General features: G+C 41.4%; 50 protein-coding genes and 2 tRNA genes (2 of these 52 running past the window's edge). 21 read left to right on the top strand and 31 right to left on the bottom strand.

Features of this window, described 5'->3' with window-relative positions; genetic code table 11:
* Positions 1-305 carry the start of a class I SAM-dependent methyltransferase gene (locus tag DSM08_RS14380; RefSeq protein ID WP_149526806.1) on the bottom strand. Its footprint begins 412 nt before the window's first position, so 305 of the gene's 717 nt are visible here — the first part of the coding sequence; it begins with the start codon at positions 303-305; the stop codon falls past the left edge of the window.
* 216 nt (positions 306-521) lie between these two features.
* Between DSM08_RS14380 and DSM08_RS14375 the strand changes: the two genes are divergently transcribed.
* Both DSM08_RS14375 and DSM08_RS14370 read left to right on the top strand, forming a co-directional pair.
* Positions 522-595: transfer RNA gene (locus tag DSM08_RS14375), tRNA-Asn, on the top strand.
* Positions 596-653: 58 nt separating this feature from the next.
* Entirely contained in the window at positions 654-1574 is a 921-nt protein-coding gene (locus tag DSM08_RS14370) for a PfkB family carbohydrate kinase (protein ID WP_149526805.1), read from the top strand.
* Positions 1575-1674: 100 nt separating this feature from the next.
* Here the strand turns inward: DSM08_RS14370 and DSM08_RS14365 are convergent, their stop codons facing one another.
* On the bottom strand, positions 1675-2190 hold the full coding sequence (locus tag DSM08_RS14365) for an RNA polymerase sigma factor (RefSeq protein WP_149526804.1): 516 nt from the start codon (positions 2188-2190) through the stop codon (positions 1675-1677).
* Between the two features lie 282 nt (positions 2191-2472).
* A complete protein-coding gene (gene murB, locus DSM08_RS14360) occupies positions 2473-3489 on the bottom strand; it encodes a UDP-N-acetylmuramate dehydrogenase (RefSeq protein WP_149526803.1) in 1017 nt (338 codons plus the stop codon).
* Positions 3490-3592: 103 nt separating this feature from the next.
* Here murB and DSM08_RS14355 point away from each other — a divergent pair, with 103 nt between their 5' ends.
* Entirely contained in the window at positions 3593-4204 is a 612-nt protein-coding gene (locus DSM08_RS14355) for a TetR/AcrR family transcriptional regulator (RefSeq protein WP_149526802.1), read from the top strand.
* Here the strand turns inward: DSM08_RS14355 and DSM08_RS14350 are convergent.
* Together DSM08_RS14350 and DSM08_RS14345 are read right to left on the bottom strand one after the other, a co-directional pair.
* A complete protein-coding gene (locus DSM08_RS14350; RefSeq protein ID WP_149526801.1) occupies positions 4201-5169 on the bottom strand; it encodes a YpdA family putative bacillithiol disulfide reductase in 969 nt (322 codons plus the stop codon). The two genes, DSM08_RS14355 and DSM08_RS14350, sit on opposite strands and share 4 nt — an antisense overlap.
* Complete coding sequence (locus tag DSM08_RS14345; RefSeq protein WP_149526800.1) at positions 5162-7354, bottom strand: FUSC family protein; 2193 nt, start codon at positions 7352-7354, stop codon at positions 5162-5164. The genes DSM08_RS14350 and DSM08_RS14345 overlap by 8 nt, the downstream gene beginning before the upstream one ends.
* A 240-nt stretch (positions 7355-7594) precedes the next feature.
* Between DSM08_RS14345 and DSM08_RS14340 the strand changes: the two genes are divergently transcribed.
* The 5 genes from DSM08_RS14340 to DSM08_RS14320 all read left to right on the top strand — a co-directional run bounded on the left by DSM08_RS14340 (position 7595) and on the right by DSM08_RS14320 (position 13000).
* Positions 7595-10171, top strand: a complete 2577-nt coding sequence (locus tag DSM08_RS14340) for a phosphoenolpyruvate carboxylase (protein WP_149526799.1) — start codon at positions 7595-7597, stop codon at positions 10169-10171.
* Between the two features lie 90 nt (positions 10172-10261).
* Complete coding sequence (locus DSM08_RS14335; RefSeq protein ID WP_149526798.1) at positions 10262-10873, top strand: hypothetical protein; 612 nt, start codon at positions 10262-10264, stop codon at positions 10871-10873.
* 11 nt (positions 10874-10884) lie between these two features.
* The gene (locus DSM08_RS14330; RefSeq protein ID WP_149526797.1) at positions 10885-11907 is read left to right on the top strand and encodes a Gfo/Idh/MocA family oxidoreductase; all 1023 of its coding nucleotides are present in this window, start codon (positions 10885-10887) and stop codon (positions 11905-11907) included.
* 75 nt (positions 11908-11982) lie between these two features.
* On the top strand, positions 11983-12861 hold the full coding sequence (locus DSM08_RS14325) for a Ppx/GppA phosphatase family protein (RefSeq protein WP_149526796.1): 879 nt from the start codon (positions 11983-11985) through the stop codon (positions 12859-12861).
* 55 nt (positions 12862-12916) lie between these two features.
* Positions 12917-13000, top strand: a tRNA-Leu gene (locus tag DSM08_RS14320).
* Between the two features lie 303 nt (positions 13001-13303).
* Here DSM08_RS14320 and DSM08_RS14315 read toward each other — a convergent pair.
* The 3 genes from DSM08_RS14315 to DSM08_RS14305 form a co-directional block, all read right to left on the bottom strand.
* Positions 13304-14530, bottom strand: coding sequence for an IS110 family RNA-guided transposase (locus DSM08_RS14315; RefSeq protein WP_149525249.1), 1227 nt, complete (start codon positions 14528-14530; stop codon positions 13304-13306).
* Positions 14531-14733: 203 nt separating this feature from the next.
* On the bottom strand, positions 14734-15528 hold the full coding sequence (locus tag DSM08_RS14310) for a (Fe-S)-binding protein (protein ID WP_149526795.1): 795 nt from the start codon (positions 15526-15528) through the stop codon (positions 14734-14736).
* A gap of 12 nt (positions 15529-15540) precedes the next feature.
* Positions 15541-16833 (bottom strand): (Fe-S)-binding protein, encoded by a 1293-nt coding sequence (locus tag DSM08_RS14305; RefSeq protein ID WP_149526794.1) that lies wholly within the window; start codon positions 16831-16833, stop codon positions 15541-15543.
* Between the two features lie 256 nt (positions 16834-17089).
* On the opposite strand from DSM08_RS14305, the gene DSM08_RS14300 reads away from it, so the two are divergent.
* A complete protein-coding gene (locus DSM08_RS14300) occupies positions 17090-18781 on the top strand; it encodes a GMC oxidoreductase (protein ID WP_149526793.1) in 1692 nt (563 codons plus the stop codon).
* An 82-nt stretch (positions 18782-18863) separates the two neighbouring features.
* Here DSM08_RS14300 and DSM08_RS14295 read toward each other — a convergent pair whose 3' ends face one another.
* From DSM08_RS14295 to DSM08_RS14270, 6 genes are all read right to left on the bottom strand, one after another.
* Positions 18864-19421, bottom strand: a complete 558-nt coding sequence (locus DSM08_RS14295) for an OmpH family outer membrane protein (RefSeq protein WP_149526792.1) — start codon at positions 19419-19421, stop codon at positions 18864-18866.
* 97 nt (positions 19422-19518) lie between these two features.
* Complete coding sequence (locus DSM08_RS14290) at positions 19519-20052, bottom strand: OmpH family outer membrane protein (protein WP_149526791.1); 534 nt, start codon at positions 20050-20052, stop codon at positions 19519-19521.
* A 61-nt stretch (positions 20053-20113) separates the two neighbouring features.
* The gene (gene bamA, locus DSM08_RS14285) at positions 20114-22687 is read right to left on the bottom strand and encodes an outer membrane protein assembly factor BamA (protein ID WP_149526790.1); all 2574 of its coding nucleotides are present in this window, start codon (positions 22685-22687) and stop codon (positions 20114-20116) included.
* Positions 22688-22807: 120 nt separating this feature from the next.
* Positions 22808-23545 (bottom strand): isoprenyl transferase, encoded by a 738-nt coding sequence (locus tag DSM08_RS14280; protein ID WP_149526789.1) that lies wholly within the window; start codon positions 23543-23545, stop codon positions 22808-22810.
* Between the two features lie 341 nt (positions 23546-23886).
* Positions 23887-24780, bottom strand: coding sequence for an NAD kinase (locus DSM08_RS14275; RefSeq protein WP_317131781.1), 894 nt, complete (start codon positions 24778-24780; stop codon positions 23887-23889).
* Between the two features lie 48 nt (positions 24781-24828).
* Positions 24829-25491 (bottom strand): CBS domain-containing protein, encoded by a 663-nt coding sequence (locus DSM08_RS14270; protein WP_149526788.1) that lies wholly within the window; start codon positions 25489-25491, stop codon positions 24829-24831.
* A 172-nt stretch (positions 25492-25663) separates the two neighbouring features.
* On the opposite strand from DSM08_RS14270, the gene DSM08_RS14265 reads away from it, so the two are divergent.
* The gene (locus DSM08_RS14265; RefSeq protein WP_149526787.1) at positions 25664-26497 is read left to right on the top strand and encodes a 1-acyl-sn-glycerol-3-phosphate acyltransferase; all 834 of its coding nucleotides are present in this window, start codon (positions 25664-25666) and stop codon (positions 26495-26497) included.
* Between the two features lie 3 nt (positions 26498-26500).
* Positions 26501-27466: a GNAT family N-acetyltransferase gene (locus DSM08_RS14260; RefSeq protein ID WP_149526786.1), complete on the top strand. Its 966-nt coding sequence runs from the start codon at positions 26501-26503 to the stop codon at positions 27464-27466.
* A gap of 511 nt (positions 27467-27977) precedes the next feature.
* On the opposite strand, the gene DSM08_RS14255 is transcribed toward DSM08_RS14260, so the two are convergent.
* The 4 genes from DSM08_RS14255 to ubiE are packed head-to-tail and all read right to left on the bottom strand — an operon-like array spanning position 27978 to position 30432.
* Positions 27978-28427: a GNAT family N-acetyltransferase gene (locus DSM08_RS14255; RefSeq protein ID WP_149526785.1), complete on the bottom strand. Its 450-nt coding sequence runs from the start codon at positions 28425-28427 to the stop codon at positions 27978-27980.
* A gap of 15 nt (positions 28428-28442) precedes the next feature.
* Complete coding sequence (locus DSM08_RS14250) at positions 28443-28892, bottom strand: GatB/YqeY domain-containing protein (protein ID WP_149526784.1); 450 nt, start codon at positions 28890-28892, stop codon at positions 28443-28445.
* A gap of 1 nt (position 28893) precedes the next feature.
* The gene (locus tag DSM08_RS14245) at positions 28894-29664 is read right to left on the bottom strand and encodes an SDR family NAD(P)-dependent oxidoreductase (RefSeq protein WP_149526783.1); all 771 of its coding nucleotides are present in this window, start codon (positions 29662-29664) and stop codon (positions 28894-28896) included.
* Positions 29665-29694: 30 nt separating this feature from the next.
* The gene (gene ubiE / locus DSM08_RS14240; protein ID WP_149526782.1) at positions 29695-30432 is read right to left on the bottom strand and encodes a bifunctional demethylmenaquinone methyltransferase/2-methoxy-6-polyprenyl-1,4-benzoquinol methylase UbiE; all 738 of its coding nucleotides are present in this window, start codon (positions 30430-30432) and stop codon (positions 29695-29697) included.
* 395 nt (positions 30433-30827) lie between these two features.
* On the opposite strand from ubiE, the gene dnaB reads away from it, so the two are divergent.
* The 6 genes from dnaB (at position 30828) to rlmH (ending at position 38786) form a co-directional block, all read left to right on the top strand.
* Complete coding sequence (dnaB, locus tag DSM08_RS14235) at positions 30828-32423, top strand: replicative DNA helicase (protein WP_149526781.1); 1596 nt, start codon at positions 30828-30830, stop codon at positions 32421-32423.
* A 510-nt stretch (positions 32424-32933) separates the two neighbouring features.
* The gene (locus tag DSM08_RS14230) at positions 32934-35216 is read left to right on the top strand and encodes an ATP-dependent helicase (protein ID WP_149526780.1); all 2283 of its coding nucleotides are present in this window, start codon (positions 32934-32936) and stop codon (positions 35214-35216) included.
* 57 nt (positions 35217-35273) lie between these two features.
* Positions 35274-35996 (top strand): DUF4290 domain-containing protein, encoded by a 723-nt coding sequence (locus tag DSM08_RS14225; protein WP_149526779.1) that lies wholly within the window; start codon positions 35274-35276, stop codon positions 35994-35996.
* A 78-nt stretch (positions 35997-36074) separates the two neighbouring features.
* Positions 36075-37400 carry a UDP-N-acetylglucosamine 1-carboxyvinyltransferase gene (gene murA, locus DSM08_RS14220; RefSeq protein WP_149526778.1) on the top strand — a complete coding sequence of 442 codons (1326 nt, stop codon included), beginning with the start codon at positions 36075-36077 and terminating at the stop codon, positions 37398-37400.
* Positions 37401-37497: 97 nt separating this feature from the next.
* Complete coding sequence (locus DSM08_RS14215) at positions 37498-38136, top strand: YceI family protein (RefSeq protein WP_149526777.1); 639 nt, start codon at positions 37498-37500, stop codon at positions 38134-38136.
* Between the two features lie 176 nt (positions 38137-38312).
* Positions 38313-38786, top strand: coding sequence for a 23S rRNA (pseudouridine(1915)-N(3))-methyltransferase RlmH (rlmH, locus tag DSM08_RS14210; protein WP_149526776.1), 474 nt, complete (start codon positions 38313-38315; stop codon positions 38784-38786).
* Positions 38787-39206: 420 nt separating this feature from the next.
* Here rlmH and DSM08_RS14205 read toward each other — a convergent pair whose 3' ends face one another.
* Both DSM08_RS14205 and DSM08_RS14200 read right to left on the bottom strand, forming a co-directional pair.
* Positions 39207-39668: an NUDIX domain-containing protein gene (locus DSM08_RS14205; RefSeq protein WP_149526775.1), complete on the bottom strand. Its 462-nt coding sequence runs from the start codon at positions 39666-39668 to the stop codon at positions 39207-39209.
* Positions 39669-39775: 107 nt separating this feature from the next.
* The gene (locus tag DSM08_RS14200; RefSeq protein ID WP_149526774.1) at positions 39776-40513 is read right to left on the bottom strand and encodes a hypothetical protein; all 738 of its coding nucleotides are present in this window, start codon (positions 40511-40513) and stop codon (positions 39776-39778) included.
* Positions 40514-40651: 138 nt separating this feature from the next.
* Between DSM08_RS14200 and DSM08_RS14195 the strand changes: the two genes are divergently transcribed.
* Positions 40652-43072 (top strand): alpha-ketoacid dehydrogenase subunit alpha/beta, encoded by a 2421-nt coding sequence (locus DSM08_RS14195; RefSeq protein WP_149526773.1) that lies wholly within the window; start codon positions 40652-40654, stop codon positions 43070-43072.
* Between the two features lie 467 nt (positions 43073-43539).
* Here the strand turns inward: DSM08_RS14195 and DSM08_RS14190 are convergent, their stop codons facing one another.
* The 5 genes from DSM08_RS14190 to DSM08_RS14170 all read right to left on the bottom strand — a co-directional run bounded on the left by DSM08_RS14190 (position 43540) and on the right by DSM08_RS14170 (position 48776).
* On the bottom strand, positions 43540-44412 hold the full coding sequence (locus DSM08_RS14190; protein WP_246172276.1) for an ROK family protein: 873 nt from the start codon (positions 44410-44412) through the stop codon (positions 43540-43542).
* Complete coding sequence (aroC, locus tag DSM08_RS14185; RefSeq protein WP_149526772.1) at positions 44387-45481, bottom strand: chorismate synthase; 1095 nt, start codon at positions 45479-45481, stop codon at positions 44387-44389. The genes DSM08_RS14190 and aroC overlap by 26 nt, the downstream gene beginning before the upstream one ends.
* Before the next feature lie 70 nt (positions 45482-45551).
* Positions 45552-46802: a 3-phosphoshikimate 1-carboxyvinyltransferase gene (gene aroA, locus DSM08_RS14180; RefSeq protein WP_149526771.1), complete on the bottom strand. Its 1251-nt coding sequence runs from the start codon at positions 46800-46802 to the stop codon at positions 45552-45554.
* Complete coding sequence (locus DSM08_RS14175) at positions 46802-47908, bottom strand: chorismate mutase (RefSeq protein ID WP_149526770.1); 1107 nt, start codon at positions 47906-47908, stop codon at positions 46802-46804. Before DSM08_RS14175 ends, aroA begins: the two co-directional genes overlap by 1 nt.
* Before the next feature lie 37 nt (positions 47909-47945).
* Positions 47946-48776 carry a prephenate dehydratase gene (locus DSM08_RS14170; protein ID WP_149526769.1) on the bottom strand — a complete coding sequence of 277 codons (831 nt, stop codon included), beginning with the start codon at positions 48774-48776 and terminating at the stop codon, positions 47946-47948.
* A 630-nt stretch (positions 48777-49406) separates the two neighbouring features.
* On the opposite strand from DSM08_RS14170, the gene DSM08_RS14165 reads away from it, so the two are divergent.
* The 3 genes from DSM08_RS14165 to DSM08_RS14155 are packed head-to-tail and all read left to right on the top strand — an operon-like array spanning position 49407 to position 51726.
* Positions 49407-50261 (top strand): EamA family transporter, encoded by an 855-nt coding sequence (locus DSM08_RS14165; RefSeq protein ID WP_149526768.1) that lies wholly within the window; start codon positions 49407-49409, stop codon positions 50259-50261.
* Positions 50258-50875, top strand: a complete 618-nt coding sequence (locus DSM08_RS14160; RefSeq protein WP_149526767.1) for a YigZ family protein — start codon at positions 50258-50260, stop codon at positions 50873-50875. The genes DSM08_RS14165 and DSM08_RS14160 overlap by 4 nt, the downstream gene beginning before the upstream one ends.
* Positions 50872-51726 (top strand): nucleoside phosphorylase, encoded by an 855-nt coding sequence (locus DSM08_RS14155; RefSeq protein ID WP_149526766.1) that lies wholly within the window; start codon positions 50872-50874, stop codon positions 51724-51726. Before DSM08_RS14160 ends, DSM08_RS14155 begins: the two co-directional genes overlap by 4 nt.
* On the opposite strand, the gene rodA is transcribed toward DSM08_RS14155, so the two are convergent.
* From rodA to DSM08_RS14125, 6 genes are all read right to left on the bottom strand, one after another.
* A complete protein-coding gene (rodA, locus tag DSM08_RS14150) occupies positions 51723-52997 on the bottom strand; it encodes a rod shape-determining protein RodA (protein ID WP_149526765.1) in 1275 nt (424 codons plus the stop codon). The genes DSM08_RS14155 and rodA overlap by 4 nt on opposite strands.
* Positions 52990-54981 carry a penicillin-binding protein 2 gene (mrdA, locus tag DSM08_RS14145; RefSeq protein WP_149526764.1) on the bottom strand — a complete coding sequence of 664 codons (1992 nt, stop codon included), beginning with the start codon at positions 54979-54981 and terminating at the stop codon, positions 52990-52992. Before mrdA ends, rodA begins: the two co-directional genes overlap by 8 nt.
* Positions 54982-55004: 23 nt before the next feature.
* Positions 55005-55532 carry a rod shape-determining protein MreD gene (locus DSM08_RS14140; RefSeq protein ID WP_149526763.1) on the bottom strand — a complete coding sequence of 176 codons (528 nt, stop codon included), beginning with the start codon at positions 55530-55532 and terminating at the stop codon, positions 55005-55007.
* Positions 55525-56361, bottom strand: a complete 837-nt coding sequence (mreC, locus tag DSM08_RS14135; protein ID WP_149526762.1) for a rod shape-determining protein MreC — start codon at positions 56359-56361, stop codon at positions 55525-55527. Before mreC ends, DSM08_RS14140 begins: the two co-directional genes overlap by 8 nt.
* An 85-nt stretch (positions 56362-56446) precedes the next feature.
* Positions 56447-57469, bottom strand: coding sequence for a rod shape-determining protein (locus tag DSM08_RS14130; protein WP_149526761.1), 1023 nt, complete (start codon positions 57467-57469; stop codon positions 56447-56449).
* Between the two features lie 150 nt (positions 57470-57619).
* Positions 57620-57671 carry the final stretch of a M1 family metallopeptidase gene (locus tag DSM08_RS14125; RefSeq protein WP_317131780.1) on the bottom strand. The gene runs 1610 nt beyond the window's last position, so only the last 52 of its 1662 coding nucleotides appear in the window; its start codon lies beyond the right edge, outside the window — the gene reads right to left on this strand; its stop codon occupies positions 57620-57622.

The following is a 57671-nucleotide window of genomic DNA, read 5'->3' as shown; positions in this document are numbered from 1 at the left end:
CCTTGGGTTAGTGGACTTACCCGCTCTTTTGCTTTGTCGAGCATGGGTTGGCTTAAATCGAGTAGGTGTACACTGGGATTGCTCGTTACGCGAGATAATAACTTAACGTCATAGTTGCCCGCGCCACAGCCGATATCAAGAACGGATGATAGGTTGGGGTAGTGCTGCTGTATGCAGTCTGTGATCAGGTCGAGGTTGAAGGCGGAGTCTAGCATGGTTGCCTGGCCTGTTTCTAAGTTGGAGAATCGTTCGACATCCTTGTCGAATCTTTCTTCTATTTCCTGTAAAGTGGATTTGTTTTGCATATCATTTGGGGTTTGTATAAAGTTCGTGGATTTGTCTGGGATTAAGAATGTGAATTTTTAAGGCTTTGTATTTTGTTTATAGACAAAGGGTTATCGGGTTGTTTTGTGAGTTTATGGAATTTAAACACATATTTTTTAAAATATTTTTGGGAATTCAAGAGTAAAAGTCTATTTTTGTACCACTTTAAAGGAGAAAGCTAGTTTCTCTTGTTAAATTCCTGAATAGCTCAGTTGGTTAGAGCATCTGACTGTTAATCAGAGGGTCGCTGGTTCGAGCCCAGCTTCAGGAGCAAAAAGTATAACAGCCGACTTCACAGTCGGCTTTTTTTTATTTAAAAAAATACATTCATGAGTTTAGTAATCGTTGGAACCGTAGCGTTCGATGCTATCGAAACCCCTTTCGGAAAAACTGATAAAATCGTTGGTGGTGCTGCTACCTATGCAGGTTTAGCTGCTTCCTATTTATATTCAGATGTGAAGCTTGTTTCGGTGATAGGTGAGGATTTTGGAGATGACAACTTAAATATCATCACTTCGAAAGGTATCGACGTAGAAGGTTTGGAAATTGTTCCTGGTGGAAAATCATTTTTTTGGTCAGGTCGTTACCACAACGATATGAATAGCCGCGATACATTAATTACGGAATTGAATGTCTTAGCGGATTTCGATCCTAAAATTCCGGCATCTTATCAAGACTGCGAGTACTTGTTATTGGGCAACTTAACGCCTGCTGTTCAGTCAGCAACCTTAGAGCGCTTGACGAACAAACCTAAGTTAGTGGTGTTGGATACCATGAACTTTTGGATGGACGTAGCGATGGATGGCTTGAAAGAAGTGTTGAAGAAGGTAGATGTATTGACCATCAATGATGCAGAAGCACGCCAATTGTCTGGAGAATTTTCTTTGGTAAAAGCAGCTGAGAAAATCTTAGAAATGGGGCCACAGTATCTTATCATCAAAAAAGGAGAGCATGGCGCTTTATTATTCGGTGAAGGACAAGTTTTCTCTGCTCCGGCATTGCCATTAGCAGATGTGTTTGATCCGACAGGAGCGGGCGATTCTTTTGCAGGTGGATTTATTGGCTATTTAGCGAAATTGCAATCGATCAACTTTGCAAACATGAAGAATGCAATCATTTTTGGTTCAGCCTTAGCTTCATTCTGTGTTGAGAAATTTGGAACGGAAAGATTGGAAAATCTAACCTCAGAAGAAATAAAAGCACGTATTCAACAGTTCGTTGCTTTATCAAAATTTGAGATAAGCGAATAAGCTTATCTCAAATTTCTTTTTGTTTGCCTCCCCCAAACTCCTATCGCGTCGATAGGGATATCTTGGGAAACCTATAATCAAAGATTTTTATTGTTATAATCTATTCAGCTTCGAATTTATAAGAAGCTAAGGTTTTTTTCATGGACTTTCTTGCCACGTGGATTCTAGTTTTCACTGTCCCGATCGGGATTTTCAAGTGGTCGGAGATTTCATGGTATTTATACCCTTCGAAATACATCGTAAATGGTACATAGTATTCGTCTGATAGTTTTGAAAGCGCATAGTTGATGTCTTCCATGACGAATTTATTTTCGCCTTTGTTCTTGCTAGCTGACACGACTAAGTTTGTTTGTGAAATTTCCTCTTCCTTGGTAATGAAGGTGTTTGTTTTTACGACCCGACGGTAATTGTTGATAAAGGTGTTTTTCATGATTGTGTATAACCATCCCTTTAAATTCGTTCCGTCTCTAAAGTTCTTGAAGTAGGTCACTGCTTTGAGCAGTGTATCCTGCACCAAGTCATTTGCATCATCCTGATCACGAGTAAAGTTACGGGCATAGCTTTTTAGTGAATCGGAATGTTTGATGACAAGTGTGTTAAATTCTAGTTTGTTCATACAATCAGTAGTTTATATATTGTTGTTAAATAGTTAAGTGTCATTTGGAAAATGGTAATTCTATACGATGGGAGTGCCACGATAATCAATCACCATTTGTACTGATAATATCAATTACTGTGCAGTTAATACCTTAAAATGTGGAAAAACATCCTATTTCTCAATAAAATTATCGTTTTACGAGAAAAAATAGATGCTATTTAGCGCCGTTTCTAGTGCTAGAGAGAAGTTTTTTTTTGTTTTTAGGGAATTGTTTTCGGACTGTGGAAAATGTGGAAAACTTTATAAAACGTTTACCTCGCGTTCGAGTTTTACACCGAACTTCGATAAAACATCGTCCACAATTTTGGACGATACTTCATAAATTTGTGCTCCACTTGCTGCTCCTTTGTTAGTAAGTACCAAAGCTTGATTTTTCCACACTGCGACTTCGCCGACTTCTTTTCCTTTCCATCCGCACTGTTCAATAAGCCATCCCGCAGCTAATTTTTCCTCATCATTGCCCATTGGATAGTGCACAATATCAGGGTGTTGTGCCTGTAGGTTGATAAACTGCGTTTTGCTGATGATTGGGTTTTTGAAGAAGCTGCCGGCATTGCCAACGGTAGTTGGATCCGGTAGTTTTTCGACGCGGATATACGAAACGACCTCTGCGACATCTTTAATGTTAGGTTCCTGGATGTTTCTTTTTGCTAGTTCGGCTTCGATCGCGCCGTAGCTGGTATTGATCTGTCCGAATAAGGAAAGTTTGTAGGTTACACTACAGATAATGTATCTTCCTTTATGCTCTTTCTTAAAAATGCTATCGCGGTAGGAGAATTGGCAGTCGACGTTCGTAAAAGTTACAAATTCGCCGGTATGGGTGTCAAATGCGCGGCAAGAATAGAAGATGTGCATCAATTCTGTACCATAAGCCCCAATATTTTGAATAGGTGAGGCTCCAACGGTACCAGGGATAAGTGCAAGGTTTTCCATGCCCGGAAAGTCGTGCTTGATACAATACCAAACTAAGTCGTTCCATACTTCTCCAGCTGATGCGGTTACAAAGACTTGGTTGCCTTCGATGAAATGCTGTATACCCTTGTTGGCAATGTGGACAATAAGCCCATCATAGTCTTCAGTAAACAAAACATTGCTTCCACCACCTAAAACAAAGAACTTCTGCTTGAAGGCATCTTGCTCATACAGTTCCTTCAAACTCGACTCCTCCGTGATTCTAATATATTTATTTGCCTTAGCTTCAATTCCGAACGTATTAAAATCCTTTAGGGAGACAGCTGTTTGAAGGGTGTTTTTCATTTTTTTGACCGATATCTTTAAAAATTCGAAAAAATAAAGTAACTTAGTTAAAGAGTGGTAAAGATAATTAAACCAGCATTTATAAACTAATTTAATTAATAGAATGGCAAAGAACGCTGATGTTAAAAGACAAAAGATTTTAGAAGCTGCGCGCCGTAGGTTTGCTCATTTCGGAATGGCAAAGACGACCATGGCGGAGATTGCTCAGGATTTGTCTTTTTCCAAAGCGCTGTTATACTATTACTTCCCAGATAAGAATAGGTTGTATGCCGCTGTTTTAGAATATACTGTGGACGAGATGGTTGCTGAGACGGAAAGTAGGATTACGAAATCCAAAAATATCGACGAAGCATTTACGGCATTTCTAGAAGCTCGTTTGGAAGCCATAAAAGAGAATTACAGCATTTTTGAATATACCTACTCTTTGCGTAACGAGTTTCCACCGGATTTGGAGGAAGCTTGTACTTCGATTATTGATAAAGATATCGAGCAGGTGCAGAATATTTTGAGTCGTGGTATCGAAAAGGGTGAAATCATTGTGGATGATTTACCGGTAACCTCAAAGATTTTTATGATTTCGATTCTGGGCATGCGAATCGGTGTTGTGAAAGAGTTTAACAACATCTTCATTCCGCCGACCAAAGAAGAATTTGATTATATACTTGCCTTACAAAAGAAGCTAGCTAGGATTTTTATTCGTGGGCTGCGTCCTTAATTCAACTCTTTTATTCTCGAAAGGATCATCTGCGCATGCACTCTGGAGTTTTCAATAAACCATAGGTGCGTGTTTAACCCTCCGCAGACCACACCCGCAAGAAAGAGGCCTTCTATATTAGTTTCCATCGTTTCCGGATTATGCTCAGGTATCATCGGCGCTTCGGCCGGGATATGGATTCCGACTTTACGGAGGAAGTCAAAGTTTGGCCTGTAGCCTGTCAATGCTAATACGAAGTCGTTCTCGATAGTTAGCAGACCCTCTTCAGTCATAATCTCAACCTCATCTTCCGTAATATTGGTGATTTGGCTATTAAAGTAAGCTTTGATTTCGCCGAAGGCGATTCGATTGTCTATATCTGGTCTAACCCAGTATTTCACTCTAGGGCTAATTTCTGGACCACGAACCACCAACGTCACATGAGCACCTTTTCTATAGGTTTCCAAAGCAGCGTCAATGGAGGAATTGCTGGCACCAACCACGACTACATTTTGCTTCGCGTAATAGTGTGGATCATCATAATAATGCTTTACTTTCGGTAGTTCTTCGCCTGGCACATGCAGGTACATCGGGATATCGTAAAATCCTGTTGCGATGACCACATATTTCGCAGTATAGGTCTGCTTGGAACTTTCAACCGTAAATAAGCCTTGATCTTTGTTGACAGATAGAACTGCCTCAAAAAGATGCGTATTCAGATTGAACTTGCTCTCGATGCGTCGGTAGTATTCCAATGCTTCAGCTCTTTTCGGTTTTGGATTAGTGGTCACAAATGGGGTGTCGCCAATTTCCAATCGTTCCGAAGTAGAAAAGAAGCTCATGTTGACCGGATAGTTATATAGGGAATTGACTAAACAGCCTTTCTCCAAAATGATATGGCTCAAACCATTCTTTTGCGCCTCGATTCCGCAGGCAAGCCCAATAGGGCCGCCGCCTACAATCAGTATATCGTAATAATTATCCATTGATCATTTCTATTTTTTGCGGATGGATGATTGCCTCTTTCTCCATAACATCCACGGTAGATTTATATAAATCTGCGGATATTTTATTCAAAAACTGTAATTGCTCGGTAATTAATTTAGATTCCGCCGGATCAAGTGTCTCTTCAGTCACTTCAGGGAATTCGCTTACTTCGGTGAATATCGGTTGATCCTGATCATCTGTGAGCAATACAATCGATTTTGCCATATTGCTCAATATCTTTTTCAGTAGGAGCAGATGCTCTTTGGTATAATTTGCATTCATGGCTTGCTGCAGTTGCGTCAGAAGCGTAGCACCGTAAGACGAGAGAATATGGTTCAGGATGACAAACCGGTTGACCTCTTTTGTGCTTTTCTGACGCCATTTAGGTTCCGAGAGCATACGTTGGAAAGTGGAACCCATATTCGCTGAAGCAATGTAAACTTCTTTTCGAGAGAGTTTGTATTCTGTGATATTGACCGTTTCGTCTGATAGGAGTCTAACGGCGATAGCTAGGTAATTATAATTTGCAATCAGCAACTGTCGCATATTCGGGCGAATTTGGAAACTCTCCCAATTCGGGAATACTACATAGCTGGATATAAAAGCGATCATGCCACCTAGAAAAGTATCGAATATGCGTTCCTTTGCAATCTCAAAGGTGTTATATCCGGTGAAGCTCAGCATGATCAATACGTAGGGCGTCATGAAGAGCACTGCGACAATATAATTGACGCGGAATAGGCTATAGGCGGTCAGGAAGAAGAAGATCAGCAATATAAACAGGGCAATTTCATTATGGACCGTCATTAAGATAATGGCGCCAATGATACCGCCAATGACTGTACCTAATAAGCGTTGGAAGTTCCGCTCCTTCGTTAAGCCAAAACCAGGTTTTAGGATCACCATGATAGTCAATAATACCCAGTAACTCCCCATGCTGCCTACATTGAACCAGTCCATGTTCAAAACCAGATAGGTAACCGCCATCACCACTGCCATGCGCAGCGCGTGGCGGAAAATAGACGAGTTGAACGATAAGTTGTCTCTCAGTTTACTCCAAACGATATGCTCCGTCTGGATGAACTTGTTCGCCTCTTCGATCTCTTGCTTATTGACTTTATTCGATCGTATCGCATTATAGTTGTAGATATTGTGAATAAAAACCGTAATGCTACGGATACTGATCAGAATCTTCTTCAACGGTATACTGTTGATATTCTCTTTTTGTTCAACTTGGTCAATCAGTTCTTTGATACTCTCAATATCGTCTTTGAAATTATATAGCGGCTTGGGCGCTCGATTAGCATTTAATTGATAAGCTAAATGGTCTAGTTCGTTCGCAATTTTTAAAAGCAAGTTTCTGAACTCCTTTAAAATTCCTGTATGCGCGTAGGTTTTGCGGATGACCTCATAGTCATAATGGGTGGTCATGCTTTGCTCAAAAAGGTCGACAATATCATTGAAGATAAGCGTTAGAAAGCGCCCGACCTTGGTCGTATCCTTAATGGAACGCTTACTCTGGAAAAGTAAGTCGCGCACATTTTCTTGATGTTCATGGACTTCAATTTGCTTTTCGATAAGCTTCCGGTAATTATCATCAAGATCGACTTTGTGGTCATAGAAGTTGGCCCGGAGGCGGATGAAGTCGCCTACAAATCGAATAGATTCGGAGAGCTCCTGCTGCGCTAATCGATAAGGTCGGACCTGCGAGAGGGAGAAGCTGATCAGCATATACCATACGGCCCCGATGAAAAAGAAAAGTAAAAAGTACATTTCTTCTTTAAACGTATAGGCATCATCAACATTGATCAGCATAATCAATATACCCATAGAGCCGACAGTTGCCGCACGTGCGTTGAAAACGGCGAACATGGAGTATAGGAAGCATAATAGCCCGATAACAATGGTCATTATCCAGATATTGGAGTTGGATGCGACCGTGATGAGTTGCGTAAGGATACATACGATTAGGCATGAAATCATACCCGTCCGGCGATGTGAAGGCGCTCCTGGCGTGTCGGACAGACCGATTAACAAGGCGCCTAAGGAAATGAATGTTCCCATGAGGAACTCCCCAAAGGCCGCACATATAATAATAGGAACTACACAGCCTATCGTGATGCGCAAGCCATCTGCGAAATATTGACTATAAAAAAAGTTGCTAATTTCCTTCGTTTTCTTCATCGTGATACGACAAATATAAGGAAGGAATCCCGATTCAGCGGTTTTTAGAGAAGTAATTTTTTAAGTCAAAGAATTTCGTAAATTAAAATCGAAAAGAAATATCATTTATTGAAATATCAACATATGTTTGATTGGAATATTAAAATTGTAAATAAATAAGCTTTTTTATATAAAACTTATATATTTGTAATTCGCTGACCATCCTCAGGGAATAACTATAAAATTACTTTTGTTTTAATTATGAGATTAAGCCAGAAAAAAGCAGCTTTTCAAAACGAGGTGCTGACGCGTTTCGATTTGTTTAAAAGTTTGTTTCTTACATTGCCGTTCCAACGTGTGAAACACACGGGGACTATCCTTCCGTTCTTTACGACGCATTGCGAAAAAGGAGTGGAGGAGAAGTTAACCCCCGAAGCTATTATTGATAGTTTTTTCGGTCAATATGAACAGTATGTTCAGGAAGATGATCGCTTAGACCTATTATTCCGAATTGTTCAATACATTGAGCGCCAAGTGGTATTGTTTGATGCTGTGGAAGATTCGGCATTTAAGGCGGTTGGTAAATCTGATGAAACCGCTGGATTGGACTCCGTATTCCGACTTGCACAGTCGAATCCGGAAACAAAAAAACAAGTGATTCAGCGTCTCAGAGATATGTCGGTGCGCTTAGTACTAACGGCTCACCCAACTCAGTTCTATCCAGGACCTGTATTATCGATCATCAACGACTTGATTGAGTTGTTGAAACTGAACGATATCCCTAATATTCACCTGCTGTTACAACAGTTAGGAAAGACTCCATTTATCAATAAATTGAAGCCAACACCGGTTGACGAGGCGATCAGCTTGGCTTGGTACCTGGAGAATGTATTCTATCGCGTGGCGTCTGAGATACAGTCGAAGATTGACAACGAGTTAGAATTATCAAGTGCGGAGACTAGTCAGATTGTCGAGCTTGGCTTCTGGCCAGGAGGAGACCGTGACGGGAACCCGAATGTAACTTGGGAAAGTACGAAGCGCGTCGCAACGTTGCTTCGCACGATTCTCTTCCGTTGTTACTACCGTGATTTTAGAATCGTAAAACGTAGAATCACCTTCCGTGGTGTTGAAACGTACCTGGATGCCTTGCAGGAGCTGCTTTATGAAAACAGCTTTAATCCGAAAGAGAATCCGGAGGATATTACAGAAGAGATCCTGTTCAACCTGAAGGAGGTTAAACGCGTGTTGCTTGAGACGCACGATGGACTATTTGTAGAGATTGTGGAAGATTTGATCCGTAAAGTGCAAACCTTCGGCTGTTTCTTTACTACGCTGGATATTCGCCAGGATAGCAGTGTGCTTCGGGAAACCTTTAATTGGTTGCTGACGCAATATCCAAAAGAAACAGGAATCGATAAAAAGGAAATCGGAGACGACGAAGACGCGAAGGAACAAGCAATTACTTTTTCGGAGAAAGACCTTGCAATTGAAAACGTGCCTGCGCCTTTAGTCGAAGATACGCTTAAAGTGATTCGACTGATTAAGCAGATTCAAGAGTCGGGATCGGAACGTGCTGTTCAGCGATTCATTATTTCAAATTGTCAACAAGCGTCTGATATATTAGGTTTAATGCAGCTCTTCCTATGGCAAGGCTGGTCGAAGAAGGACTTGACGATGGACTTCGTGCCGTTGTTCGAGACAGTTGACGACCTTTCTCGTGCTGCGGATGTAATGCGAAGCTTATATGCAAATAAAGCCTACGCCGCGCATCTGAAGAAACGAGGGAATAAGCAAACGATCATGTTAGGCTTCTCTGATAGTACGAAGGACGGTGGCTATTTGATGGCAAACTGGTCTATCTATAGAGCGAAGATCGAACTAACGGCTATTTCCAGAGAGTTCGATGTTGATCTGGTATTCTTTGACGGCCGTGGTGGCCCTCCAGCACGTGGCGGTGGTAAAACACAGCGTTTCTACGCATCCATGGGTAAGGAAATTGAAAACAACCATATCCAATTGACTATCCAAGGGCAGACAATTAGTTCGCAATATGGCTCTTTAGATACTGCTAAATACAATATCGAGCAGTTATTGCACGCGGGAATTGTTTCTGATTTGCGCCAGAAAGAAGGGGATACATTGACTGCAAAGCAAAAGAAGGTAATCGATCAGATGGCGGCTGAAAGTCATAAGAAATTCTTGTCTTTGAGAAAGCATCCTAAGTTTTTAAAGTATCTCGAGACTTTGAGTCCTTTAAAGAGCTTGGCATCGATCAATATCAGTAGTAGACCGGTGAAACGTAATTCGGATAAGGAATTGCGCTTAGAAGATTTGAGAGCAATTAGTTTCGTAACTGCTTGGAGTCAGTTGAAACAAAATATTCCAGGATTCTACGGTGTGGGTACTGCTTTACAGTGGGCAGAGGACAACAACATGTGGTCTTACGTGAAGAATCTGTATGAAAATTCTGGTATGTTCAATACCATTATTGACAACTGTATGATGTCCATGACGAAGTCCAACTTCAATATCACTTCCTATATGCAGGATGATGCTGAGTTTGGCGAGTTCTGGAAGATGTTGAAAGACGAATTCGACCGTACGAAAGAATATTTATTGAAACTGACCGGAATGACAGAGCTGATGGAGAATTATCCGGTTGAAAAAGCATCGATCTGCGAGCGTGAGAAAATCATTCTTCCTTTGTTAATCATTCAGCATTACGCCATCAGAAAATTGGAAAGTAATAAGTTGGATGAGAAAAAGGCGGACGTTTATCGGAAATTAATCGGCCGAACTATCTATGGTGTTGTCAATGCAGGTCGAAATTTGGCATAGAATGATTTTGAATTGCATGAAAATAGGAATTTATACCTCTTAATAGCGATATTTTTTTATTTTTGTGTGTTTTTAAAATATTATAAAGCGATGAAATTAAATACATTATTTGTTGCAGCAGTTTTAGCAAGTACTTCATTGTCATCTTGCGTGTTTAAAACCGCAGATGAGAACCAATTGAAATATACACATACGACATTGGTTGATGGTGATGCTTATGCTTTTTTCAGACAGGTAGGAACCATCGCTCCTTATGAGGCTTCCTATTCTAAACATGTTGAAACTGTAGGGTCAGCGCAAGCTAAAGAGGTTGCAGGAAAAGTAGCGAAGGTTTTCGGAGAGATGATGCCACAATTAGACTCATTAGCAACGAAATTCCACGTAGATTTCCCAATCCTAGGTGCTGAACAATACACTGCGCCTTCGGAAGCAACTACGACTGTAGCAGTAGAAGAAGACACAGCAACACCTGACTCAGTTGCAGCAGCAGCTCCTGTTGAGATCGCTCGCCATGCTGAGGATTACTCCGATGAAGCCTATTTACACCACATCCAGCACCAAATTGCAGTGGTTAAAGAACACTTCAGAAGAATGTCACGCAATACAAACAAAGAATTAAGAGATTACGCCGTAGCAAAATCTGAAACTATCGCTGAGCTTTACAAAGCAGCGGGTGGTAAAGAAGAGCACGCGCATCACTAAGCATATTGCCTATGCTGAATCAGCAAATAATAACAGGTATAATGTCGTATGGAATGTCCGGAAGGATATTCCATGCGCCGTTTATAGGGGCCAACCCCCGCTTCAAATTGAAGGCTGTGATCGAAAGATCCAAGAAAAACGCACAGCTTGATTACCCCCACATCATAAGTTATGATTCCATCGATGAGCTGCTCAACGATCCGGAGATTGAACTTGTCGTGGTCAATACCCCCAACGATACGCATGTAGCTTTTGCGGAGAAAGCTTTGAGAGCCGGTAAGCATGTGTTAATTGAAAAGCCTGTCGCTCCAACAGCAAAAGAAGCTGCTAAGCTATTTGAAATCGCTGAGGAATGCGGCAAACTACTACTTCCATATCATAATCGTCGATTTGATTCGGATTATCAATCCTTAAAGAAAGTTATTCTAGAAGAAAGAGTCGGACGCCCGATAGAACTTCATATCCGTTTTGATCGCTTCAAACCGAGTATCGGTGTCAAAGCCTTCAAAGAAAAGAAACAACCTGCCTCAGGCATTCTTTACGATTTAGGATCTCATTTATTAGATCAGGTGATTGCACTGTTCGGTAGACCTAAGTCTATGACCAAGATCAAAGGGACCTTCCGGGAGAACTCTGTAGTCGATGATTACGGTAACATCATTTTAAATTATTCAGGCGGACTGAATGTATTTATCACCACGAGTCTGCTTGTCGCTAATCCGCAAGCGAGCTTTGTGCTACATGGAACGAAAGGAAGTTTTGTAAAAGAGCGCACAGATACTCAGGAAGCACAACTTTTGGCTGGTAAGTCGCCAATGGAAGATGACTTTGGTGTCGAACCTGAGAACAAGGAGGGGCTTTTAACTTTCGAAAATGACTTGAAAGAACTTGAAACAGCGTTGATTCCTTCTGAACGAGGAGAATACATGAGCTTGTTCGATGAAGTCTATGAAGCTATTCGAAACAACAAGCCTTACTTCGTAAATAAAGATCACATCATTTGGCAATTAGAAATACTAGAACCTAGTAAATAATCAGCTATTTAATATTAAGTTTACATATAGTTAATCTAGGATAAGTAAAATTGTCGTTAAATCAAATATACTAACGTGAGATATGCTGCTATAGATATTGGCTCGAACGCCGTCCGGTTGTTAATTGCTGATATCATTGAAAGAGAAAACGAAATAATTTTCAGTAAAAACACCTTATTGCGCGTGCCATTACGCCTAGGCGATGACGCGTTTATCCACCGACATATTTCTGAAGGGAAATTTGAAAGCATGGTGAAAACCATGAGCGCTTTCCGAAATCTTATGGATGTATATCGCGTTACGGATTATATGGCTTGTGCTACTTCAGCGATGCGCGATGCAGATAATGGTCCTGATGTGGTTGCAGCATGTAAAAAAGCAGGAATAGATATACAGATTATTGACGGCGGCGTGGAAGCACAGATTATTTATAATGTGCATGGCCAAACTGCAATGGATCGTAATAAAGTGTATTTGTACATTGATGTAGGTGGTGGTAGCACAGAAATCTCCTTGTTTGCTAATGGCGACCTTGTGGCTTCTAGATCTTTCAATTTGGGGACAATCCGCATCCTAGATAATCAAGACTCTCCAGACACATGGGATGATATGAAGCGCTGGGTGAAGGATATCACTAAATCATATAAGAACATCTATGGTATAGGTTCCGGAGGAAACATCAATAAGTTATCGCGACTTGCGAATGAGAAAGCTGACAAGCCTATTTCTTATGCGAAACTGAAAGCTCTTTACGTCTACCTGAATTCATATTCTTTAAAGGATCGTATTAACATCCTGGAACTCAAGCAAGACCGTGCCGATGTTATTATTCCAGCTGCAGAGATCTTTTTGACGATCATGAAGGTAGGACATCTTAAAAATATTACGGCCCCAAGAATTGGTTTAGCGGATGGAATAATCCAAACGTTAATCAATAAAAATTTCAAGAAATAATAGAGATCACAATCGTTGTAAGTATCGAAAATAATTCTATTTTTGCGGTATAGATACCTAGGTGGCGAAATTGGTAGACGCACCATCTTGAGGGGGTGGCGCCTGAATGGGCATGGCAGTTCGAATCTGCTCCTAGGTACTCTCCAAAGCAATATAAAAGCCTTGCAAACTGCAAGGCTTTTTTTTTCTGAAAGTTATTGTTGTTTTTTCAATTTAAACCAATAAAAAATCAGACCAGTGATTGTTCAAGGGTCTATTTTTTTGTCTGGAATATTTTGTTTCTGTTTCTTAAGTATTCTTCTTGATCAAAAAAAGGACTTTATTACTAAAAACAAGAGTATAATTTTTTCTTCGAGCTCTAAAGGCATCAACTGTTGGTTCTTAAACGTCTGTTATCAGTTTTTTTCACGGGGAGTCTAACCACCAAAAAAAGGTCGATCTTTTATTTATAAGACGTGTTCTTCAGGGTACTCAATTGTTTCTGTAATCTGTCAATTCTTTTAAGTCTTCTATTTTCCAGTATTTTTATATCCTGGGGATGTAATTGATAGGGTTCCATGTCCCTCAGCACATGGTATGCAGCGGTCAATATCTTATGTGCAATGGCTATTGTCGCCTTCTTATGTCCTCTTCGGGCAGCGATCTGGTGATGCTTGACTGCAAGTAAGGGATTGGCCTTGGATCTAGAAGCTACCCATGCGGCCTCTACGAGCGTTGTCTTGAGATACTTATTTCCATGTGTTGTTCTGGAGGAATACTTTTTTCCTGCACTCTCATTGTTGCCCGGGCAAACACCAGCCCATGAGGAAAGGTTCTGATGTGTTGCAAATTGGGTCATGTCCGTACCGATCTCTGAGACGATTCCTAATGCTACTTTGGAAGACACTCCCGGAATAGTCTCCAGTAGTTCCAGCTCCCGATACATGATCCTTGCGTACTGTTCCATCTGAGCCTCTGATTGTGCTATTTGTAGATTGATATGATCGATGGATTGCAGTATAAGGGTCAACATGAAGCGGTGGTGATCTGTGACCTTGCCAGTAAGTGCTTTAATCAGTTCTGCGTGTTTCTTGACCAGTGAACCCTTGGCCATGCTTGCCAACAGCAAAGGATCGCTCTGACCTTTAGCCATGGATCGGACCATTTCCATGGCGCTTACACCGAATACGTCGCTGACCACGCTCCGCAGTTTGACGTTGGCAGATTCAAGGATGTTCTGCAACCGGTTCTTTTCTGCAGTCCGCATCGCGATCAGCTTGCGTCTATGTCGGTAGAGCTCCCTGAGCTCCCGGATATGTTGTGCTGGAATGAAGCTACCCTTCAGTAGACCGGAAAGAAGCAGTTTGGAGATCCATTCGCTATCCTTCTTATCGGTCTTCTGCCCCGGAACATTCTTGATGTGGCGGGCATTGACCAACAAAATGTGAAAGTAATCTTCCAAAACCGCGTAAACCGGTCGCCAGTAAACACCGGTGCTCTCCATGGCAACCTGTGTAATGGAATGGGATTGAAGCCATTGCACTAAATCATACAGGTCATCCGTAAAAGTTAAGAAGGTTTTTGTCTCTGTATCAAAATCACTACCTTTAATGGTAGCAACTACTGTGTCTTTATGGACATCCAGTCCACAGCCACGATCAAGAATAAAGGGTAATCCGCTGACAGCCATAGGTCTTATATTTATTGGTACTAAGATACCGTTTTGGCTAAATGCCTATTGGGACTATGAGCCCGTGACTTTCATGGCTGTTGGTGATACCCGAGTATCATGAATGTTTTTTTCTGAAAGTGTCTGTTTTCAGAGGCCATCAAGAACTTTCATCCCTGTTGGTGTTTCAAAGGAAACATGAAAGTTTTATTGCTATATCCTTTTTAGATCTTGTTTGCTTTGACTGTAATCTCCGCAATATCTAAAACTTGAATTTCTTGTTCTTTTTCCTTAACCTTGACACCGTCTCTTAACATCGTCATGCAGAAGGGGCAAGCTGCAGCTACCACGGAGGCTTGACTTTCTATAACGTCCTCAATACGTTCGACATTGACGTCCTTATCGCCTTTCTCCGGCTCTTTAAACATCTGAGCACCACCAGCACCACAGCATAGCCCATTGGCCTTACAGCGCTTCAATTCAACTAAGTCAGCATCTAATACTTCTAATGCTCTTCTAGGTGCTTCATAAACATCATTCGCGCGGCCTAAATAGCATGGGTCATGATAAGTAATCTTTTTCCCTTTAAATTCATGTCCATCAGCAGGCTTTAGCTTGCCTTCATCAATCAGGGATTGTATGAGTTGCGAATGGTGGATAACCTCATAATTTCCGCCCAAACTTGGGTACTCGTTCTTTAGCGTATTAAAGCAATGCGGACATGCTGTCACGATCTTTTTAATCTCATAGCCATTCAAAAGGTCAATGTTCATCATTGCCTGCATTTGGAATAAGAACTCATTGCCCGCGCGCTTCGCAGGATCGCCGGTGCAGCTTTCTTCTGTTCCGAGGATGGCATATTTAATACCTACATGATGTAAAATCTTACAGATGTCTCTAGTAATCCGTTGAGCGCGCTCATCGAAGCTACCAGCACATCCAACCCAGAACAATAGGTCTGGTGATTCTCCTTTTGCTAATAGCTCAGCGACAGTAGGGATATGTATATTATTTTCCATGTTAAATTCTTCTTATTGATTTGTCCAATTAGCGCGGTCAGCTTGTGAATATTTCCAAGGCGCGCCGTTGTTCTCCAAATTCGAAAACATATTATTTACACTCGACGGCGCTTGTGATTCTTCCATCACCGCATACTGTCTCAAGCCCATAATGATTTCTAGTGGATTGATGTTGACAGGACATTGCTCCACACAAGCATTACAGCTCGTACAAGCCCATATCTCTTCTCTAGTAATATAATTGTCCAATAAAGCCTTTCCGTCGTCCTGGAAGCTTCCATTCTTGTCGATGTTCTTTCCAATTTCCTCAATACGATCTCTCGTATCCATCATGATCTTACGAGGCGATAACAGCTTACCAGTGATATTTGCCGGACATGAAGATGTACAACGTCCGCATTCGGTACAGGTGTAAGCGTCGAGTAAGTTTTTCCAAGTTAAATCCAATGCATCTTTTACCCCGAAACGGCTAGCTTCGCCAATAGGAGGGGGGAGCGAGGGATCCAACATCACCTTCACTTCTTCAGTCACAGATGGCATATTATCAAACTTTCCTTTAGGTTCCAACCGTGTAAAGTACGTGTTAGGGAATGCCAAAAGAATATGTAAGTGTTTGGAAATAGGTAAGTAGTTCAAGAAAGCAAATACACCGATGATATGGAACCACCAGCAAAAACGTTCGATCAGAATCAAACTACTGACCTCATCAGGCAATAGATTGACCAAATAAGAACTAACTGGAAAAGCACCAGCAATATGATAATGTTCTGCACCTAGCGCCTGAAGCTTCTGATCTGCAGCGTTCATGAACAAGAATGCCGCCATTAATAAGATCTCTGCAGTGAGGATCAGGTTCGCATCTGTTTTTGGCCAATTGTTTAATTCAGATTGATTTAAGCGCTTCAGTTTAAGGAAGTTTCTGCGGATAAAGAAGATCACACAGCCTAATAAAACAGAAAACGCCAATAGCTCAAATGCATAGATCAGGAAGTTGTAGAAGCCGCCCATAAACGAGAATACCCGGTGCGTACCGAATAGCCCATCAATCACGATCTCCAACATCTCGATGTTTATAATACAGAACCCAACATACACAAACAAGTGCAGCAATGCAGGAATCGGTCTTTTAAACATCTTCTTCTGACCGAAAGCGACCAACAGCATCGTCTTCAATCGCTCCGAAGGGCGATCAAAACGATTGACCGATTTGCCCAACTTGATGTTGCGGTAAATCTTTTTCGCATTGATGAAGAATAGAATTAGAGACGCTATTAATAAGACGCCGAACAGTATCTGACCTATCATAGTTTACAAATTAGGTATAACAAAGATAAAAAAACCGACTATACTATGCATGCATAATAAATTATTTAGAAACATTAAAAATAATTGGCGCAATAGGATAAAGGCATAGATGTCTATCGTATCTAGTTTTACAAAATAACATTATTAATTCAATCGTACAAAAACCTAACTTATTTGCGTAGTCTTTTGTAAATTGCAGCATACAACCAAAATCAATGAATGGAATCATTCCATTCTCAATCTATCGAAAAACATAATGAAGTCTGAAACAAATCAGTTTGATGTAATTGTCATTGGCTCGGGTATTTCCGGAGGGTGGGCGGCGAAGGAATTCTGCGAAAAAGGATTCAAAACGCTGGTTCTGGAGCGAGGTAGAGACGTGAAGCACATCAAAGATTACCCGACTGCCTATACAGATTATTGGCAATTCAAACATCATAATGCCCTCAGTAATGCTGTCCGTCAGGAAAACCCCATTGCTTCAAAATGCTATGCCTTCCGCGAGGATGCTATGCATTTCTTCACCAAAGACAAAGATCAAGAATATATACAAGAACACCCATTCGACTGGATTCGGGGCTATCAGGTTGGCGGCAAGTCATTGACCTGGGCGCGACAAGTACAGCGTTGGAGTGATTTTGATTTCGAAGGACCGGCGCGTGATGGCTTTGCCGTCGATTGGCCAATACGCTATAAAGATATTGCCCCTTGGTATAGCTATGTCGAGAAGTTTATCGGCGTCTCCGGCAATCGCGATGGCAATGCTGCTATGCCCGATGGCGAATTTCTCCCAGCTTTCGACCTGAACGCTGTCGAAAGAATGATTCAGCAGAAAATCCCTACGAAATACCCAGACCGACAGGTTATTTCTGGACGCTGTGCGCATATTTCTTCGCCTCAGCCTATACATATTCAACAGGGGAGGACGCAATGCCAAAACCGGACGATGTGTCAACGAGGCTGTCCATTTGGAGGATACTTTAGCTCGAATGCTTCCACGCTACCTTGGGCGCAGAAAACAGGAAATCTAACCTTAAAGCCCAATGCCATCGTTGAATCCATCCTTTTTGATGAGAACAGTCAGAAGGCCTCCGGCGTGCGTGTCATCGACGCAGAAACCCTCGAAACGACCGAATACAAAGCCAAGGTAATCTTCCTGAATGCGTCCGCACTGGCGAGCAATCTCATCCTGTTGAACTCCAAGTCTGCTCGTTTCCCGAACGGTTTGGGCAATGATAGCGGCGTCTTAGGGAAATACATTGCCTTCCACAACTATCTAGGAAGCGTAGGCGGGAGTATCGAAGGCTTTGAAGACCAATATTACTACGGGCGTAGGCCAACGCAGCCCATCATTCCTAATTTCCGGAATGTCAAAAAACAAGAAACAGACTTTCTGCGCGGATATGCCTCCTTCTTCTCGGCCTATCGCCGCCGCGGGGTGCCGTCGGAAATGCAGGTAGGCGCAGATTTCAAAGATAGTTTAACGGAAGTTGGCGGATGGGGGATCGGCATGATGATGCAAGGAGAGACCATCCCCAAAGAGAGCAATCACGTCCGTCTAAGTGAAGACAAAAAGGATAAGTTTGGCATGCCGCAACTTATCACCTCTGTTCAATATGACGACAATGACCAGAAGAGCATGGAGGACTTCCATAATCAAGCCGCTGAGATGTTAGAATACATTGGAGCCAAGAATATCTATAAGAACAACAGTCAGCAGAATCCGGGTCTAGATATTCACGAAATGGGAGGAGCAAGGATGGGCAATGATCCAAAAACCTCCATCCTCAATAAATGGAACCAGATGCATCTATGTAAGAATGTCTTCGTAACGGACGGTGCATCGATGACATCCACCGGAACACAAAACCCTTCGCTAACCTTTATGGCTTTAACAGCCAGAGCAGCTAATTATGCGATGGAGGAAATGAAGAAAAACAATCTTTAAAGAACATCATACCTAATAAAATAAAAAAAGGTCTGCATCAATTTGATACAGACCTCTTTTTATTTTCAATAAGATCTTATACTTATTTCTTAGCTGGAGTTGCTGTTGCAGAAATACCTAGTTTTTTCTTGATATCCGCTGTTAAATCATCGCCACCACCGAAGTAAGGAATACCACCGTTAGAAACGTCTAACACGTAAGCATAACCTTTTTCTTGAGCTACTGCATTGATTGCAGTGAATACTTTTTGCTCGATAGGAGCGTAAAGCTCTTGTTGTTTTTTACCAATGTCCTCTTGTGCTACACGTTGAACATCTTGGATACGAGTTTCCATCTCACGCATAGAGTTAGCGATTTGTTGAACCTCTGCATCTACAGACTCTTTATTTGCTTCACTTCTGTTTCTCAACTTCTCGTTTGCGTCGTTTTGTTTCTTTTGGTATTCAGCATACATTCCTTGAAGCTCTTTTTGTTTTGTTTCGCTTAAGGTTTTCATTTGTGCTTCTGCCGCTTGAAATTCTGGAGTCGACTGAACGATTTCTGCAGTATTGATATGTCCGATTTTTTGTTGCGCACTTGCAGTGTTTGCCGCCAATAAAACTCCTGATGCTACTACTACACTTTTCAATAAATTTTTCATGCTGTTCATGTTAATGTCTTATATACGTAGATATAAGGTTTTTTGCTATTTTAAATTATCTAGTTAAAAATTAGTTACACAATAATAATAAAAAATCTTAGTTCGCTAACGATGCATTAGGCTTCAATCCTAACTTCGTAATAACCTCGTTACTCTTGTCCATCGCTGGATTAGCGTAAAGGAAGGATGTTTCACTACGTTTGTCTAACACGAAATCATATTGCTGAGCTCGCGCAACGTCTTGAATCGCTTTCTGAACACGGTCTTGAATAGGCTTCATCAACTTCTCACGTTGTTGAAATAACTCACCGTCCATACCGAATTTACCGCGTTGAAACTCCTTAACTGATTTCTCTTTGTTCACAATCTCGTCTTCACGACGTCTGCGCATGTCCTCATTCAAACGAGGAGCATCATTCTGGTAAGCTTTATACAAAGTCTCGATCGATGCATATTGCTTGTCAACTTCCGCTTGCCATTGTTGGGATAAGTTATCCAATTGCTTTTGAGCATTGGTATACTCTGGGATGTGCTTCATTACATATTCCGAATCCACATAAGCCAATTTCTGCGCATATGATACACTGCCCATAAAGGCTAGCATAGCTACTATTACTAATATTCGTTTCATAGAGGTACAAATTTTAATCATTTCTTTGTTTATGACAAATATTGTGCTAAAAAGTTTAATCTTAAAATCCTCCCATATTCTGGATGATACTGAACGTGAAGTTTTGTTTCCACTGTGATGTCGGTAATCCCGGAATTGGATCCAAGGCATGACCATAATCGATACCTAGCATACCAAAGATAGGTAAGAAGATACGAGCACCCACACCTACAGAACGGCGAACCTTGAATGGATTTACTTCATCAAACTTGTTCCAAGTATTACCGGCTTCTGCGAATGCTAAAGCAAATACGGTTGCTTGCTCATTCAACATGATTGGGTGGCGTAGTTCGATTTGATATTTCGCATAGATCGGGCTACCAGACTGGATAGCGATATTCTGCAAATTATTACCTGTCGTAGCAGGGATAACCGTACCGTTTGCATATCCACGCATTGCGATGATCTCTGAACCCTGTAAGAAGTCGAATCCTTGCATACCATCACCACCTAATTTGAAACGCTCAAATGGTGAAGTTGGTGTTCTATCGCCGTAAGTACCTAAGTAACCAAACTGTGCTTGTGTTTTCAATACCAATTTACCGACAATCTTCGTGTACCATTGTGAATCAAACTTCCACTTGTGATACTCCGTCCATTTGTATTTCTCGTTATCTGGCGCTGTTGCGTAGTCAATATTATTCCATGCCGAGTAAGGAGGAGTCAACTGCACGCTGAACTTCAAGTGCGAACCCGAAGTAGGGTAGATAGGCGCGTCAATCGAGTTTCTACTGATCTCTTGTGTAAAGTTGATGTTCGTTGCAGTACCATTAGAGAACAAGAAGTAGTTTCCGTAGTTCTCCAATTTATAACGTTGGTAAGATAAAGAACTGTTGATCTGGAAGTAGTTATCCGGCCATTGCAAACGCTTACCCAAGGTTGCTGTCACCCCGTGCATTTGAATCTTAGGGTTGTTTTCATACCCTTCATAACGCCCAGTTTGTGGGTTATAGTATTGCGATTGCGAGTTAGAGATATAAGCACTCAACCCAAAATAGATTGGTTTCTTACCACCTAACCACGGCTCCGAGAAAGAGAAGCTATACGATTGATAGCGTTTTCCGGAAGTTTGACCACGAATACTTAATTTCTGACCATCTCCACGTGGAAGTGGCTTCCAAGCCTCTTTCTTAAAGAAATTGCTCGTCGAGAAGTTATTGAATGTTAAACCTAAAGTACCGATTACTTGCCCTGCACCATAACCACCGGATAGTTCCACCTGGTCAGAAGGTTTTTCAGCAACTGTAAACTCGATGTCTGTCGTTCCTTCTTCATAGTTCAAGTTTGTCGGCATAGGAGTAACCTTCTGCTCATCAAACATCCCTAATTGTGAAATTTCACGAACGGAACGTACTAATAACTCACGAGAGTATTTTTGACCTGGCTTAGAGTAAATCGAACGAAGAACAACACGGTCATTCGTTACGTCGTTACCTTTCAGGATTACATTGTTGATTGTATACTGTTTACCCTCAAACATCTGGATCTCGATATCCACCGTATCTTGGTAGATACGTTTGATAACAGGCTGAACGTTGAAAGTTAAATAACCATCGTTCTGGTAGATTGCAGCAATATCATCCGAGTTTCTAGTAGGACCAGAAAGCTTTGAATTCAACTTCTCCTCGCTATATACATCGCCCTTTTGAATACCTAATAAGATATTTAAAACCGAGTCTTTATATTTCGCGTTTCCTGCCCAATCGATATTACCAACATAGTATTTAGGACCTTCGTAGATGTCGAAATCAATAGCGACCTCATTGTTATCATAACGGTAAACGCTATCCTTTAAGATCTGCGCATCACGGTATCCTTTGTCTTGCATCTTAGCAACCAACTTTTCCTTAGCCTCTTCGTATTTGTCTTCCTTGAATTTTCCAGGACCAAACACACGGAACCAAGCTCTAGGTTTTACACCTTTTAAGTACTTGCGTAATTGCTTGTCGCTGAATTCTTCGTTTCCTTCGAATTCAACTTTTCTAACTTTAATTTTTTTATTGCGCTCTACATCGACTACAACAATCTCGTTGTTGCTTTGCGCAGAGTCTTTTTTGGTTGTGATTTTTATTTCCGGATATAAATACGATTTCTCACGTAGAAATTTCTCAATCGTATTTTTAGTTGTCTGAAGCAAATTTTCGTTTACAATCTTACCTGTATTTGCATTTAAACGCTTGCGAACCTCCTCTGTCTGGCTTTTGCTTAAACCATTAAGATCAACGCGGGTCAATCTCGGGCGCTCAACAACGCGGATTTCTAAAAAGATCGTTTCGTCTTGAATTCTGGTAGCATAAAGCTGCACATCCTCGAACAAGTTTTGATCCATCAAAAACTTAATAACGTTGGCCGTTTGTTCACTCGGAACCTCAATATACTCACCAACGGTAAGGCGTGAAATCGTAATCAATACGTCCTTATCCAAATACTGAGCGCCTTTAACCTCTATCCCGCCGATAACATAGCTCTTTGGTTCTAATGCACTGATATCGTTTCGGTTATTTAAATTTAGCGGGCGGTTGCCAGGGATCTGCGCATGCGCAAAATTTAATAAGAATATGGTCAGTAATAAGGTAAGTTTAATTTTATGCTTCATCTACTCTTTATTATGTCTGCTAAAGTACAGCAAAGTCTTGTTAATTTTTGTTAAAAGAAATATTACGAAATTATGGCATTAACAGCGCCAAAATCAAAATGTTGCAAAAGTAATGATTTCTTATAATTGTTCACTAGTTTTCCCAAATCTTCTTTCTCTATTTTGATACAAGTAGATGCATTCAAATAGATGTTCCCTAGAGAATTCCGGCCACATAATAGGCAGAAAAAAGAGCTCGGTATAGGCAAGTTGCCACAACATATAGTTGCTGATGCGTTGCTCACCGCTCGTTCTAATCATCATCTCCGGGTCGGGAATCGCTTTGGTATATAGATTTTCGCTGAACGTTGGCTCGTTGATATCCTCGAGACTCAATTCGCCCGACTGCACTTTCTGAGCAATTGTTTTTGTCGCATCTAAGATTTCTTGGCGAGATCCATAACTTAAAGCTAATGTTAGTGTACAGCCAGTGTTATCTTTGGTTTGGTCTATCGTGCTCTGCAAGGTTACTTGGCAATGCGGCGGTAGGTCTGCCATGCGGCCAATCGTGTTCACACGGATATTGTTTTTCTGAAAGGTAGGTAACTCTTTATTCAAGGAGTCTACTAGCAATTCCATTAAGGCATCGACTTCAAATTGTGGTCTGTTCCAATTTTCAGTAGAAAAAGCATATAAAGTGAGGTACGAAATACCAATCTCTACAGCGGCTTCTAGCGCTTCGCGTACCGCAGTGACACCATTTCGGTGACCAAATACGCGTAGCTCGCCTTTTTCCTTCGCCCAGCGGCCATTACCATCCATAATGATGGCGATATGCTTGGGTAGGTTTGATTTGTCTATATTTTCTTTATAGTCCATTTCTTAATTTACATTTAACGATTCTCAAGCTCTGCACTTTTCGAACCGCTGGAACTCATGTTATACTGCCGACGAAAATGTAACCCTCTCATAAAGAGCGGGAACACAATTTGCGATCAATAAAGATGAGGGTATTTTGCTGTCTGATTGATAAGGTAGCGAGGAGGCAAAAACAACATGCGCCCGAACAGATGCTGGGTGATCTAAGTTGCTGGTAGTGCTGTAAAATTCTACAGTATAAGCCTCTCGTGGTTTCAAAGTCTGACAAATTTTCGTAAAGATACAGGTTTTACCGCAATCCTAACACTTAAAATAACGTTAAAAGCAGGTTAAGCTAATAATTAGTAGTTGCGGACGTCGATGCCCCAAAGTAATTTTTCGCGCAAAATGCCAAAATATTGATCGTCTTTCAGGCGGATCAGGTTAACATGATACGGCGCTTTGGTAATCAGTAAACTAGTCTTTGTGGATAGGGTATAACTTTTTGAATCGCAGCTTACGATATACTTCTCCGTACGGCTCTCGATGTTCAGGCGGAGCTCCATATCTTCCGAAACAACAATAGGGCGAACGTTTAAATTATGGGGAGATACCGGGGTGATAACAAAGTTGCCACTGCCGGGCATGATAATGGGGCCACCACAACTTAATGAGTAGGCGGTTGATCCTGTTGGCGTCGCAATGATCAATCCGTCGGACCAATAGCTGTTCAACAGTTCGCCATTTAAAACGGCATGCACTGTAATCATCGCTGAGGAATCGTAACGGAACACCGTAATATCATTTAGCGCATTGGAAACTCCGGCTTTTATGGTGCCGTCGGAGCTTTCCACTTGTAACAAAGCACGCGGTTGAACAGTATATTGATTGTTTAGAATCTGGTCTAATGCCTCTTCAATTTTATTCTTCGAAATGTTCGCCAGAAAACCCAAGCGTCCGAAGTTAATACCGGCAATTGGAATTCCCGAATCGCCAATGAGGGTTGCAGCAGAAAGCATGGTACCATCGCCTCCCAAACTGAGCATAAAAGAGATGTCCTTAGGTAAGTCCTTGTGCGTCTTGAACTTCTTGAACTTAAAATCTACTTTGCACAGCTTTTTTAAGAAGGTATGGAAATCGTGGTAGATATAAACCTGAACATTTCTTTCGCGTAAATAGGTGAAAAGTTCCACAACGTATCCAATGACCGATTGATTGAACTCACGCCCATACACCGCTATTGACAGTTCTTTCATGCTATAAGTAATCGTTTATTTTTTTCAAAGATGGGAAAATCTCCGAAATTATATGTTCAAATAGTTCATTAAAAGGTTGTATCGTTCTTGAATATCGTTCTGATCGGTACCATCATTAAACGATGCTTTCACCACATAATCATGTCGCCAAAGCGATGCCAGAACCGACGAGATATTGTTCTTGTTCACTTTGATGGTAAGTTCCACCTTGGTCGAGTTCTCGATCGGGCGAACTCCGGTATTCAATATCTTCGTATTTTCCGATTCGATGATATGCGCAACATGCGTAAGTGAATTATCGCGGTCTTCCATTTCTAAAACAATAATCGCACCTTTCTCCTGGTTAGAGATCGTCTGATTGATTGCACGCAATAAGTCCGTTTGTGTCACACAGCCAACATATTGATTCTGCTTGTTGAGGACCGGTAGAATATCATATTGATAAGTCTCCAGATATTGAAGCGCATCGTAGATATGCTGATAGTCGTATAGATAGATGAAAGGTAGGGTGATTTTAACTTCGGAAATCAAATCGCTTTCGTCTTCTACCGAAAGCAGATCCTCCTCAGTCAGCAGGCCATGGTATTCTTTGCCCTTCACGACAGGTAATTGGTGAAAATGTAATTCATTAACCTTGTTTAAGGCAAAATCCACCGTGTCGGATGGCCTAAGTTCGGTATAAAGAGTTGTTATGATTTCGCCAATGAACATATATCGTTTTATATATTAAATAGAATTTAAACCAAAAGGTTTAATTCTTCTTTAAAATACGCTTTAAGCTAAGGTAGGTAAAAAATACAATTTCGGATAAAATAAATAGATGTTTTACGCTACTTTAAACTATTTGTGTAATTTTACCCTACTTTAAAAGAGGGGTTATTATATGGGCTTACTAGAGAAAGAGAAGTTTATAAAAATCAGGGAAGTCATACATAAGAAAAGTCCAACATTAGCCAAATGGATCCCTAAGCCGTTAATCAGCTATTTGGAGCGTGTCATCCACGAAGACGAAATCAATTACATTATGACCACATATCATGATGATATGGGCTTAGACTTCGTAGATTCTTTGTTGAACGAACTTGACGTTAAAGTACATTTAGAAGGTGCAGAGAATATACCATTAGAAGATAGCGTGATCTTCGCTTCAAACCATCCATTGGGAGGGCTTGACGGTGTAGCCTTCATGCAGGCGATCGGAAAGTATAGAAAAGACGTCAAATTTCTCGTCAATGATATACTTATGAATGTCCGAAACTTAGAACCTCTTTTTGTGCCCGTAAATAAATTAGGCGGACAGAGTAAATCGGGTATTGCCGCCATTGAGAATGCTTACGCATCAGACCACGCGCTCTTAGTTTTTCCTGCCGGCTTGGTTTCCAGGAAGATAAACGGTAAGATCGTTGATTTGGAATGGAAGAAAAGCTTCATCTCGAAAGCTAAAAAATATAAAAAAGACATCGTACCTGTCTATATTGATGGAAGAAATTCTAACTTTTTCTACAATTTGGCTCGATTTAGGAATAAAGTAGGATTAAAAGCTAATATTGAAATGTTATATTTACCTGACGAGCTATTCTCGCAACGCGGTAAAGACATCACCATTAAGATAGGCAAGCGAATTCCTTATTCGCAATTTGATAACAGTAAAAATGAACGCCAATGGGCAGCGGAAGTCAAAGAGACCGTGTATGCCATGTCCGGAGGTAAAAAATAATTTATGCAAGAAATAATTGAACCAGTAGATAGAGCATTGATTAAAGCTGAGTTAACTAAGGAGGCTTTCGTGCGCTATACTAACAATGGGAATAATGAGGTTTATCTAGTCAATTACCATAACTCACCCAATATTATGCGTGAGATTGGGCGATTGCGTGAGATAACCTTTAGAGGTGCTGGAGGTGGTACGGGATTGCCTTTAGATATTGATGAAAATGATACGTGCGAACATAACTATGATCAGTTAATCGCTTGGAACCCTGAGGATGAAGAAATAATAGCTGGCTACCGCGTTATCAAATGTGCTGATGCGATCGATAGTAACGGAGAGTTCCACTTATCAACCGCTCATTACTTCGAGTTCTCGGATAAGTTTGTAAAAGATTACTTGCCTTATACGTTAGAGTTAGGGCGCTCATGGGTGCAGCCAAAATATCAGCCTGCCATCGACAACCGCAAAGGGATTTTTTCCTTAGACAACTTATGGGACGGATTAGGTGCTGTCGTATTGATGAACCCCGATGTGAAATACCTTTTCGGTAAAGTGACGATGTATCCGCAGTATAATGAAGAAGCACGTGATCTACTGATTTACTTCATGAACTACTACTTCCCGGATAAGGACAACTTAGTAAAACCTGTCGACGAGCTTTACCTAGGCTATAAAACGGATATCTCTAAACACGAAGGCATCTTTGACGGATTAGACTATAAAGCGGGTTATAAAGTATTGAACACCAAAGTGAGAGAGCTTGGAGAGAACATCCCTCCATTGATCAATACCTATATGAACCTGTCGCCAACGATGCGTGTTTTCGGCACTGCCAGAAACAATGAATTCGGAGAAGTAGAAGAAACCGGAATCATGATTATCCTTGATGATATCTACCCGGCAAAAAAAGAAAGACACATGAGTACCTTCGAGCGCGACCGCGAATTCGGAAGCCGCAAAATAGAAGGAAAATAACATACGCTTAATAAAACGAGCTAAAAAATAGCGCAATGATGAAGATCATTGCGCTATTTTTTTTGTGCCGCTCCATAATATGGTTGAATCCTACAATGATAAGTCCTTCTTTTGCTTAAAGCCCTTTCATAACCCTTTATTACCCCAATTATACCCCAATCAAACCCAATTGGAATTGGGTTTGATTGGGGTATAATTGGGGTAGTAGTTAGTTGTTAGTAGATAGTATTTAGTATCTAGACCTATGGCGGGAATAGATGTGAGAAATCAGATTTTAGACATTAGAGTGTGCTGTCTTTGAACCAGGAAAGGAAGGATTTAAGGATTGGCAGGATCGGACGTCATGGGTCTAACTACTAAGTACTAACTACTAAATACTGTCTTTGAACCAGGAAAGGAAGGATGAAAAGATTGGCAGGATCCTGAACATCCTAAAATCCTTCCTTTCCTGGTTCAGACAATGCTCTAACTCTCTTTACCCGCCACAGGTCTAGATACTAACTACTAAATACTAACTACTAGCAAAAGCCATTTCCACGTGCGGAATATCATCTTCCAAGTACACGTCGCTTTCTCTGACGAAACCGAGGTTTTCGTAGAAAGCTTGGAGGTATAATTGTGCGCTGATGCGGATAGTGTGGTTGGGGTAGGCGTTTTTCTGATATTGAATTGCTTCTTTCATCAGTTGTTGTCCGAGTTGTTGTTTTCGGAAGTTGGGATGTACGACTACGCGGCCGATGGAGCTGCAGTTGGGGTAGGAGACATCGGGAGGTAGAAGGCGCGCATAGGCGGCGCATTGGTCTTGTTCCATGAGGAACAAGTGTTTTGATTTTAAGTCTTTATCATCACATTCAGGATAGAGGCAGTTTTGCTCGAGCATAAACACATCTATCCTGACCTGTAGAATTCGGTAGAGTTCCTTGGCGCTTAAGTCGTCAAATGATTTGATTACCCAATTCATCGATGATAATTTTCTTTAGCTAAGCAATGATTTCACCACCTCAGAGATCGTGCGACCGTCTGCCTGTCCGGCTAGCTTTTGGTTGGCTAAGCCCATTACTTTACCCATATCTTTGATGGAAGCAGCACCGGTTTCAGCGATGATGCTTTTGATAACCTCTTCGATTGCCGCGCGATCTAATTGCTTAGGTAGGTAGCTTTCGATTACCTCTTGCTCTTCTACTTCAATTTGGTATAAGTCTTCGCGGTTCTGTTGTTGATAAATCTCTGCAGACTCTTTGCGTTGTTTCACTAATTTCTGCAATACTTTGATTTCGGTTTCTTCGGTCATCTCATCAGCACCACCTTTTTCAGTTTTTGCTAATAGGATCGCTGCTTTAATAGCGCGTAGACCTCTAAGTTTTGCGTTGTCTTTAGCGATCATTGCCGCTTTAATATCTTGATTGATCTGTGTTTCTAATGACATATTATTTTGAATTTGATCTGTTTATAATAGTTCCTGTTGCTTGTACGGTTGGCATCACCAATAAATCATTGATGTTGACATGAGCCGGGCGGTTTAATGCAAAGACAATGATCTCTGCAATGTCCTGTCCGCTCAACGGTGTTACCCCTTGGTAAACGGCTTTTGCACGGTCAGCATCGCCATGGAATCGAACTTCGGAGAATTCCGTTTCCACCATGCCGGGATTGATTGCCGTAACTTTAATGCCCTTCGGCAATAAGTCGATGCGCATCGCTTTATTTAAGGCATCTACAGCATGTTTTGTCGCACAATAGACGTTTCCATTCGGATAAACTTCTTTACCCGCAATAGAGCCCAAGTTGATGATATGTGCCTGTTGGCTGCCTTCCATCATCGGTACGACATTGCGCGTGACATAGAGAAGGCCTTTGACGTTGGTGTCGATCATACGGTCCCAATCGCCAATATCACCGGTTTGAATCGGGTCTAATCCTTGGCTTAGTCCTGCATTATTGATCAGAACGTCGATGTTTTTCCATTCCGCAGGAATATTGGAAAGGGTGGTCTCTACTTCATCCGCATTGCGAACGTCAAGTTTAAAAGTATGGACTTCGCAGGATGGATTGATTTGTTTGATTTTGGAAGTTAACTCCTCTAGGCGATCGACACGGCGCGCACACAGTAGGAGGCGATAGTTTGTGTCTTTTGCCAACTCTAAAGCACATGCTGCACCAATTCCGGAGCTGGCCCCTGTGATTAATACTGTTCTCATTGGCCTTGTTTATTTATTTTAAGCGTTTAGCTATTTATTACATTCATAGATGGTGCAGAATCCGAAAGTCTGCGGACGAACGTTGCAAGATGCAAAACCTACTTTATCGGTAATGGCAGCAAAGCGTTGCCCATCGGGGAACTTCGCTACAGATTCCGGAAGGTATTCATATGCACGGTTGTCTTTCGAGATCACTTTTCCCATTGCTGGAACAACTTTATGGAAGTAAAAGTTGAACAATTGTTTGATAGGAAATGCTGTCGGGTTGGATAACTCCAAGATGATCGCTTTACCGCCTGGTTTTAAGACTCTGCGGATGTCGGAAAGTCCTTGTTCCAGGTTTTCAAAGTTGCGCACGCCAAAGGCTACCGTTACGGCATCAAAAGTGTTGTCTTCAAACGGAAGACTCTCGGAGTCGCCTAAGCGTACTTCGAACTGGCTTTCCACGCCCTTTTTCTTTGCTTTCTCTGCTGCTACATCTAACATACCTTGTGAGATATCGACACCGATGATTTTCTTTGGATTAAGGATGCGGATCGACTCCAATGCGAAGTCGCCTGTTCCCGTTGCTACGTCAAGAATCATTTGGGGTTGAAGAGGCTTTAATAGCTTGATAGCTTTTTTGCGCCAGATCGTATCGATACCCATCGTCATGAAGCGGTTCAATAGGTCGTAAGTCTTCGAAATGTTGTTGAACATATCGGCAACTTGTTCCTTTTTGCCGCCCTCTGGGTTATAAGGTTTTACAGTAGAAGCATCGTTTGACATAGGTGCAAAGATACAACAAAGTAAACAGAAAATTGCTTTTTCTACAGGACAAGTTTAAAGCGAAAGAAGACCTCAAAATGCCTAACTGCTTGAGTTTGAATTTGAAGTGTAAATAGGCCCAAAAATAGTGATAGAAGTTATTCCGCTGTTAAGCTTATTAACATCGAGGTAGGTTATCCACATTTCGTTAATTAATTGATAATGAGCTTGATTTTTCGTAAATTAACATATTATCCACAACGGATGTGGAATACTAGGGGCTTAGTTTTCAAATCAGTAGCATGATTGTTGGAGCACCTATTTTGACTGTTTAAAACTTGTGGAAGGGGGCAGTTTTATTTTTCTTACATTTGTTACCCCGTCAGGAAACATCGAGCCGTAAAATTAAATTTGATATGTCCGTAGAAAACGAAAATTCAAACAATATGTCTAGCCAAGCTAGCCGTGCAAACTTTAACAAAAAGCGTACTAGCCTGAACAACTTAGTGAGTGGTTTGGGTAAACTGCCTCCTCAAGCTGTCGACTTGGAAGAAGCGGTACTGGGCGCGCTGATGTTGGAGAAAAATGCACTTAGTGAGGTCATTGATATCTTGAAACCGGATTCCTTTTACAAGGAGTCGCATCAGAAGATTTTTCAGGCAATCTATAACCTCTTTCAAAAGACTTCGCCAATCGATATTTTAACGGTTGTTGCGGAGCTTCGCCAAATGGGCGCACTGGAAATGGTGGGCGGTGCTTACTATATTACACAGCTGACGGACAGAGTAGTTTCGGCGGCGAATATCGAATTCCACGCACGTATTATTTCTCAGAAATACATTCAAAGGGAGCTGATTAAGGTGTCCACGGAGATCATCAATTCGTCTTATGATGAGACCAGTGATATCTTCGACTTGTTGGACCATGCGGAGAAGTCCTTATTTGATATTGCGCAAAACAACTTACGACGCGACTCGCGGAAGATGGATGATATCATGCGTGAGGCAATTTCTTCTTTGGAATTGTTACGCGATCGTACCGATGGTTTAACGGGTATTCCTTCCGGGTTGACGGCATTAGACCGTATGACGTCGGGTTGGCAGCCTTCGGATTTAGTAATCATTGCGGCACGTCCGGCGATGGGTAAAACGGCGTTCGTATTATCCGTGGCGCGTAATGCTGCGGTAGACCACTCGCGCCCTGTTGCGGTATTCTCGCTGGAGATGTCCTCGGTACAGTTGGTGAATCGTTTGATTGCCGGTGAGACTGAGATTGAACAAGAGAAATTGAAGAAAGGTAATCTGGCGGATCATGAGTGGCAGCAATTGCACTCTAGAATCGGCCGATTGACAGAAGCGCCGTTGATTATTGATGATACGCCAGCATTGAACGTTTTTGAGTTCCGTGCGAAATGTCGTCGATTGAAAGCGCAGTATGATATTCAGATGGTCATCGTCGATTACTTGCAGTTGATGCACGGTAAGAGCGAGGGCAAAGGTGGCGGTAACCGTGAGCAAGAGATCGGTAGTATCTCGCGTGCTTTAAAATCCGTAGCAAAAGAATTAAATATTCCGGTATTGGCCCTATCGCAGTTGAGTCGTGCGGTTGAGTCGCGTCCGGGTAACTCGAAGCGTCCGATGCTATCGGATTTACGTGAGTCGGGATCTATCGAGCAGGATGCGGATATGGTGTTGTTCCTTTACCGTCCGGAATACTACGGTATCACGGAAGACGAGGAGGGACGTCCTACAGCCGGTGTCGGTGAGGTTATCATTGCCAAACACCGTAACGGTGAAACCGGTATTGTGCCATTGAAATTCGTTGGTAAGTATGTGAAGTTCGTCGATCTTGAAGATGACTTCGCTGGTATGGGCGGCGATAGCGGAAGCTTCTCCGATCTGCCTAGTGGATTTGGCTCTGCCATGGCTCCATCCAATAGCTTCGATAACTTCGGCGGTGGTATTACCATGCCTTCCAGAATGAACGATATGCCGGATGATGCGCCATTTTAGGGGAGATGTTAGATATAAGATATAAGATATTAGACCTGCAGCAATGCAGTTTTTTATGTTTTGAGGTAGGAAATGGGTTGTTTTCTTGGAGGCGGGAAGCGTTGTTTTAAAACGTTTGGTTTGAAAGGAAAGTTTGTGTTGAGTTGATACGGAAAGTTTGTTTTGAACCAGGAAAGGAAGGATTTGTTTTAAGGTGATGAAGGAAGGATTTGTTTTGAACCAGGAAAGGAAGGATGAAAGGATTAACAGGATCCTGACAATCCTTAAATCCTTTTTTTCCTGGTTCAAAGACAATCCAATCGTCCTGTTTATCTTTTCTTCCTTCCTTTCTTGGTTCAGAATTAATACTTAGTAGTTAGACCCGATCCTGACAATCCTTTCATCCTTTTTTTCCTGGTTCAAAGACATGGGTCTAACTACTAACTACTAAATACTATTTCTGAGTTTTTTTTCTTATTTTTGATTCCCCCTTAGTAGAGGCTATACATAAGTTAAAATTAGGAGACAATTTTGGATTTTTTAGCAGGATTAAATCCCTCGCAGCGGGCTGCCGTAGAACAAACAGAAGGACCAGTCATGATTGTTGCTGGTGCCGGATCAGGGAAAACACGCGTAATTACATATAGAGTTGCACACCTTATTCAAAAGGGTGTGGACCCTTTTAATATATTGGTGCTTACCTTTACCAACAAGGCCGCAAAGGAAATGCGCGAGCGTATTATGAAGGTCGTTGGGTCGGAAGCAAAGAATATATGGATGGGAACTTTCCACTCGGTGTTCGCTCGTATTTTACGGGTGGAAGCGGAGTTGATCGGCTATCCGCGTAATTTTACCATCTACGATACGGATGATACGAAGAGTTTGTTACGTTCGATTCTAAAAGAGATGAATTTGGATGATAAGCTCTACAATGTAAATCATGTATACGGTCGTATCTCCTCAGCTAAGAACAACTTGATCTCGCCTCAGGAATATAATAAAAACGAAGCGATCAAGGCTGAAGATATCTCCAATGGTAGGCCTCAGATGGGTGAAATCTATATGACTTATGCACAGCGCTGCTACCGCGCGGGGGCAATGGATTTCGATGATTTGCTATTCAAGACGAATGTGCTTTTGAATAAGTATCCCGAGGTGTTGCATAAGTATCAGCATCAGTTCAGATACTTGATGGTGGATGAGTATCAGGATACCAACTTCTCACAGTACTTGATCGTGAAACGATTGGCTGCGGTGAACGAGAATATTTGTGTGGTGGGTGATGATGCGCAAAGTATCTACGCTTTCCGCGGTGCTAATATTCAAAACATCTTGAACTTTCAAAAGGATTATCCGGATGTGAAGGTATTCAAGTTGGAGCAGAACTACCGTTCGACCAAGATGATCGTGAATGCGGCGAACAGTATCATTGCAAATAATAAGAATCAATTAGAAAAGAATGTCTTCTCGGATAACGAAGAAGGCGAGAAGATAAAAGTTACTCGTGCTTTTTCGGATAATGAGGAGGGAAAGATTGTTGCAGAGGGCATTTCGCAAGAAAAGGCGCTAAAAGGATTGAAATATAAGGATTTCTCGATTTTATATCGTACGAATGCGCAGTCACGTTCTTTGGAGGAGGCTTTGCGTAAATTAGGAATTCCTTACAAACTTTATGGGGGTACTTCGTTCTACCAACGTAAAGAGATCAAGGATTTAATTGCCTATTTCCGTTTGACGTTTAATCCGAACGATGAAGAGGCATTGAAGCGTGTGATCAACTATCCGAGGCGAGGGATTGGTGATACGACAGTCGATCGTATCATGGTCGTTGCGGATCAGCAACAGGTCCGTCTTTGGGATGTGGTTGCTAATGCGCAGATGTTCTTAGATGGCCGTAGTGCTGCGTCTGTGGGCAACTTCGGGACGATGATTCAAAGCTTTCAGGCTTTAGCAAAGACGAATTCGGCTTTTGATACAGCGATGCATATTGCTCAGCATTCGGGGATCCTGAAAGAGCTATATGAGGACAAATCCGTTGAAGGTTTAAGTCGTTACGAGAATATTCAAGAGCTATTAAACGGTATCAAAGAGTTCTCGGAACGAGAAGATTTAGAAGAAAAGGGATTGGATATCTTTATGCAGGATATCGCCTTATTAACTAATGATGATAATGATAAGGATCCGAATGCGGATACCGTATCTTTAATGACGATCCACTCGTCTAAAGGATTGGAATTTCCGGTGGTATTCATCGTAGGTTTGGAAGAAAATCTTTTTCCATCGCAGCTTTCTTTGAATTCGCGTACGGAGCTGGAAGAGGAGCGACGTTTATTTTATGTGGCCGTGACGCGTGCTGAGAAGAAGTTGTTCCTATCCTATGCGACATCACGCTATCGTTGGGGAACCTTGAACAACTGTGAACCAAGTCGTTTCTTGGATGAATTGAACCCGGCCTGTTTAGATCTGGATTTTAAACCTAGATTGAATACTGGAGGTGGATCTGACGACTTTACATCGGAACGTGTTACCTGGCAGCGAAAAGAATCGTCGGGTGATGTATTCTCGAAGCCAAAGCCTAAGGTTGTGAAAACTACGTCAATTCTGCCAAAAGCGCACGTTCCGACCGCAGGTTTTGCGCCATCGGATACTTCAGGATTGCAAGTTGGAATGGAAGTTGAGCATGAACGCTTCGGATTTGGTAAAGTAATCAATCTAGAAGGGAATAAGCCAGACATAAAAGCGACTATTTTCTTCAAGGAGTTGGGACAGAAGCAATTGTTGCTTAAATTTGCGAAACTTAGAATATTAGAATAATTCGTATATTACATTCAAAATAAAAAGACTCCAGCTGAGGAGTCAACAAAATAACATATGATTTTTGATTATAACAGTACAAGACCTAAGCTGATCCTAGCTGAATATGGTAGAAACGTACAAAATATGGTGGATTATATCTGCACCCTATCAGATCGTGAAGAAAGAAACCGCCTAGCACAAGTCGTTATCGACATGATGGGTGTGCTGAACCCGCATCTTCGTGATGTCTCTGACTTTAAACATAAACTTTGGGATCACCTTTATATTATTTCGGACTTTAAGATCGATGTGGATTCTCCATATCCAATTCCGAAGAAAGAAGAAATTCATCATAAGCCGCAAACGCTTCAATATCCTAATCACCCTATCCGTTTTAAACACTACGGACATACGGTGGAGGAAATGATCAAGAAAGCGAAGGCTCTTCCTAATGAGGAAGCAAGAGTGAAAATGACAATTGGTATTGCGAATTTCATGAAGATGGCTTACTTGACATGGAATAAAGACTCTGTATCCGATGATCAGATTCTTGAAGATTTGAAGACGCTATCGCAAGGCGAATTAGCTTTACCTGCAGATACCGTGTTGACGAAATTAGATTTCAAAACGCCGCCTCCAGGAAGTCGTGTTAAGACAGGTAGTGATAATCGAAGCAACAATAATCAAGGTTCGCATTCCAAAGGGAAGGGCTCTTTCCAACGTAATGACAATAATAAAGGAAGAACCTTCAACAACAATAACAACAACAATAAGCAGAATATTAAACGTAAAAAATAAAACAACATTCATAAACAGAGAAAAGCAATGGTTAGAATATAAATGACGATTGCTTTTTTGTTTTTGTAAGACTATACTATGAACGCATTTGAAATCCGTGGTGGAAAGCCATTAAAAGGTGAGATTGTACCTCAGGGCGCTAAAAACGAAGCGCTTCAGATTATCTCTGCAGTATTATTGACAGCGGAAAAGATGACCATCAGTAATATTCCAGATATTAAAGATGTAAATAAATTGATCGACTTGCTTATTGCTTTAGGCGTAAAAGTAAATCGCGTCAATGAGGATACGTATGAGTTTGAAGCCAGCGACATCAATATTGATTATTTCCAATCGGAGGAGTTTAAACGTAAAGGCGGTAGCTTGCGCGGTTCGATCATGATTGTTGGGCCTTTGTTAGCTCGTTTTGGTAAAGCAGCAATTCCTAAACCCGGTGGTGACAAAATCGGTCGCCGTCGTTTAGATACTCACTTTCTTGGATTTGAGAAATTAGGTGCAAAGTTCGTCTATGACGCTGAAAAGCATTTCTTCAATGTGGATGCAACAGAGCTAAAAGGAACATACATCCTGTTAGACGAAGCTTCAGTGACGGGTACTGCAAATATCGTAATGGCAGCTGTATTGGCTAAAGGTACAACAACCATCTACAATGCTGCCTGTGAGCCATACTTGCAACAGTTATGTAAGATGTTGAACCGTATGGGTGCAAAGATCTCTGGTATTGGTTCTAACCTTTTAACGATTGAAGGCGTTGAGACATTAGGTGGTACTGAACATCGCATGTTGCCGGATATGATTGAAATTGGTTCTTTCATCGGATTAGCAGCCATGACTGGTTCTGAGATTACAATTAAGAATGTATGTTTCAACGAGCTTGGAATTATCCCTACAGTATTTTCTCGTTTGGGTATTAAGTTTGAGCTGCGTGGTGATGATATTTTTATTCCTGCTCAAGATAGTTACGAAATCGATACATTCATTGATGGATCCATTCTTACTATTTCGGATGCCCCATGGCCCGGTTTCACTCCCGATTTATTAAGTATTGTATTGGTTACTGCTATTCAAGCGAAAGGAAATGTATTGATTCATCAGAAGATGTTCGAAAGTCGTTTATTCTTCGTTGACAAATTGATCGATATGGGGGCTCAGATTATCCTTTGTGACCCACATAGAGCTACAGTAATTGGTTTAAACAAACAACAACATTTGCGTGGTATTGAGATGACATCGCCAGACATCCGTGCGGGAGTTTCCTTATTGATTGCTGCTCTATCAGCACAAGGAAAGTCGGTAATCTATAATATTGAACAAATTGAACGTGGTTATCAGCATATCGAAGAGCGCTTGAAAGCGCTAGGAGCCGATATCCGACGTATTGATGCACAGCCTGTAGGCCACTAGGCTAATTGTCTGTAAATTGTTAAATTCCCTCACGATATTTGGAAAGATTTAGCAACAAACTATTTTTGTATCAAATTTTAATGTTTAAACAAATAAAATGAAAAAAATCACTTTACTTTCAGCGATCGCAGGATTAGTTCTTGCTTCATGCGCTGGAAACCCAGAAGGTAAAAAGGCAGAAACAACAGATTCAGTTGTAGCAACTACAGATTCAGTAGCAGTTGCTGGTGAAGCTTATACAGTAGATACTGCAGAGTCAAAAGTAGTTTGGACTGGTACAAAAGTATCTGGCAAACACACAGGGACTGTAGATGTTAAATCTGGTTCAATCAATGTTGAAAACGGAACAGTTACTGGTGGTAACTTTGTTTTAGATATGAACACAATCAGTGCAACTGACTTAGAAGGTGAGTACAAAGAGAAATTAGATGGTCACTTAAAAGCTGATGATTTCTTTGCTGTAGCAACTCATCCTGAAGCTTCTTTCGTTATTACTGAAGTTAAGGCTGGTGCAACTGCTGGTGATTTAGTAGTATCTGGTAACTTGACTATCAAAGGTATCAGCAAAAACATCACTTTCGACGCGAAAGTTGTTGAAGCTACTGATGCTGCGGTTAAAGCAACTGCAAACTTCAATATTGCAAGAGCTGACTGGGGAGTAAATTACGAAGGTAAATCTGATGATTTAATCTCTAAAGAAGTAAACTTTGATATTACTTTAGTAGCAAAGAAATAATATTCTATTTTAGTTTTTCGAAGCCTCCGGTCATTGATTGGAGGCTTTTTTTTTTGTGAAATGTCTGTTTTCACAAGCTATCAATAACTTCCATTTCTGTTGTGGCATGTAAAGAAACAAGAAAGTTTTATGTATAATCTGTTTTCATAGCCTCGTAAATGTGTAATTTTGCAAACATGAAGATTAGCCTGATTTGCATTGGAAAAACAGATGATAAGTATATCGAGCAGGGGATAGAGGTCTATACGAAGCGCTTGAAGCATTATTGTAACTTTCAGATTATTGTGATTCCAGACATCAAAAATGCTAAGAATCTGAGTGAAGCTCAGCAGAAGGAGAAGGAAGCGCAGCTTATCTTGAAAAACATTTCCAACCAAGATTACGTTATGTTATTAGATGAGCGGGGGAAGATGTATAGTTCCATTGAATTTTCCGGCTTTCTAGAAAAGCAAATGCTCTCGAGTGTTTCACATATTGTGCTGGTAATTGGAGGACCTTACGGCTTTGATCAGCAGGTTTATGATCGGGCTAATGGAAAGCTATCGCTATCCAAAATGACATTCTCTCATCAGATGGTGAGGTTGTTTTTCGTGGAACAATTGTATAGAGCGCATACGATTATGCGTGGAGAACCCTATCATCATGAATAATTTTATGTAATTTTAATATGAATTGCATCTTATAATAAAGAAGGAGGATAAAATGGATCTAGATAAGTTTAAGAGAGATTATAAATACAAAAGTCAAGAAGGGGCGCATGGCACTGATATGAATAAATGGATTATCATTATTGGTGGTGCTCTTGTAATCTTACTCGCTTATATATTCAGTTAAGAGCATGTTGACATGGAAATAAAGAAGGTGGCATTTAGCCGCCTTTTTTTGTGAAATATATTGTGATACAATAAATAAGGCGATACGGGGAGTATCGCCTTAAAATCACACTAACTATTAATAAAACCCTATAGAACTAGGTGTTTTCAAAACGTAGATCAGGAATTATCTCCCCGACCTAATGTAAAAGTAAAAACCTTTTATTATAAAATCAAATAAAAGTTGCAACATTTATATTATAATTGAATTTTGTCAAGAGTTTTTAAAAATTCAACCCACGCAACTTGGTCAGTTTTAAAGGTTAAGTCTTTTTGATGCAGTTTTTCCACCGGCATTAATCTAAAAGATTGTAGCTTTCCTTCTACGCTTTTTTCTGTAAAATCGAAGATTTTTGTCTTAATATTTAATTCCACTTTATTAATAGAATGTACTTGATAATAGATGGAAATAATTTGACTATCATTAAAACTTGATTTCTCCCAAAAATCCGTCGTATAGATGTGTTTTACGACCTCGATTTCAAGGCCCGTTTCTTCCATATACTCCCGCTTCAACGCGTCCAAAAGTCCTTCGCCATACTCCAATCCGCCACCCGGAAACTTCGTAAAAGAAACGTTTTCCGTTCGCTCATCACTGATCAAAACTTCATCCTGCTCATTGACTAGAATCCCGTAAACCCTTACATTAAATAAATACATCCTTAAATAAATATGATCTTAAATATTAACAATCTTTTTTGGTAGATATGTCTTCTTAAATCTGCCAAGATGGGAAGAGTACCCCAACCTTGGCAAATCATTTATTCTTATAACAATTCGAATCCCGAAGGAATCGCGTTCTCATCCATGCCGACGATGGAGTAGTGTCTTGGTAAGAACCAGGAGATACTATTCATCGCTTGTTCGTATTCCTTTTCGTTAGCGAAGTTTTTGGGAGTCACATTGATCACCAAATCTTGCGTAACGTTAGCCTCATCTTCGTAATTTCTGGCAATCAGCATAATCTTTGGCATCTTAACACCATTATACTGTAAGTATTCGCGTAATTGCTGACGCACAAAAGCAGGAAGTATCGCTTCGGATGGCTGACCCACCAAAACCTGCTCATCCTTGCCTAGAGCAAAATTTCCGGTGTTTTTAGAAAACAGATGCTCATCTGTATAAAACTCATTGTTGATTTGCAGATTGGATAAGTCACCATAGGTGAAAATCCAATCCGGATTAGGCTTATGTGCATTTATGGATACACCAAAGCCATTTCCCAATATTGTTGGTAATTTCTGCTTAATCACGAATGCTTGGAAATTCTCGCCTTCTTCAATCGTTCTCAGGTTAAAATAAGGGAATCCGTCGTTGCTCATCATGATTTCCGGATCGCCAACCTTGAGGTTAGCTTCGTCGATTACTTTAAGAAAATCGGCAATCCATTTCGAATCTCTTTCCGCTAATTCTGTTTCCATTAATTTATTTAAGACGATTGTTTTTTCCAAATCGCCTAAATTTCCTGCGCCTCCGTTAGCATCAAAAAAATGTATCGTGCTCATATAAAATTAAAATACGGCTAAAAGTAGTGATTATTGGATAAAAGAACGACCAACAAGTCAATTTTCCTCTGTTTTCCCGGAAATAGGGTAAGATTAACGGGTTAAATTGCTTACTTTTGTTAAAAAACAAACGCATAGATGTCAGAAACAAATACGACACGACCAGTGCAGTTTAACTCAGCTAAAATGAGCTACGAAGAGTTCCGCGAATTGCTGATTGCCGATTATAAACTAGCTGTACAAAGCCGTTTTGTTAGTCTACTAGGAAGGAAAGAAGTTCTTACCGGTAAGGCTAAATTTGGTATTTTTGGTGATGGAAAAGAACTCGCGCAAATCGCTTTAGCGAAGGTTTTTAAACCTGGAGACTGGCGTTCCGGATATTACAGAGATCAAACATTGGCATTTGCTTTAAACATAAGCACTGTCTATCATTTCTTTTCTCAACTGTATGCAAATCCTACTATCGAAGCCGATACTTCCTCTGCAGGCCGCCAAATGGTTGCCCATTTCGCAATGCCCTTAGTGGACCAAGAGGGCGAATGGATTGATCAAACCCAACAATATAATACCGTCTCGGATATCTCCACTACAGGAGGGCAGATGGCGCGTATTCTCGGGCTGGGCCTAGCATCCAAACTGTATAAAGACAATCCAAATCTTTCACATAAGACGAAATTCTCCAAGGATGGAGAAGAGGTCGTCTTTTGTACAATCGGAAATGCAGCAACCTCTGAAGGGGTGTTCTGGGAAACCGTTAATGCCGCAGGTGTAAAACAGATTCCTGTTGTCATTTCCATTTGGGATGATGGCTATGGTATTTCTGTTCCAAATGAGGTGCAAACCACGAAAGGCGATATCTCCTCCGTCCTTCGCGGATTCCAACGGGATGAAGCAGGAGCAGGCTATGAAATCTTCCGGGTCAAAGGCTGGGACTATGCCGGACTTTGTGAAGTTTATGAAAAAGCAGCGGAATTTGCCAGAACGCAACATCAACCCTGCATTGTCCATGTAACAGATATTACGCAGCCGCAAGGTCACTCTACCTCGGGCTCGCACGAACGATATAAAGATCAAGACCGCTTGAACTGGGAAACCGAATTCGATTGTAATCAGCGCATGCGCGATTGGTTATTGGAGTCTGGCCTAGCAAGCGATGAAGAGCTAAAAGAAATCGAGTCGGAAATGAAGGATTTTGTTCGTCAGGAACAAAAGAGGGCATGGTCTGATTACCGAAAAACACTGCAAGTTGATTTAGATGAAGGCATCGCCTTATTAGAAAAGCTAAATCACCATGCGGTTGAATTGCCGTTGAAAACCTTATTGTCTTTATCGGACTTATCCCTAAAAGAAGTGTATGTCAATATCCGTCGTGTTATTCGCGATCTGAGAGGTATAGAACTGGAAGGAAAAGCCGAATTGTTAGCCTGGTATCAGGAGAAGCAGAAAGTAAATCACAGCCGATTCAACGACAAGCTATTTACAGATACAAAATACTCACCGCTTAAGGTTGAGAAGATCGACGCAGATATCGACGATAATTCGCCTATTGTGGATGGTCGTGAAGTACTGAACGCTTGCTTTAGAGCGAACTTTGAACGCGACGCTCGACTCATTGCTTTTGGAGAAGACGTAGGTAAAATCGGCGATGTCAATCAAGGTTTTGCCGGACTTCAGGAAGAGTTTGGTGCACAACGTATCTTCGACACAGGCATACGCGAATCGGCGATTATTGGTAAGGGCTTAGGCCTCGCGATACGCGGTTTCCGCCCGATTGCTGAGATACAGTATCTCGATTACTTGATCTATGCGATGCCGGTATTGAGCGACGATCTTGCCAGCTTGAGCTACAGAACAAAAGGACGCCAGAGAGCGCCTTTGATCGTACGTACGCGTGGTCACCGTTTGGAAGGTATCTGGCACTCCGGGTCACCTATGTCGGTGCTATTAGGAGGGTTGCGCGGTATGCACATCTGCGTGCCTAGAAATATGACCCAAGCGGCCGGAATGTACAATACCTTATTGAATGCTGATGAGCCTGCTTTGGTTGTCGAATGCCTGAACGGTTACCGTTTGAAAGAGAAAATGCCGCACAATGTAGGCGAATTCACAGTGCCGATCGGAAAGGCTGAGTTATTGCGTGAGGGTTCTGACATTACGGTGGTTTCTTATGGCTCTACCTTGCGCATCGTGCAAGAGGCAGCGCTAGAACTAGAGAAGTTAGGGATTTCTATCGAGATTGTCGATGCACAATGCTTATCGCCGTTCGATCAGGATCATCTATGTAAAGCCTCGCTAGAGAAAACAAATAGATTATTAATCGTTGATGAAGACTTCCCTGGAGGTGCATCATCCTATATATTACACGAGATTCTAGAAGTTCAGGGGGGATACTATCTCTTAGATAGTCAACCTCGAACCTTAACAGCGAAAGCTCATCGCCCTCCATATGGTTCTGACGGTGATTATTTCACCAAACCAGCTGTTGACGATGTCGTAGAAGCTGCCTACAAGATTATGACAGATAGCCGGCCAAACGAGTATCCGCCATTATTTTCATAAAATAAATAAATTGTAAAAAAGGGAAGCTGTCTGTGAAGACAGCTTTTTTTTGTTAGAAATTGTCTGGTTTCGTTTCAAACCAGAAAAGAAAGGGAGAGTTTGTCTCGAACCAGGAAAGGAAGGATTTAAGGAGCAGCAGGATCTTACTCATCTTCATAGTCGAAAGTAGTTAAGTATCTAATCGTTAGACTAGATCCTGATAATCCTTAAATCCTTCCTTTCTTGGTTCAGACCAGATATAAGACCAAATCAACCTTTCTTTTGGTCAGACCCCTTGTAAAGCCCTTTCATACCCAATACAAACCCCAATCATAACCGCTCCGGAAGGGCTTTACATTGGGTTTGATAGACTTAAAAAAAGGATGCCTCTGCATTTAGGTCAGTTCTTCATATCGGCCATAACGAAGCGAGCTGCAGTCGATTTAATCAACGCAGCTCGTTTATATTATTTTTTTCTAAAGAGGATTTTAGCTATTGAATAGGCTTGCAGCTCCGATAATTGCTGCTTGCTCTTGAAATTTGCCGATTTCGATTTTGTAATTGCTCAATTGGCTTTTATCAGGGAATATTTTGTCCCATGCCTTACTGATGTTTCCACCAATTATAAATTGATGGCAATTGTATTTCTTGCTGAAGAATAATAAGAAATCTAATAGTTGGTCTCGATACTCCGCTAATAATTGTTCAGTTTCAGAGCTGTCTTCGTGCTTTTCAAGAATCTCACGAAGACCAGACTCCTCAAGTCCGGTAAGTTCTTTAAATCGTTTGATAAACCAGCGTGTCACTAAGTATTCTTCGAAGATATCTTCTTGGTATGGGCTGTTCCATAGGTCGGCGTCGAAGGCTTTTTCACCATTATACCATACGGCAGAACCTAAGCCTGTGCCTAGGGTGATTCCAAGAATGCAATCCTCCTTGTCTAATCCACTACCATAAACTTCGCCTTGTAAAAACGCCGCAGCATCATTGATATAACGGATGTTTAGGTTATTAATACCGATTAAATCTTTGATTGGCTCCGTAACCGGCATCTGATACAGCTCGTCATATTTGGACTGTCCTTTCATCAGAGGGATGCCGTTTTCATAATCAAAGGGGCCGGGAGCAGCGATGCCAATGGCTTCAACGGGGCTGTCGACTTTGGATAAACAGTCCCTCATATTGCTCGTCCATTCTTGTAAAATCGATTTAGCTTCTGCTTTCGAATTTACATGCGAGCGGGTGATCGTATCTTCTAAGATAGTCCAATTACTACTGTCGACAATGGCGGAGGTAATGTGCGTTCCGCCAATATCACAAGAAAGAATAAGTTCGTTACTTGGCATTATGATAAGCTTCATATTTTAAGAGGTGGTCAGCGATCACCAATGCAGCCATAGCTTCGACAATGATTACCGCACGTGGAACAACACATGGGTCGTGACGACCTTTGCCAGATATTGTTGTGTCGTCGCCTTGCTCATTGATCGTTGCTTGATCTCTCATAATGGTTGCAACAGGTTTGAAAGCTGTTTTGAAAGTGATATCCATACCATTGGAAATACCACCTTGAATGCCTCCTGAAAAATTGGTTAATGTTTTAATTTTCGAGTCCTGATTTACAAATATATCGTTGTGTTCCGATCCCAGCATTTGCGATCCATCGAAGCCAGAGCCGTATTCAAAGCCGTGTACAGCATTGATGCTCATCATCGCCTTCGCTAAATCTGCGTGCAATTTATCGAAAACCGGTTCTCCAAGACCTACAGGAACATTGCGGATAATCGTATTAATTCTACCACCTACCGTGTCGCCATTCTTGCGTACCTGATCGATAAATTCGGTCATTTCGGCTGCAGTGGCAGGGTCTGCACAACGCACGATGTTGCTTTCGCGTTGTTCTAAGAGTTGTTGCAGATCCGAGGTGTCCAAATTCGGTGCTTCGAGCTTTCCTACGCCAGAAACGTGCGCAAATATTTCTATGCCACGTTGTTTTAAGAAAAGCTTGGCAATGGCTCCGGCAGCAACGCGTGCTGCGGTTTCTCTTGCCGACGAGCGACCGCCGCCGCGATAGTCACGTATGCCATACTTCGTTTGATAGGTATAGTCTGCGTGAGATGGGCGGAATTTGTCTTGGATATGCGAGTAGTCTTTAGATCGTTGGTCTTCGTTAGGAATAACAATGGCTATTGGTGTGCCTGTTGATTTGCCTTCAAATACGCCAGATAGAATCTGTGCAGTATCACTTTCCTTGCGTTGGGTGGTAATTTTCGATTGTCCAGGTCGGCGTTTGTCGAGTTCAGATTGAATAAATTCTTCGTCAATTTCGACCAACGGCGGACAGCCATCTAGTATAACACCGATTGCTGCACCATGTGATTCGCCGAAAGTGCTGATCTTGAAAATATCCCCGAAAGAGTTTCCTGCCATAATTTGTAAATGCTCGTAAATATAAAAAAATGCGCGTAATAAAAAGGAGTAAATCGTGGAATATTGTGCTTTATTCCACGATTTCAAAACCCTGCTCAGCAAGGTGTTTCCAGAACGTGGGGTATGATTTCTCTACCACCTGAGGTTCTTCAATAGTTAGTTGATCGAAAACTAATGCAAGAGGCGCGAATGCCATAGCCATTCGGTGATCTTCATAAGTTGCGATACTGATTTGTTCAGGCTCGAATACCTTGTCGGTCTTGAGGTGATAAACCTCGCCCTCCGCAATTAACTCTGCGCCGAACTTGCCGATCTCCTGCTGTAATGCCAAGATACGGTCTGTTTCTTTAATTTTTAAAGTTTCAAGGCCCGTAAAAGAGGTGTCTTTCCGCAATGCTGCAGCAACGACTACGACAGTCTGCGCGAGGTCAGGACATTCTTTGAAATCAAACAAAGATTTTTTAGAGATCAGGCCTGATTTGCGTAAATGCAGACCATCTTTCTCAAAGGTCGAGGTGACCCCAAAGTGCGTCATGATATCGATGATTGCAAAGTCTCCCTGCAAGCTATGTTTTTTCAGTCCTGGTAGTACAACATGTGCTTCCTGTGCTAATGCGACCATGGCATACCAATACGATGCGGCGCTCCAGTCCGGTTCGACATAAATGGTTGCGGGTTGGAAATCCTGCTTCTTGATGCCGATGCTTTGTTCCTGAAAGTCGTATTGTATTCCAGCTTCTTTCAACATTTCGAGCGTCATCGTTACATAGGGTCTTGATGTCAGTTCCCCTTCGATGTTGATCGTCAAACCTTTCTTTAAGGACGACGCAATCAATAGGAGCGAGGAGATGTACTGGCTCGATATATTTCCTTGAATTGCAACCTGCTCTTTGCTTTGGAACATACCCCCTTCGATCTTCAATGGCGGATATCCGGCTTTTTTCTCGTAGTGGATATCGGCGCCAATGGTTTTCAATGCATCGACTAGGATGCCGATCGGACGCTGCTGCATGCGCTCGGTTCCTGTTAGTATAAAGTTTCCTTTTACTAGGTTTAAATAGGAAGTCAAGAAGCGCATGGCGGTTCCCGCAGGACCAATGTCGATGGTTTTAAATTCTTCAGTCCCTGTCTTTGCAATCTCTAGTGCTGCCTCCAGTGTTACGGTATCAGCGGCTTCCGACAGGTTTTCCACTTTGACGATGCCATCGCTCAAAGCGCGGATAATAAGAGCACGGTTGCTCTCTGACTTGGAGCCAGTAAGTTGAACCGTGCCTCTAATAGTTTTTGATTGATGTGATAATATCAATTTCTCTGTTGTCATTATGCCTCCGCAACAGATTTAGCGTTCATGATTTCGTTTTGTTTGCGGATTGACTCATTGTGCAATAACTCTAAGAATTTCACTGTGAATTCTTCGCCTAAGTTTAATGCTTTTGCAAGAGAAACGCGTTTTTGAACGATTTCATCCCAACGACTAACCTGAAGGATGGTTACATTGTTATCTCTTTTGAACTCACCAATTTTCTCAGCAATCTTCATTCTATCGCCAATTTGTTTGATGATCTGGTCGTCAAGTTTATCGATTTGACCACGTAGTTCTGTTAATTTATCTTCGAAAGCCGGATTGTTGGACTCAGGCTTACGCACAGAAATAGAATCTAATAAATCCGATAAAGCTGCAGGCGTTACTTGTTGTTTCGCGTCTGTCCATGCTACGGAAGGGTCAATATGCGACTCGATGATCAAGCCTTGCATATCCATATCCATTGCTTTTTGTGTTACGTAAGGGATAAGCTCACGGTTACCACAGATATGGCTAGGGTCGTTGATGATCGGAAGATCAGGAGCGATTGTTTTCAATTGAATGGCAAGATCCCACATTGGTTCATTACGGAACGCCGTTTTTTCATAAGATGAGAACCCACGGTGGATAGCTGCCAATTTCTTGATACCCGCACGGTTAATACGCTCTAAAGCACCGATCCATAAAGAAAGGTCCGGGTTTACCGGGTTTTTAACTAATACCGGAACATCTACGCCCTGCAATGCGTCAGCAATCTCTTGTACCGTGAATGGGTTTGCTGTTGAACGCGCACCAACCCAAAGGATGTCGATACCAGCCGCAAGCGCTTCTTCCACATGTTTGGCAGTAGCTACTTCCGTTGCTGTTAATAAGCCGGTTTCTTCTTTAGCACGTTTCATCCACTCCAAACCGATACTGCCGATACCTTCGAATTCGCCTGGACGAGTACGAGGTTTCCAAATACCAGCACGAAGTACATTGACTTTGCCCGTGTTGGCTAATAAATGAGCAGTAGAAACTAATTGTTCTTCCGTTTCTGCGCTACAAGGTCCTGCGATGATTAAAGGTTTGTCTCCAATTTCAATCCATGAATTCAAAGGAAGAATGTCTAATGAGTGTTTCATCTTATTTGCGTTTGTGTTGTTACTTATTTAATTAGATTTAGATTTTTTCGTTTTTCAGGTATTCGCCCATGATGCTGAAGTTGACCGTATGTTTCAATACTTTACGGATAGCAGCATCATAATCTGCTTGTTTTTTCCATTCTACGTCTACATAGAAGTCGTATTCATTGCGACGACCTACAACAGGCATCGATTGGATTTTGCTAAGGTTGACATTTTGCTCCGCGAAGCATTGCAATACAGCAGCTAATGCACCAATGGCGTGCGAAGTTTGGAAGGATAGCGATGCTTTATTCGCATTTTTGATTTCCTGTACCTCATTGGAAAGAATGAGAAAGCGTGTTGAATTTTTCTTGTTGGTTTCAATGCGTTTCTCTATGATTTCCAGACCGTATACCTTTGCGGCAGCTTCGCTAGCAATAGCAGCCGTATTCGTTAATTTCTCTTCGACGATCTTTTTCGCACATGCCGCCGTATCCATTCCTTCTTTGATGGTCCAGTCAGGGTGCTCGCTTAGGAATTCATCACATTGGCGGATAGCGATAGGGTGGGACTCGACGAATTTGATGTCGCTTAATTTAGTGCCCGGCAATGCTAATAAGTGCTGCTGGATGTTTAAATGCACTTCGCCGATGATGTGAAATCTGTAGTCGCGAAGGAGGTTGTAGTTTGGAAGAATGCTTCCTGCAATTGAGTTTTCGATTGCCATGACCACGTAGTCAGCTTTGCCTTGTTTTAGTAGTTCGCAAGTCTTTTTGAAAGACTCACATTCTAAAGTTTCGATATCCCTGCCGAAATATTTGTAGGCAGCTTCTTCATGGAAGGAGGCTTTAACTCCTTGGATAGCAATCTTTATCTTTTCACTCATGTTGTTTTTTATTCGGTATTAAATCAAAAAAAAGAGGTCCCAAATTACTTTGGGACCTCTAAATATATCTTTCCATATACTACATACTAGTCCCTGCTCTTATCGCTAAAATAAAAGTGCCAGAAATAAGTATATGTGTTCTTTGTGTTCATTCCCTTAATGTTATGGCTCAAATATAGAGGTAAAATTGATAAGTGCAAAATATTTTTAAAAAAAATGTGAAATATTGTGTTTTATGATCGAAATAATTCGTGTTTTTATGCTATAAAAATGAGTAAAAATTGACGTAAAATTATGTTGTTTTTATATAAAAAATAGGGTTATTATTGTTGTTTATTTTATCTTAGAATTTGCAAGCTATTGATAATTAGATTATTGATAAAATAATATGTTTTATTTCTCTTGTAAAAATACGTTCTGTTTTCTAGGTAAAAATGGGTGTAAAAATGAGTTTTTTTCGGCTAAAAATAATCGGTTTTTTATTAAATTTTATCATCGAAAAAACTGATTTTTTCATGTTGAAACATCTAGTTTTCGAAATATTCTTAACTCGATCGCGTCTAGCGAACTGATTTAGATATCTTTGTTCGGCCATAAACTGGTCTGAGTTTACAATAGAATATTGTCGATATGTTGTTTGTTTTAATATCTGTCTTTTGTTCGGTAACCGTAGCCGTTATCATTAAGATTGCACGCGAAAAGGGTGTTAATTATCTTCAGTTGTTGGTGTGGAATTATCCAGTCGCGCTGTTGATGACTTATTTCGTGTTAAAACCCGAGTTGATTGTCTGGAATAGTTCGCTTCCATGGAACCTTTATATTCCCCTTGGTTTCCTATTGCCAACAATCTTTATTTGTATCGCGATGTCTATTCGATACGGTGGGATCGTTAAAACGGAGGTCGCGCAAAGGCTTTCGCTTTTTATTCCCTTGTTGGCGGCATTCCTCTTTATGGGGGAAAAGATTGTTCCCAAAAATCTAATCGGTATTGGGGTTGGCTTGCTTGCAATCGTATTCTCCATTGGATGGAATAAGCAGAACACGAGCAATGAAAGGAACTATTGGGTATTTCCCTTAATGGTCTTCGTCGGGATGGGGATCATCGATATTCTTTTTAAACAGATTGCATTATTGGCGGGCATTACTTACATGTCGTCGTTATGGATTGTTTTCGTATTGGCATTGGGTTTTGCTCTATTATTCTTGTGTTATCTATTGTTCATCAAAAAACAGGCTTTGGATGTTCGTGCTGTTGCCTATGGTGGAGTATTGGGATTGTTCAATTTTGGAAACATCGTCTTTTATATGAAGGCGCATAAGGCATTGCCGGAGAATCCGTCTTTAGTTTTTACGGCGATGAATATCGGCGTAATCTCTGTTGGAGCACTTGTTGGGGTTTTGCTGTTTCGAGAAAAACTTAGCAATTACAATAAAATTGGGGTACTTTTGGCGATCATATCCGTATTATTAATAGCATTGCTGTGAGTTTATTCGACGATACCTATAGAACCATTGCGGAACCCGCAGATGGAATTTTTAGAGATAAAGGAAGTAAATTTATCGCCTACGCTTATCCTTTTCGGGATGAGAATAAATTGAAAGAGATTATTGCGCAATTGAAAGCCGAGCATCCCAAAGCTCGACATCATTGCTGGGCATATCGCCTTACGCCCGATCGGAGTATCTTCCGCGTCAATGATGATGGGGAACCTTCCGGCACGGCGGGACGCCCCATTTTAAATGTATTGCTCTCGCAAGATATAACGAATGTATTGGTCGTCGTGGTGCGTTATTTCGGTGGCACCTTATTGGGAGTGCCGGGCTTGATAAATGCCTATAAAACAGCGACACAAGAAGCTATCGACGTAGCGGAAGTCGTGGAGCGAACAGTAAATGATGTCTATGCCGTTCATTTTGATTATTTGCAGATGAACGATGTGATGAAAATCGTGAAGGAATATGATCTAAAAGTACTTAGTCAAAACTTTGATACAACCTGTACAATTCATGTAGAAATGCGTAAATTACAGGTAAACGAGGTTGTCGGAAAATTGGACAACATCGAGGGGATTGAAGTAGACTATTTACGGACCATATGATTAACGATTCTGAACTGATTATCAATGCTGATGGGAGCATCTATCATCTTAATTTAAAACCTGAAGACATTGCAGACACGGTTATCTTTGTTGGAGATCCCGACCGCGTAGCTGAGGTATCTAAGTATTTCGATAATATTGAAGTTAGAAAAGGAAAGCGTGAGTTCATTACACATACTGGCTTTCTTGGCGATAAGCGACTTACAGTAATCTCGACTGGAATAGGTACTGATAATATCGATATTGTCTTGAATGAACTGGACGCTTTAGTGAATATTGACTTTGAAACAAAGACGCTGAAGGAGGAGATTAAATCCTTAGATATTATTCGTATTGGGACTTCGGGTTCTATTCAAGGAAATATTGCCATTGGAACTGTTTTGGCCAGCGAATATGCGATTGGCTTTGATACGTTGATGCAGTACTATAAGAAACCCTATACCGAAACCGAAACAGCCATACAAGCGGCGGTAATCGATAGTTTTGAAGACCTCACCTTTAAACCTTACGTAGGACATGCTTCAGAGAAGTTGTTAGCGAAGTTTGCATTTGATATGCCTAAAGGTGTTACGATGACTGCGCCTGGCTTCTACGGCCCCCAAGGACGATCCTTAAGGACGAATAATTCCTATCCACAATTAATAAAGCTCGCGAATCAGTTTGCTGTCGGCCAAAGAAAGATTACGAATCTGGAGATGGAAACAGCGGGGATCTACGCGTTGAGCAATATGCTTGGGCATCATGCGATTTCGATCAATGCTATTTTGGCGAGTCGGGTTCAAGAAACATTCTGTGAAAATCCGCAGGAAATCATCGATAATGCAATCAAAATGGTGCTAGATCGTATTTAGATCCCGACGGTTCCTTTTCTTGAGGAATCGAAGCGCAAGAGAATAAACAATAATATTGTAAACGACCATAACGAGGAACCTCCATAACTAATGAAAGGCAATGGAATCCCGATAACTGGTACTAAACCGATGGTCATGCCGATATTGATAAAGAAGTGGAAGAATAGGATGGAGGCTACGCCATAGGCGTAGATCCTAGCGAAGGCCGTCCGCTGTCGTTCTGCAATATTCACAATGCGCAGCAGCAAGGTCAGATAGATGGCTATCAATACGACCGATCCTACGAATCCCCATTCCTCACCGATGGTACAGAAAATAAAGTCGGTACTTTGCTCAGGTACGAAGTTGTATTTTGTTTGAGTGCCCTGAAGGTAACCTTTGCCGAATAACTGTCCGGATCCAATTGCTATTTTCGATTGGTTTAAGTTATATCCACCACCTCTTGGATCGTCGATTTTTCCCAAGACAATGTCGATACGATTTCTTTGGTGCGGCTGCAATATTTTCTCGTATGCGAAGTCGACACATAATACATAGACGGATGAAGCAACAAATAGAATGGCCATGTTGATGACGTTCTTCCGCTTTTTCCGCATCGTGAATGCAAAGAAACCGCAGATTAAAGCGATGCAGCCGATAATGATCCATTGGTTGATCAATAACGCTATGACGAACAAGAAGATCGCTAAACCGCCAATAATTAAAAATCCGGTGCTCAAATATCCTTCCCTATAGAATACAAAGGTTAGCGAGAAGAATGCCAATGCAGAACCAGTATCCGGTTGCAGCATAACTAACGCTACGGGAAATAGGACAATACATGCCCCAACGAATAGGGTCTTTAGATTCGGGTTCTTGTTGGTCTGATTACTGAGATAGTAGGCTAGTGTTAAACAGGTGGCGAGTTTTCCAAACTCCGAGGGCTGAAGACGGAAGCTTCCCAATGGGATCCAAGCCTGATTTCCTGCGACGTTTCTACCTACCACCAACACAAGGATTAAGAGCAGAACGACAATAAAATAGATTATCGGTGCAGAAGACATAAAGAAGCGGGAATCGATAATAAGGATACAGATCCCGATGATTAATGCCGTAAAGATATATATGGATTGCTTGCCGTAGTTCGTGGCGAGGTTGAAAATCCCGGGGTTTTCCGGATCGTAGACCGCGGCATGAATATTAAACCAACCAATAAGACATAAGGTGAACCACAGTAGGATGGTTATCCAGTCAATTCGTCCGAAAAAGCTTTTTTCTTGAAGGCTATTCATGTGTTCTTCTCACTTGGCTATGATGTACTAATACTGCGCTTTGTTCTTTTTTCGGGTCTCGTGCTGCAGACTTTAAGGGTGCTGTCGTTTTATTTTTTGTACTATCCTTCGGGTTTTTAGTGCTGTCTTTTTTGACTTCGGTTTCCTTCGGTTTCTTCGGCTTCGGAAGAAGATTAGCATTATAAACGCGATCTTGGATATACTTCGGTAAGGTGATGGTATCTTTCAAGTATTTCTCAACGAGCATAGATGCAATCGGAGCTGCCCAAGTACCACCATAACCAGCATTCTCTACGAAGACAGCGATTGCGATTTTTGGGTTATGACGAGGTGCAAAAGCAAAGAATACAGCATGGTTTTCCCCGTGCGGGTTTTGTACAGTTCCTGTCTTTCCGCACATCTCTATCCCTGGAATACGTGAGGCTGCGCCTGTACCGCCCTGATTGACCGCTTGGCTCATGCCTTCGATCACTGGCTCGTAATATTTGGCATCAACACCGGCAAATATCTTTTCGGTAAACTCTTCTTTGACGATCTTTTTCTCTCCGATTCCTTTGATTAGGTGCGGACGATAATAGAATCCACGGTTGGCAACAATTGCCATAATATTCGCCATTTGCAAAGGCGTAATACCTAGCTCTCCTTGCCCGATGGATAGGGAGATGTTATATCCTGAACGCCAAGAGCCATTGCCGTAGCGCTTTGTATAAAAATCTGAGGTAGGAACCAATCCTGGTTTTTCTCCTGGAAGGTCAATCCCTAAGCGATGTCCTAGACCAAACTTACCAAGCGCTTCACGCCAAAGGTCATATGCTTTCGGTCCACTCATCCCTCTGGAATCAATCATCTTGGCATATACATAGCCGTAGTAGGTATTGCAGGACATTTTGATGGACTTCACTAATCCTGTGGCACCATCGACGTGGGTACAGCGCATAATCGCGCGACCGCCGCCATAGCGATAACCACCAGGACAATAAAATACCGACTGTTCATTGATAACGCCCGCTTGTTGTCCCGTCAATGCTGCCACGACTTTAAATACCGAGCCTGGAGGGTAGGAGGCCTGTATTGGGCGGATAAACATGGGTTTCGTCTCGTCGTAGAGCAACTTCATATAGTTATTGCCCAAGTCGCGACCAACCATCATATTCGGATTGTAGGAAGGACTGCTGACGAAGGTTAAGATTTCACCCGTCGAAGGCTCGATAGCTACGACTGATCCCAGCTTATTCTTCATCATTTTCTCTGCTAACACCTGCAGGTCTTTATCTAGGGAGGATACCAGTCCATCACCTGTAACAGCGACCGTATCGTATTTTCCCTCCATAAAACTTCCCTTCGGTCTGTTCAACGCATCGACCATTTGGTTCTTAACACCTCGTTTGCCGCGTAAAAGATCCTCATAAGCTCTTTCTACGCCGGAAGCACCGATATAATCACCAGGGCGGTAAAAGCCATCTGACTTTTCGATATCTCGCTCGTTGACCTCTTGGATGTATCCGAGGAATTGCGCAGCGATACTGTCCGGATAACTTCTAACGGTACGGTTTTGATAATAGAATCCTCTAAACTTATATAGATGTTCTTGAAACTTCGCGAAGGTTATCGAGCTGACCTGTTTCATAAACTGCGAAGCGCGATAGGGCGAATGCGCCTTTGCTTTCTTCATGCGTGTATTGAAATCGGCTGTGTCGATATTTAATAGATTGCAAAGCAAGACGGTGTCGATATCTTTGACCTCTCTCGGGGTCACCATGATATCATATACCGGCTCGTTTTGAACAAGTACCTGTCCGTCGCGGTCTAAAATAACTCCACGAGCAGGATAGACAATAACCTTCCGCATCACATTATTGTTGGCCGATAGCAGATACCGGTCATCGATAATTTGCAGATAGAAAAGCCTTGCGACTATAACCAATGCAATGGCTATGAAGATTCCTTGAATGACGAATTTACGGTTGAAGAAACTATTATTCATGAATGAAATGACCGTAACAAATGTTAATTACCTAATAAGCGCGATTTCCTTTTGTAGAACAATAAACTCATCAGGATGATCAGCAATATCGTGAATATGGAGCTTAACAAAATGCTGAATAAAGTGCTCAGATAATTGTTAAAGCTGAAATATTCCACGTGCAACAATACGATATGATGAATTAAAGTACCTATGGAAATATAAGAAAAAAACCACTTATTTCCCATTATGCCTAATGAAGGGGTTTCGAAGGAACCCTGAACATCGACGTCTAGGGTGATGTTAAAGAAGAATGTTCTGAACCATACCAAAGCAACGGAAGCCGCTGCATGTACTCCTATGGTATCATAAAAGGCATCCACTGTCAGTCCGGTCAGAAAAGCAATAAGATATAATATAAAATTGGGAGTACCGATTGGTAACAAAAAGATAATAAGAATATACGGAAATGGAGTCGCAAGGTTATAATATCCAATGTTCTTGAACAAGACTACCTGCATTGCAATCAATACAATGAAGCGAACGATATTGAAAATAAAAACTTTACCCATTGTTGTCTTCCGTCAGCTCCTCTAACTGATTCTTTTCATTTTCCAGCAGATCTTTTACCACATAAACATGGTTCAAGTTGCTGAAGTTCGTTCTTAATTTAATGCGCACATCTAAAAAGCTTTCACCAGATTGTATTCCTGTCTCTTCCACCGAGCCGATCTCAATCCCTTTAGGGAATAAAGAGAACCCCGATGTATAGATCTTTTGTCCCTTCTGAACTTTTACGTGATTCGGGATATCCTTTACCATCGCATATTGTGGGTCTACATTATTTCCCCACACTAAGGCACCAAATACATTGGTCGTGTCCAGGGTCACTGAAATACGCGTGTCGGGATGGAGTAGGGACTGTATGGTGCTAAAATGTGGAGATACATTCAAAACAATGCCTACCACACCATTGGATGTAATAACGCCAAGTCCTTTCTGGACGCCATCGAGTGCTCCTTTATTGATCGTAATGAAATTACTCTTCTGATGTATACTGTTGTTTACAACCTCACCCATTACGAATTGATAACGGTTTTCTTCAATTGAATCTTGTAATGAAATGGAATCGACAGTGTCTTTTAAGATGTAGTTCTGTAATTGCTGACGTAATAATGCGTTCTCCTGTGCTAAATTCTTGTTCGCTTCATCCAAAGCTAGATAGCTCTTCCACGAATTTAATTTGTCGTAGAAAGAACCCACAACGACATTGGAAGAGTTGATAAAGGACGAACGTTGATAGCGATTATTTTGAACAACCAAGATTAAAGCAACAGTAAAGAAGAGTACAAACCAAAAGAAGGCATTGTATCTAACCAAGAAAAGCCAAAGGTTTTTCATTCTTGTTGTCTTTTAATAGCTACGCGATATAACGTTTAAAAAGAACATTATATCGCGCAACGAATAAATATATCTCAGTTTATTATTACTGCATTAAGAACTTGAAGCGTCCTATATTTTTCAACGCAATACCTGTACCTCTTACTACGGCGCGAAGTGGATCTTCTGCAACATGTACTGGTAACTTAGTTTTTGCTTGAATACGCTTGTCTAATCCTCTTAATAAAGCACCACCACCAGTCAAATAGATACCAGTTTGATAAATATCTGCGGATAGTTCCGGAGGGGTAATCTCTAATGCTTTAAGGATAGCTTCTTCAATTTTAGAAATTGATTTGTCTAAACAGTGTGCAATCTCGGTATAAGAAACCGTAATCTGTTTAGGAATACCGGTCATAAGGTCACGACCTTGAACAGCGAAATCCTCAGGTGGATCAGTAAGCTCAGGTAGAGCAGCACCAACTTCGATCTTGATTTTCTCCGCTGTACGGTCTCCAATCATGATGTTATGCTGACGACGAATGTATTGAACGATATCAGAGTCGAAATTGTCTCCGGCAACACGGATAGATTGGTCGCATACAATACCAGATAGCGCTATTACAGCAATTTCCGTAGTACCACCACCAATATCGATGATCATGTTTCCAACGGGCTCTTCAACGTCAATCCCGATACCAACAGCAGCAGCCATAGGCTCGTGGATCAAATAAACCTCTTTTGCTCCTGCAATCTCCGCAGAGTCGCGAACAGCGCGTTTCTCAACCTCCGTTATACCGGAAGGTATACAAACGACCATGCGCAAAGATGGGAAGAACCAACTCTTACCATTATTTACGAGTTTAACCATACCGCGAATCAAGTGCTCAGCAGCCGTAAAATCTGCTATAACACCATCACGTAATGGTCTTACCGTTTTTATATTATCGTGAGTTTTTCCCTCCATCTGCATAGCCTGACGACCAATCGCAATCACTTTGTTTGTCGTGCGGTCGAAGGCAACTATCGAAGGTTCATCAACTACTACTTTATCATTGTGAATGATTAGGGTGTTAGCTGTACCCAAGTCTATTGCAACTTCTTGCGTAAACCAATTAAAAAGCCCCATTTATATGTGAAAGTATAATTAAAAATTTTATGCAAACCTAATGAAAAAAAATGGTTTTTAAATAATTACTCCCTGAGAAAAATCATCTTTTAACTAAGCCATTTAACAATGATTTACAATCTGGTAGAAATAACGTATCAGTTGGTTTTTTTATTGTATGGATACGCCGATGTAATAGTTAAAAGTGTCAACCCCAATGTTT

Source organism: Sphingobacterium hotanense (assembly GCF_008274825.1).
Lineage (GTDB): Bacteria > Bacteroidota > Bacteroidia > Sphingobacteriales > Sphingobacteriaceae > Sphingobacterium > Sphingobacterium hotanense.
This window is presented reverse-complemented; position numbering and strand designations above follow the sequence as displayed.

Excerpts from the sequence above, each read along its gene's own strand:
- DSM08_RS14305 (WP_149526794.1), bottom strand. The coding sequence starts at position 16,833 with ATGATAGGTCAGATACTGTTCGGCGTCTTATTAATAGCGTCTCTAATT.
- DSM08_RS14205 (WP_149526775.1), bottom strand. The coding sequence starts at position 39,668 with ATGTATTTATTTAATGTAAGGGTTTACGGGATTCTAGTCAATGAGCAG.
- ubiE (WP_149526782.1), bottom strand. The coding sequence starts at position 30,432 with ATGTCAAACGATGCTTCTACTGTAAAACCTTATAACCCAGAGGGCGGC.
- DSM08_RS14365 (WP_149526804.1), bottom strand. The coding sequence starts at position 2,190 with ATGAACAAACTAGAATTTAACACACTTGTCATCAAACATTCCGATTCA.
- DSM08_RS14165 (WP_149526768.1), top strand. The coding sequence starts at position 49,407 with ATGTTGTTTGTTTTAATATCTGTCTTTTGTTCGGTAACCGTAGCCGTT.
- DSM08_RS14245 (WP_149526783.1), bottom strand. The coding sequence starts at position 29,664 with ATGAGAACAGTATTAATCACAGGGGCCAGCTCCGGAATTGGTGCAGCA.
- mrdA (WP_149526764.1), bottom strand. The coding sequence starts at position 54,981 with ATGAATAATAGTTTCTTCAACCGTAAATTCGTCATTCAAGGAATCTTC.
- DSM08_RS14200 (WP_149526774.1), bottom strand. The coding sequence starts at position 40,513 with ATGAGCACGATACATTTTTTTGATGCTAACGGAGGCGCAGGAAATTTA.
- DSM08_RS14330 (WP_149526797.1), top strand. The coding sequence starts at position 10,885 with ATGCTGAATCAGCAAATAATAACAGGTATAATGTCGTATGGAATGTCC.
- DSM08_RS14310 (WP_149526795.1), bottom strand. The coding sequence starts at position 15,528 with ATGGAAAATAATATACATATCCCTACTGTCGCTGAGCTATTAGCAAAA.
- DSM08_RS14260 (WP_149526786.1), top strand. The coding sequence starts at position 26,501 with ATGCAAGAAATAATTGAACCAGTAGATAGAGCATTGATTAAAGCTGAG.
- DSM08_RS14345 (WP_149526800.1), bottom strand. The coding sequence starts at position 7,354 with ATGAAGAAAACGAAGGAAATTAGCAACTTTTTTTATAGTCAATATTTC.
- DSM08_RS14335 (WP_149526798.1), top strand. The coding sequence starts at position 10,262 with ATGAAATTAAATACATTATTTGTTGCAGCAGTTTTAGCAAGTACTTCA.
- DSM08_RS14265 (WP_149526787.1), top strand. The coding sequence starts at position 25,664 with ATGGGCTTACTAGAGAAAGAGAAGTTTATAAAAATCAGGGAAGTCATA.
- DSM08_RS14290 (WP_149526791.1), bottom strand. The coding sequence starts at position 20,052 with ATGAAACGAATATTAGTAATAGTAGCTATGCTAGCCTTTATGGGCAGT.
- aroA (WP_149526771.1), bottom strand. The coding sequence starts at position 46,802 with ATGACAACAGAGAAATTGATATTATCACATCAATCAAAAACTATTAGA.
- DSM08_RS14355 (WP_149526802.1), top strand. The coding sequence starts at position 3,593 with ATGGCAAAGAACGCTGATGTTAAAAGACAAAAGATTTTAGAAGCTGCG.
- DSM08_RS14190 (WP_246172276.1), bottom strand. The coding sequence starts at position 44,412 with ATGAAGCTTATCATAATGCCAAGTAACGAACTTATTCTTTCTTGTGAT.
- aroC (WP_149526772.1), bottom strand. The coding sequence starts at position 45,481 with ATGGCAGGAAACTCTTTCGGGGATATTTTCAAGATCAGCACTTTCGGC.
- DSM08_RS14350 (WP_149526801.1), bottom strand. The coding sequence starts at position 5,169 with ATGGATAATTATTACGATATACTGATTGTAGGCGGCGGCCCTATTGGG.
- DSM08_RS14315 (WP_149525249.1), bottom strand. The coding sequence starts at position 14,530 with ATGGCTGTCAGCGGATTACCCTTTATTCTTGATCGTGGCTGTGGACTG.
- DSM08_RS14175 (WP_149526770.1), bottom strand. The coding sequence starts at position 47,908 with ATGAAACACTCATTAGACATTCTTCCTTTGAATTCATGGATTGAAATT.
- DSM08_RS14215 (WP_149526777.1), top strand. The coding sequence starts at position 37,498 with ATGAAAAAAATCACTTTACTTTCAGCGATCGCAGGATTAGTTCTTGCT.
- DSM08_RS14155 (WP_149526766.1), top strand. The coding sequence starts at position 50,872 with ATGATTAACGATTCTGAACTGATTATCAATGCTGATGGGAGCATCTAT.
- DSM08_RS14280 (WP_149526789.1), bottom strand. The coding sequence starts at position 23,545 with ATGGACTATAAAGAAAATATAGACAAATCAAACCTACCCAAGCATATC.
- DSM08_RS14295 (WP_149526792.1), bottom strand. The coding sequence starts at position 19,421 with ATGAAAAATTTATTGAAAAGTGTAGTAGTAGCATCAGGAGTTTTATTG.
- DSM08_RS14130 (WP_149526761.1), bottom strand. The coding sequence starts at position 57,469 with ATGGGGCTTTTTAATTGGTTTACGCAAGAAGTTGCAATAGACTTGGGT.
- DSM08_RS14170 (WP_149526769.1), bottom strand. The coding sequence starts at position 48,776 with ATGAGTGAAAAGATAAAGATTGCTATCCAAGGAGTTAAAGCCTCCTTC.
- mreC (WP_149526762.1), bottom strand. The coding sequence starts at position 56,361 with ATGAAAAACCTTTGGCTTTTCTTGGTTAGATACAATGCCTTCTTTTGG.
- dnaB (WP_149526781.1), top strand. The coding sequence starts at position 30,828 with ATGTCCGTAGAAAACGAAAATTCAAACAATATGTCTAGCCAAGCTAGC.
- rodA (WP_149526765.1), bottom strand. The coding sequence starts at position 52,997 with ATGAATAGCCTTCAAGAAAAAAGCTTTTTCGGACGAATTGACTGGATA.
- DSM08_RS14270 (WP_149526788.1), bottom strand. The coding sequence starts at position 25,491 with ATGTTCATTGGCGAAATCATAACAACTCTTTATACCGAACTTAGGCCA.
- DSM08_RS14300 (WP_149526793.1), top strand. The coding sequence starts at position 17,090 with ATGAAGTCTGAAACAAATCAGTTTGATGTAATTGTCATTGGCTCGGGT.
- bamA (WP_149526790.1), bottom strand. The coding sequence starts at position 22,687 with ATGAAGCATAAAATTAAACTTACCTTATTACTGACCATATTCTTATTA.
- DSM08_RS14250 (WP_149526784.1), bottom strand. The coding sequence starts at position 28,892 with ATGTCATTAGAAACACAGATCAATCAAGATATTAAAGCGGCAATGATC.
- DSM08_RS14255 (WP_149526785.1), bottom strand. The coding sequence starts at position 28,427 with ATGAATTGGGTAATCAAATCATTTGACGACTTAAGCGCCAAGGAACTC.
- DSM08_RS14195 (WP_149526773.1), top strand. The coding sequence starts at position 40,652 with ATGTCAGAAACAAATACGACACGACCAGTGCAGTTTAACTCAGCTAAA.
- murB (WP_149526803.1), bottom strand. The coding sequence starts at position 3,489 with ATGAAAAACACCCTTCAAACAGCTGTCTCCCTAAAGGATTTTAATACG.
- murA (WP_149526778.1), top strand. The coding sequence starts at position 36,075 with ATGAACGCATTTGAAATCCGTGGTGGAAAGCCATTAAAAGGTGAGATT.
- DSM08_RS14340 (WP_149526799.1), top strand. The coding sequence starts at position 7,595 with ATGAGATTAAGCCAGAAAAAAGCAGCTTTTCAAAACGAGGTGCTGACG.
- rlmH (WP_149526776.1), top strand. The coding sequence starts at position 38,313 with ATGAAGATTAGCCTGATTTGCATTGGAAAAACAGATGATAAGTATATC.
- DSM08_RS14225 (WP_149526779.1), top strand. The coding sequence starts at position 35,274 with ATGATTTTTGATTATAACAGTACAAGACCTAAGCTGATCCTAGCTGAA.
- DSM08_RS14370 (WP_149526805.1), top strand. The coding sequence starts at position 654 with ATGAGTTTAGTAATCGTTGGAACCGTAGCGTTCGATGCTATCGAAACC.
- DSM08_RS14140 (WP_149526763.1), bottom strand. The coding sequence starts at position 55,532 with ATGGGTAAAGTTTTTATTTTCAATATCGTTCGCTTCATTGTATTGATT.
- DSM08_RS14275 (WP_317131781.1), bottom strand. The coding sequence starts at position 24,780 with ATGAAAGAACTGTCAATAGCGGTGTATGGGCGTGAGTTCAATCAATCG.